Origin of the sequence: Enterobacter mori LMG 25706 (assembly GCF_000211415.1) — a bacterium.
GTDB lineage: Bacteria > Pseudomonadota > Gammaproteobacteria > Enterobacterales > Enterobacteriaceae > Enterobacter > Enterobacter mori.
In genome coordinates this window covers 1-56,806 of the sequence record NZ_GL890780.1, presented here as the reverse complement: position 1 = coordinate 56,806, position 56,806 = coordinate 1, and the positions used below count along the sequence as shown (strand labels likewise).

The window sequence follows — 56,806 nt, the reverse complement described above, 5'->3', positions numbered from 1 at the left end:
CATCGAGCGTGAAATTCTCCGTGCTCCTGAGCAATACCTGTGGATGCATCGCAGGTTCAAAACGCGTCCTGAAGGCGAAGTCTCTTTATACAAATGAACAACTCTTCTTGTCATGAGCCAGAATCTATCTTTCTTGCCACTGCGTATTTGTAAAAAATGGGACAGGGGATTATTCGATCGGCTTCATGTTAACGATGGCGTAACTGACAACCAAGGTTAATCAATTGAACCTGCTCGGATTTGAAGGTCCGCTTCTCGCTTATAGCTGCCATTCAAAGCGATAATAATTTTTGTATATTTTCTCTTCCACATGATGTCAGTTATCGGGAATGGTTTGACTATCCAGCAGGCATAGCATCCTTTACAGCTCGACAAACCGAACGCTCCGATAGGGTATGCAGGCACACGGATGGCGTGTAAAGCAGAGTGAAAAAGATGATCGATTAAACCGATCGATTTTATAAAATTGATCTGCAAAATGAATTATCCGGCACGCTAGTGCCTGTGCTAAATTCCCAACAATTCATTTAACGTATTGTTTATTAATTTATTTCCTGTCTTCTGGTGGGCGCCCTTCTTTTGTCCTGCGGGCACGGCATGGGAATGCGACAGCAGGTGATGGAATGAAAAGATGTGCCAGATGTAACAAGAAAAGAAGCATTCTGGACCGGATATTCGGGCTTGATAAAGAATTTTGCGATGGCTGTCTGATGGTGGTTAACCAGGAAATCAGAGAAAAACGAGTGGTGTCCACACCAGCACGAAAATCACCGGGACGCTCTTCCTGACAATGTTTCTTACCCGGAAGGTTATTGCCTCTGATGGGGTAACAACTCTGAAGCTTCCCTCTGTTTACATTCCCTTTGATCAATGAAAACCAACATCGATATCAGCGTCATCATTCCTGCCTTCAATGCAGTTGACAGCATCGGGGCTCTGGTCCATACACTGCTTGGCGAAACAACGCTCAGTACTGAAATCATTGTTGTGGATGACGGTTCAACCGACGAAACATGGACGCTACTCAGCGCCATTACAGATGAACGGCTTATTCTCATTCGTCAGGAAAATCAGGGCGTGTATGCTGCCCGTAATGCTGCACTGGCGATTCACCGTGGTGAATGGGGGGTGTTCCTGGATGCGGATGACCGGGTTGCGGCAGATTTTCTGCAGGAGCGGCTGCACACAGCCCGCGAAGCACAGGCCGATGTCGTCCTTTTCAATGCCCGGCATACAGACAGCGCCGGACATCTGCGGCATACCGTTCACCGCAGACAGCCTTACGGTCAGACGCTGACGGGTCAGCAGTGGATACGCCATTGCGTCAGTCAGAGGGAATGGCCGCATTATCTGTGGCTGCAGATAATCCGTTCAGCGTATATTCGCGAGCATGACCTGCGATTCCAGGAAGGGAAAAGCCACAAGGACATTCTCTGGACGATACAGCTTGCCGCCGCAGATGGCCGATTTTATTTCTCTGACAGACAGGATTACCTGTGGGTTAATAACCCGGCGTCAATTACCCACCGCCCGGATTATTACGATATCCGCGCGTTCAGCTATTGCGACGTGATTGCAGATATTCTGGCACTCAGTACACAGACGCAGTACCGATCTGTCAGACGAGCGCTGGTCAGGCATGCGCTGGTGGAAAGCCGTCATTTTCTGGGCCTGTACCGGCGCAGGGTGAATGACCGGCAGGCGGTCCGGGCGCGTTTTCGTGTGCGGATAGCCTTTCGCCATCTGGTACCAGGCGTGAGCAACCTGAGCGATGTCTTTTTCCTCCTGAAGCTGGTTCGCAATATTTATCTGCCTGGTGTCCGCAATACTCCCGCAGCCGTTTCGCAGTTGCGGCGTTAATCCATGGATATCTCAACGCTTCTGGCACGGTCGTGGCAAACTGCGACAAAGGGTGATGGCTCAGTTCGCTCTGCCAGGGATATCGTCGAACGCTGGTATGACAAAGGCGGTGACCTCACCCGACGGACCCGGCGATTTATGCTGCGGGAATGCCTGTGGATAGCCGTACATTACCGGGATACCGAAGCGGTACTCACGCGACAGTTCCGGCTGCTGACCGTGTTACTGTATCTGGGCGGTTGTTTTCCGAAAGGGAATGCCGGTGGTATGCTCCCAGAGAAATGTTTCATTTTACTGAACGCCCCGGAATTAAGCTCTCTCCTGGCAGACGATACGGCCCCTGATGTTCTGGTGGCGTCCTGCCGCACCCTCTTCTACTGCAGACAGATATCTCCGATAAGGTGTTACCGCCATACCAGCTGTCTGAGCGAACATCTGTTTGAACTAATGGAGATCTGATAAAAGCGCCAGTCTTTGTACTGGCACCTGAGGGGCTGATCGCTGACGGTGTCGTCGTCAACGATGAGGGCTAACGTCATTATTTCCCTCCGCTGAATCTGCCACCTGTGATGTCAGTAACGGTTTTATATCCCTTGCGGGTCATCAGCCCGGTAGCCTTCCGGGCTCGGAGAATATCAAGGCTGCCGATAAAAGGAGACTGCTCTTTCACGCTGAAGCCGTGACGGTCAGTACGCACCAGGTCGTACTTTTCCACGATAAAATTCACAGCGTCATACAGTGAGATTCCCGCATCAATGTGTTTCTGGATCACACTGTCGTTGCCAAACGGTGTGTCGTTGAGGGTAAGGCCGTAGTGTTGCTCCAGCAGATACTCCAGTAATTTTTGCCAGATTTCGACTGACGACAGACGTGACGACGCCGCCCTTTGAAGGAACAGGGAATGTATTTGCATGGTTTGCGCTCTTTGTTGGCTAGTTTGACTAAGGAAAAGCGTCCGGGGTTTATTCGGTTGTTACAGACGCCGGATAAATTACGATGTACAAATAACCGCAGGAGCCGAGTGTATCGGCCTCACATATCAGCCCTTTTACGTGGAGCGTGATGCAGCGCTGAATGCGGGGCGTGAGTTCGCTGCTGGCCAGCATAAGCTCCATCTGCTTCATCAGTACCGGAAATACCTGGTCCAGATGGCGTAAATCTGCGTCATTAAATGTCCCGGCAATGCTGGCGCGGTCAGCAAGGTAATGCAGGTGGTTACCCTCCTGTACCAGCCGTGCACCAAAACACGGCGTGATGTTGCGTCTGAGGCCCCACCAGGGTTCCGTGGGGTTATGGTTGATTACACGGGTTGCTTTCTTCATGTAAGTACTCCTTAACGGTAAGTCAGTTCAGGACGACGCTGCGCAGGATCACATACGGACCATTGCGGTCCTGTCGGCGTTCAGCAAACACGGCCAGCACACCCCAGATATCCTGCACTTCCCTGCCGTGGTAATGGCAGATACTGCCGGACCACTTATATTTCCCGGTACAGAAACGAAACAGCCGGGACTCAGAATGCTGGCGGTATATCGCCATTGCCTGACGTTTGCTGATGATTTTCATCGTAATTCTCTCCCTAAAGCCAGCCACGCTCGGCAAACGAGACGATGTTCATGCCTCCCACGACCAGGTGGTCCAGCAGGCAGATATCCACGAGTTTAAGTGCCTGTTTCAGATGGTCAGTGAGCAGTCGGTCGGCATGGCCGGGTTCCGCATAACCTGAAGGATGATTGTGTGAAAGTACGATGGCAGCCGCATTGTGTTTCAGTGCTGCCTTTATCACTTCACGGGGATGTACCTGCGTATGGTTGATGGTGCCGGTGAAGAGCGTTTCATGAGCAATAAGACGATGCTGGTTATCAAGGAAGAGCGCCATGAAGACTTCACGCTCCAGCGTGATGAGTTGCAGACGGAGCCAGTCACGGACCGCCTGGCAGGAGGTGAATGCCTCGCCGGGTTCGCGTAACTGGCGTTCCAGCAGGGTCAGTGCGCGTCTGATGGTGCGCTGTGCGGTGGGAGATATTTCCCCGCTGTCGGGGAGACACGTGGTGGTATTCATTTGCTTTTCCTGTCGGTTGACGCGTCGGGCGCAGATGTGTTGTACAGTTTCACGGCAACGACGAACCCGTCGTGCAGGGATTCAAACCATGACCAGATATGGAAGAGAGGGGTACCTGTCGGGAAATGCAGGAAGGGTTCGTCGGTCACAAGGTCACCGTCCTCATCCCCGACCGTTGTTTTCCCCAGCGCATCCCACAGGTCATTAAGGTGAGACAGTTCATAGGGCATGGCGGAACGCTCAGTCGATAATGCGCATGATGGCGCTGCATTCCGGGTGATGCAGCGCATAGTCACGCAGGCGCCAGTAATGCTCCGTCATGGCATCGCATTCTGTGCGGCATGCATGATGACTGTAAGCGATAAGACAGACCGCAATCCCTGCAGCTTCGGCGCTCATGTCTGCGGCGTTGCCATTCATGGTGTTGAACAGCGACCAGAAGGCATCGTTGTCCGTTTCCGGAGCCATGAAGGCCCCGCCGTTGCTGAGAGTATAAAAATTCCAGATACCGCCGCTGTAGTCAGCGCAGAACCGGTCTATCCACGCAAAGACCTGCGGTTCAAGGGTTATCCACTGCGGGATGTTGCCAAAGTGCTGCGGCCAGAATTCCACACGCTGTTCGTCCGGTACGGACGTGGCTGCCAGAGCAGGTGCAGAAACGTTATCGCCAGCCTGCAGAGGTCGCTGATGGTTATCGTTAATATTAATAATGTCGGTCATGTTAATTTTCCTTATGCATGGAGATGTTGAATGGAAGTGTCGGGCCGGGGATTGATTTCGGTGGCGGGGCGCGGGTGATTACCTGTCCAACAGGTTCAGCATGTTCTCCGCCATCACCCAGAGCGCACGGTTTAACTTAACGTCTCCATCAATCCCGTTTACTGCGCGGGTGTGGGTACGTTTACCCTGCGCGGTACGGCCACTTAGCCCGCCTTTCAGCAGGTTTTCCTGAATGCGCTGGTAAGTGGTCCACAGGTCATCGCTCTCGTCCTGCCAGCGGCGGGGTGCAAGAATTTGCGCTTCGGTTACTGGCTGGTACTCTTCCCCAAAACGGTATGTCAGCGCCGCTGTAGCCAGTGCATGTTGTGCGGGTGACGGGAGTTGCAGGGACTGCATGGCGTCACGTTTCTCTTCCACCCGGTCAAAGACGCTGAGAACCTCATAGGCCCCCTCAATCACCTTCCCGACAACGTCGCCCCTGTGTGGCACGCGGATCTCGCCAAACGACTGTCCGCAAACGAGCGAATTGGTGCAGACGCTTCGGAATATTCCCGGCAGTAACTGAAAACTTGATGCGCCATCGTGCGAATTCAGAATGATGATTTCCGGTACCTGCTGACCGTTTATCTGACCGGCACGACGCAGGCGCAGCATATGCTTTGTATGTTCCCGTCGGCTCTGGTCGCGCACTCGTGACTGACAGGCAAAGAATGGCTGGAACCCTTCACGTTTAAGGTTATCCAGCAGGCTAATGGTGGGTATGTAGGTGTACTTTTCGCTTCTGGAGTCGTGCTTGTCTTCCCCGAAGACGCTGGGGACATGCTGCATCAGTTCTTCGTGGGTTAAGGGACGGTCACGGCGAATCTGGTTCACCCGACCAAAACGGCTGGCTAATCGCATAGTTGATTCCTCATCTGATTAATCTGAAGGCATAAAAGCAAAAGCCCCTGCTCCGTGAGGAGGCAGGGGCAGATATGTTGTTCACTGTGGGAGGGATATGGCGGGCAGGACTACAGCGTATCCAGAATCTTCAGTATCTGCGCCATCAGGGCGGTGATAAGTGCAGTGACCAGCAACGTGACCGCTTCCCGGGCTGTATCAATACTGCTGTCATCGTAGCCTGCCTGACGCAGGCGAATTTCAATAAACTGCCGGGCCTGATGCCCGCCGCACCAGGTCAGTGCCTGGCTCAGGGCCGTCACCAGCATTTTCAGAAAGGTCATAGGGTTTGCTCCGGACTGCCTGGCGGCAGCCCTCTGGTGGAGTGAAGATTTATTTGAGGAAGCTGATACAGGAAAGTGGCTCAGTGGTAGGTGTAACGCCATCCCCCCTTGTCAGTGGTGACGACGACTTCTGAAGCAACGCAGTTATTATAAAAATTTACTTTGACGGACTCCCCGTAGCGCAAGGAGGCGGGCAGAATAGTTTCCTTATTGCTGGAATATAGGTACTTCTGGTTATCAATACGACAGTTACCCCGGTTCACATCTATCTTTTCAACTTTGATACTATCATCCAGCGAGGTGACCACGACCGTGACATAGCGTGTTCCGGCAGGATGAACCTGATTACTGGTCTCCACTTTGATGGTCGGCGCTGGCTCTGCCAGCGTATGAGCTGAGAGTGCAAGCAGTGCGGGTACCAGCATATGTTTAAATTTCATAATCTGTTCCTTTTTAAAATAACGTAATCAACAGGCGTCAAACTCAGATGCAGGCTAGAGTGCATCTTTACCCACGCAGCCGTGGGTCCCGAATACCGGCAATACCTTTGCTGCCCCAGCCAGCGTGAATGTGGCATCCTTAACACCGTCTCCGGTTACTGAGACCTGTTTGCCATTACGTAGCTGAGCCCAGGCCAGCGCCAGGTTATTACCGCCCACTCGACTGCCAGATTCGCTGATGTCGATGGGGGCTCCACCGTCGATACTGACCTGAAGGCTTTTATCTTCATCCATACTGACCTGATGCCCGCTGGCGTCAGTGAATATGATCGTGGCCGGTTGCGAGCCGTAATCCTCACAGGTCAGAGACAGTTGCGATTGACTTTCCCCATTGATAACAAACTCTGATATTCCCTGGCCCCAGCCCCGGGTCCAGGTGGTTTGATTACCGAAGGCCATTGCCACTGCCGGTACCAGCGCACAGGTCAGTAGTAAAGGGTGAATCATTTTTCTGTTCATTTTTGTGCACCTCTGGTTTTCGTAAAACGCTACCCGGAATGGGTATCTGCATGATTTTTAGTAGAAGACAGACAGTCATAAGCATCCCGTTGGGATTTTATAGCTGCAAAAAAGAAGGGGATAACGATGAAATTCGATCGAACCGATCGACAAAATTGATCGTGGTTCAGTAAATATATTTACCGTAAACCTCGCCCGAGTTTATCGATGGTCCGGTTTCACTTCAGAAGGGTGATATATATCTGAGATTTTATTGAACACAGGCTGAGGAAATGCATCACTGAGGCGGTATGGCGCAGACACCGTCCTCTGTGACAGGAGGAACACTAAAAAAGCGGTTATAGAAGAGATTACAGGCTCTGTGGTCGCTGGTGTCAATGTGAAAATATTTTGCCATGTACTGGCTGAGTATATGCTGAAATTCGTCGTAGATTTGTTGAGACCCCCGCTTGTGCTTCACCCTGATTTCATCGACTAAACGATAACATTGCTCCAGCAGGTGGTCGCCGTCGCCGTTCAGCAACGCATGAAACGCGGCAACGGCAAATAATTCATTCGCAGGCCCGGCATTAAGCCAGACGCTGACTTCGGTACAAACCAGCGTTTCCCATAGTGACATCAAATTCAGGCGTAAGGCTTCCTCTTTTAACAGACGGGTTAGTGGAGGGAATGCGTAAATATCAGTGTCAAATAGCCTGCGTGACAGACTTAAATCAGCAAAGGCAAGATGCTTAACTCCGTACAATGCTTCCTGTACAGCATCTGAACCGTATTTATCCGTTAACGCTTTCAGTAAGGTCGATTTAACCGGTTGAGGTGTTTCCATTGCTTTTATGCCACTCAGCACTCCTGACTGACAGCAGGGGATAAAATCCTTCATCATCCGGTTTATAGCAGCAGGTGCGATGATAATGTTTCTGGCGATATTTGCACCGCCCTTAGAGTTAGGGTAAATGTGGCATAGCTCAAGATCCAGCCAGGGGATTAACCTTTTTGTCGTATCAGCAACTCTGTGCCCGTTCAGCGTATTATACGTTTTCTGGTGGCCAGCTTTGTGCTGATATAACCGAATGAGGTCTGCAATATCCGTCGGACCGGTGATACTCCCCAGTCCAAGGGAATTATTTTTTAGCATGGCTTCCACATTGAGCCAGTAAGAGTGCTTAACCAGTCTTATAATAGCATCGTCATCGATTAACCTCCGGGCTTTATCCCGATGTTCCTTACAACAATAAAACTGATTGCGGGTTTTAGATATACTGATACCACAGGCGGGATACTGGCATATTAATGCTGCTCTTTCCGTTCGTCTGGCTGAATTTAACTGTCTGCCCTGATAATGTGTCGGGCATAGCCGTAATATCCGTTCAGCGGGTGAATGGCCGATCTGTGCCATGCAGTTATTTCTTTTACATACGGCCATAATGAAACTCTTATTTAATATAATAATATCTATGTTTTTATTGACAATAGCGGTGATGATATTTTACGTATCATTAAATATATTTATTGGTTAACATCAATTAAATATTAATGTATTTGTCTCAAATGAGTAAGAAATACACCAGCAGAACTGTTTTATTAAATTACAGGTTTTAATGGCTGTTAATGATTCATATCCACAGAGCTTTACACCTGTCGTCATTATCTTTTTTTACTACTGTATTCTGAGAAAACCCCGCGCAGATCGCGACCAGTAGCGACTGGCGCGGGGTTTTTGCCTCTGTGGTTGTTTTCGAAGACGTTTAACCAGTGTACGCTCTGGCCATCCGGGCCTCTGTAGTGAGATGTCCCGATTAATATTCCAGCCTGTTAAAGTCGAAGTATTCAAAACCATGCCTGCCAGTGACATTCTCTGGCGATGCAATAATCGGATTATGTCCGTTCTCCAGGAATGCCGGTGGAATACACCATGAGTGGCGACATTCCAGGGAAGGCATGGCAATATACACCGCAGAATGACGGCCGGGACGAATAAAACAAATCAGACCCAGTGCGATTAACTGCTCAAGAACAGATTGTGATTTACTGGCGTCACGCAGCCGGTTCGGGCCGTTCCGGTTTACCTCATTTTTCCTGAGTGGATATCCCTCATTATCGAGAAATTTCTCCTTAAGCCACCTGAACATCTCGTAAACGTCCTCCATAAATGCATTCCGTTCAGAAGAAGGGAAAAACAGCCTTTCCGCTTCTTCAAGATGCCATTCCACAATTTTGAAGGCGGCCTGGATGACCCCCCGCGAAATACATAAACTCTCAGGTGAATACATATATGTCAGAATGGCCGCAACCCTGAGGGCATTCGCCCCCGCTTTGGCTGCAATTTCACTGATATGCTCCATCTGCTGTCCGGGGGCTGTTTTACGGCTGAGCTCTGACTGTTTATCTGCCCAGTAAGTGGTCGCATCATCAGATAACCTGAGCGTTTGTTTTTGCGTATCGTGACTATAAAAACGCGCCTTTTGCTTATCAAGTAACTGGTTAATTTTACTGTGGAACACATTTAATGCTTCATCAGAATGAGCGTGGTCCGTATTTGTGCGGCGACGTCCCAGCGTGCTGATGGTATTGATATAAAGAAACCGCGACAGAAAACCACTTCCCTTGCTGAGTTCACCGTGGTTACGGCGGTAATTTTCAAAGACCGGGGGGTGAACCATTAATGCTAGGGTCAGGCAGGCGTTGATATCGTACTCCTCACCGCCCGGGCGGTGGTATTCATAGGTCTCTCCGTCCCAGGCTTTATTCAGTAAACCGAGGTTGTTTTTCAGATACCCTTTAAAAAAGGTAATTGCCTCATCTGAGAGCACCCCGGCTTCAGAATACCGGCTCAAACCTTCCAGGAGCGCCTTTGCGGTGGTGTCGTCATGAAGCATCGCCAGGCGGGTCGGAGGCTGCTGCCGGGTTTCTGCATGTTCATCTAACAGCCGTTCTTCCTCCGTCCCCTCAGAACCGCTTTTGATGGCAGTGTACAGATTACTGGTCAATGCTTTCTGGTGTATTTTCCAGATATTGTCAGCACGCAGGTGTGCCTTCATCAGACCGTCGTGCTGCTGCTTCATTTGCTCAGCGAATCGGTAAAAAGGCTTCATCACTTTTTTGCTGATACTGGTCTTACCTTCACCGGAGACCGCCAACGTCAGTAAATACAGTGCACAGTGCATCGGATCCGATGAGTGTGGTGGTACCACCTCAATATGAGCCTGACAGGCGAGGGAAGCGGCTGCCAGTACGGCCCCCGCTATCAGTTCCGCCGGGATACCCGTCTCGTTATAAAGAGCATCAATGACATCCCGCATCACCGGCGGGAACGCGCAGACAGGATAACCCTCCGGGGTTCTGTTTTGTACGGGAATATAAGGCTCCGGCATTTTCGGAATGACAGTGTGTGGCAGTATATTCTGCATGTAATATTCTCCTTGGTTACTGTTTTCAGTAACGGGTTAGTTGTGAATATAATAAAATAGCCAAGCGTCAAAATTTATTTAAAGTAATAATTTTACTCAATAAATAATCGCATTCAGTTTCCTTGCAGCTGGCAAAAATATGTCGCAGCGAGTACATATTTAAATCAGAGACGTTGTTATATAACCTGCGTATCCTCCTTTAATTTTTACCAATACTATCTCATCGCTTATGATGCCTGCTGGCGTTCCAGCAGCCATGCATCCAGCTCTGACTCAAGCCAGCCGACGGACTGCATACCCAGCCTGCGCTGTTTCGGAAAGGTCGGGTCGTGGCGCGGCGACTTCGGGTTGATCCAGTCATAGATGGTTGAGCGGGCAATGCCCGTTTTGTTAACAACGGCGCGTATCCGCAGTATCCTGATACCTTGTACAGACATATCTGTTAATTCCCCCTGTTCTTTCGATATGGATGCAATTGTATGGTGCCGGAACAGGTAATGGCACCCGCCTGGTGGCTGTAGCAAAAAAGACATTTTATAACAACGAGATAGGGGTTTTTTTTAGGGTTTTTTCCCGTTTTTTGTTGGTGACAGAATGTTTTTTTTCGAAAATGGTGTCGGAAGCGTCTGGCTAAGGGCAAGAATGAGTCGTTCCAGGTGTCAGGCAAGGAAATTTACTGGAGTATAGAAATTGTCATTCGAAAAGAGGGACTTCATGGCTGATTTAGACAGGGATTTTACCCCTGATGAGTTACTCATCGTATTTCGTAAAAAGAGGAAAGCGTTACGTTTTCATCTCGGGATCAGACAGAAACATATCGCCAGGCAATGGCTGAATAAAGATACTGAAATTGTTATCGTGCTACAAACAGGGAGACAAACGAAGGATGAAGATTTAGCGCGGCGACTTGCTGATGAGCACGGAGAGAAAAAATGGCGGCGTTATCTGAAAATTTTCAGTCTTTCAGAATGGATGATAAAGGGGATCAGGAACGATATGTCTGAGGCTGAACAATACTGGAGGCAGGGAACATCGGCTCTCGAATCGGATCCAGATCATGCGGTGCAATTAATGCTGAAGGCTATCGCGTTGTTGGATCGCGGTCTGAAACGCAGTGAATCCGCAGCAGGTAAAAGAATCAAGGAACGGCATAAACTCAATTCTGCTTATGGCGGAAAGGTCAAAGCGACACGTTTTGATGGCGTTAAAGACGAAGTGATAAAACACCTGGAAGCGCAACCTGAGGGCTGGGAAACTAAAACCGATGCCATCAACGCAATTATTAAAGCGTTAAGGCCCTATATTGAGGAGCATGGATGGCCTTCCGCACAGGATAAAAACGACTCACGGGACGCGGCAATGGTGGAGGCAAGCCAGATCAAGTTGTTGGCTGAATGGTCAGTCAAAGACAAAAGAGTGAAGGCGGCGTTTGCGAAGGCAGTACAAAAACGTATCGGGGTGTCGCAAAATCGATAGTCCGGTACCTTGAGAGCGCGTACGTGATTCAATGTGACTGCCTTTTCTCAGATGTGGCTGTGCAGAAGAGCATAGAGCTGATAATAAGACGATACGAGCTCCCCTGAACATCATCGTCTTTTTAGCGATACTGACAGGGTTGATAGCGATACAACTTTTTAATGAGTAATCTGTCGGGAGTACCTTGCACTTTTTAATAGTATGCCGGATCACACTGTCCAATCTGGCAATGGTATTCGTCGTGTAAAACCGCCTCTGCCGCAGGTACCCCAGGTCATGGGTTAATGCTTTGTAGTCCTTCTAAGATACGAGCCGCAGGCTATTACGCACCATGTGAATGATACAGAACTTAATCCGCTCTCCGGATAAACTGCATTAATGGCGTCAGAGATGCTCTTCAGCTCATCAACGTAGGCGATGAGGATATCTTAACTTCGGCACAACTCAGCTCATAGCTTAATTAGTTGATAAAAATCAGCGTGGGGCCCCTCGCTATATCTGCTCATAGATCAGGTTTGACCTGACGCAGCTATTACACAAAACTAAACCAGCTACTCTTAAAATCCGAGAATGTACAGTCTCTAACGGCTTTCCAATAGTTACCGACATTCTCAACGAATAGGTAAATGTCATCATACAGCGGTCAGTTCTGCATCCCCAGTATATTTGCTCGTATGTTAACCTAGCATTAGTACAACATCATTCTTAGGCGAATGGCCCAGCAGGCTTTTTACTCCTTAAAAATTCACTTCTGGTGAAGTAAATTATTCAATGATTTTTGTCATTTAAATCAATTGGTTAATTTTAATTGCGATTTGCTTTTAACCATAGCGATTTAGACGTATTATTTTGAGATTAATCCACTTGCCATGCATTCCCTACCACATTTCAAATGTGAATGAAGAATTATTTTAAGGTTATATATCATGGAGTTATTGAAGTTTCTGGCGGCGATTTTAGTAATTTACTTGTTGTTTTTTAGAAAGAAAAAACGTAAATCTTCAAAGTCTTATGCTTCAAGCCCCGTGAAAGCACCGCCAAAAGAATGGCTCGCTGACATCAAGAAAAAAGAGGCGGTTGTGCGAAACGATGATAGTGAAGACGATAACCTTGCAACTTTTACATTGAGCGGTGGCCGGGGTGTTGAACTTCGGGTGACAACCAATCATTACCGGAACACCTCAAAGTCAGCAGGTGCACTAGCTCGATGGGTACTTCCGGGTGAGATGATAACTGTAGCTGGTGTAGCAATTAGCGGTGGCCACATTTACTTGGGGCAACGTATGAAGCCCTCCGGTCAGGAATCAGGCGGCTATTATGACGATGGAAATGAGGCATCATTAATTGATGACACATGTAAGATAAAACCTACTTCTTATCTTTACGAGGACAGTTCATTAGGATACTGGCCCAGTTTTTCTTCTCTTTCCCCAGAAGCACGCGGTGCGTATGTCAGTTGGCTCGCCAGCGATAGGTCTGATCCATCGTGTCCTATCGGCTATGTTTTTATCTACCTCTACGGCCTGGAAAGAAAAGCGCTCATAGATTCCACTGACCCAAAATTCCCTGATGCTGAGTTCCGTAATCTGTTCAATGAAGTAGCTCGGTTAAGATCCGTATTCATTGAGAACCGCTCATTCCGTGGATATTCGGCCCAGTTACTCGAAGCCATGTCTATTCTGCGCCCGAACATGGGCTTAGCCACTGAGCTCGATAGCAATTCAGGTTTCAGCAACAGCATGCAATTTAAGCTGGCTCTGGCAAAAACTGTACATGAAGGAGTCCCTGTATCAGCTGAACTGGCGTTGAGCTGGGTAATAAACCACACCGAGTATTCGCTGCGTACCCCGGCTCGCCGCTGTGCTAAAGAGTTTGCTGCGCTTTTCAAACGGCGTTACACCCTCAAATATGGTGAAGGGATGGTCGTTAAGGCGAATAAAACGCGCCTAAGGTTAGATTACACACCAGCAAGTCCTAGTTTGCGAGGTGTTCGACTCCCTGTTCCCGACCTGCCTGATCCAAGTGCGTTGAAGAGCCCTGTCCAGAAAATTATGGCTCTTGCCGACATATGTACGGATGAACTTGATGCTTATAGTCGCTACCTTGGTAGGAAAGGTACGTCAGTCAATGATACGGCTGCAATAATGTTGCTCCCTTCAGAGATCGTTAATGAAAGCGCAGAAAAAATATTAAGCTCATTCAAACGCTGGGCTGATGAGGCGATCCTCGTCAAGGAGGGGTTAGTCTCAGTTGCTGACTTTTGGGCACATATGAATGCCATTTGCCCCAATAAAATCAATAAAAAAGAGGCCGATTTGATGCAGGCCTTTGCTCTGAAGATGGGTTACGGTCTGGCACCTGACCCGTATTATCACCATGTGAAGGCGGATGTTGATGGGACACTTGTTCTATTCCCTGCCGCCGAAGGTGGACGCTTCTCACCTTCTTCTGAATTTATCTCAGCAGTAATGACGCTCAGATTAGGGGCGATGGTCGCCTTGATTGACGATTCTCTTGATCAAGCTGAACAGAAAGTGCTTGAGAATGCCATCAACAACAATACTGGCTTCACCGATGATGAAAAACGCTCTCTACATGCGTATTTAACGTGGCAACTTCATACCCCAGCCAATATGACAGGAATGAAAAGCAGGATTGAGTTGATGGGGGCTGCGGAAAAAGCTGCTGTGGGTAAAGTTATCGTTAGTGTTGCCTGTTCGGATGGGACAATAGCGCCTGCCGAAATCAAACAGCTTGAGAAGATTTACTCAAGTTTGGGGCTGGATCCCTCATCTGTCTCGAGCAATATCCATCAGCATTCCGCAACTGAACATGATCTCGTCTCGTCTGTACCAACTGATCAGCCAGCAGTAGGGTTCACACTGGATGCTAATGTACTGGCCCGCCACGAATCTGCCACGGATGATGTTCGTAAATTGCTGAACACAATTTTCACCGAAGAAGAACCGGAAGAGCCAGAAAGCGCTCCAGCCTCATTAACGGAGGCGGGGGGGCTAGACTCCGCACATAGCCAGCTTTATCGCAGTTTGCTGGAGAAAGAACAGTGGTCCCGGAAAGAGGCGACAGAATTGTGTGGAAATTTGAATTTGATGCTCGGCGGTGCGCTTGAGGTGATTAATGACTGGTCCTATGCGGTGGTTGATGCTCCGGTACTGGACGATGCCGATGATGATATCTGGGTTGACCTGGAAATTGCCAAAGAATTAGAGGGATAGTGAATGTCTGTAACACGTATAAGAGTGAAAGAACGCGACGCTATTATTCAGTCACTTAAGTCAGGTGTAACGCCAAGGATAGGCATTCAGCATATCCAGGTTGGCCGCGTGAATGAGATCACCGCTCTCCACCAGGATATTGAGAGGATTGCTGACGGTGGTGCAAGCTTCAGACTTATCATCGGTGAATATGGTTCTGGTAAAACGTTCTTTCTGAGTGTTGTGCGCTCTATTGCGCTAGAGAAGAAGCTGGTGTCAATCAGTGCAGACCTTTCTCCTGACAGACGCATTCACTCATCGGGAGGTCAGGCTCGTAATCTCTATTCTGAGCTTATGAAAAACATGTCCACCAGAAACAAGCTGGATGGTAATGCGTTACTTAGCGTTGTTGAAAGATTCGTTACGGAGGCAAGGAAGGAAGCTGACAAGGACGGCTCCGAGGTTTCATCAGTTATTCATAAACGCCTGGCAGCACTATCAGATATGGTCGGCGGATATGACTTTGCGAAGGTCATTGATTCATTCTGGCGCGGGCATGAGCAGGATAACGAAACACTAAAATCCAATGCTATTCGCTGGTTGCGGGGAGAGTACACCACTAAAACTGATGCCCGTAACGATCTCGACGTTCGGACTATTATCTCAGACGCTTCATTCTATGACTCTTTGAAGCTGATGAGCCTTTTTGTCCGCCAGGCAGGCTATGCCGGTCTTTTGGTCAGCCTCGACGAAATGGTGAACCTCTTTAAACTGAATAATACGCAAGCAAGAACAGCGAACTACGAACAGATTTTGCGGATCCTGAATGACTGCCTGCAAGGCTCAGCCGAGAATATTGGTTTTATCCTCGGGGGGACGCCAGAGTTCCTTTTCGATCCGCGCAAAGGTCTTTACAGCTATGAGGCGCTCCAATCACGTCTGGCGGAAAATCGGTTCGCGCAAAAAGCAGGAGTGATTGACTACTCGTCTCCCACTTTGCATCTTGCCAGCCTCACCCCTGAGGAACTGTATATTTTACTGAGAAATCTTCGTCATGTTTATGCAGGCGGAGATCCAGAGAATTATCTGGTTCCAGATGAGGCACTGACTGGATTTCTGCATCACTGTAGTAAAACCATTGGAGACGCTTACTTCCGTACCCCCCGTAATACCATAAAAGGTTTCTTGGACATGCTGGCCGTGCTGGAACAAAACAGAACGATGAACTGGCAAACACTAATCGAGGGTGTGGCGATTGAAGAGGACAGGCCCAGCGAAATGGATGACGTCATTATAGAGGAAAGCGATGACGACGACGGACTGGCGAACTTCAAATTATGAGCAGTGCCTATGATAGTCTCGATCCCCGCGTCCGTAAGTGGGTTTACAAGCAGGGGTGGTCTACATTAAGGCCCTTGCAGGAGAGTTCTATCCCGGCAATTTTAGCCCGTGATCGAGACGTGCTAATCAGTGCAGGCACAGCAGCCGGTAAAACAGAGGCTTTCTTTCTTCCTGCCTGTTCGGCAGTTGCAGATCTCACTAATGGATTTGGCATCGTCTATATCAGTCCGTTGAAGGCATTGATTAACGATCAGTACCGTCGTCTTGAGAGCCTTGGAGATGCATTGGAAATGCCAGTGACTCCTTGGCACGGGGATGTACCACAAAGCAAAAAGAAGAAGGCTCGGACAAACCCTGCTGGCATTTTACTGATTACACCTGAGTCACTTGAGTCTTTGCTCATAAATTCAATGGGCTGGCTCAAACAGGCGTTTTCGTCAGTCGCATACATCGTTATTGATGAGTTTCATGCTTTCATTGGCTCAGAGCGTGGTGTACAGCTGCTTTCTCTGCTCAATAGAATTGACCATGTGCTAGGACGCCAGGTAAATCCAATTCCCCGCGTTGCGTTGAGTGCCACGCTTGGGGAACTGGAGAAAGTACCCGAACTTTTGCGCCCGGACAAACGACTACCCTGCGTAACTGTTACAGATAGTAAGAGCGAGGCCACTCTTCAGGTACAGGTCAAAGGTTATCTGGAGCGAGTGCTCCAAAAAGAAGAAGAACTTCAGAGTTCAGCTGAACATGACGTTTGCGCTGACATTTTTAGACTTTGCCGTGGCGATTCTCATTTGGTCTTTGCAAACAGTCGAAAGCGGACTGAAAGCATTGCTGCCACGCTGAGCGACATGTGTGAGGAACATATTGTTCCCAATGAATTCTTTCCCCACCATGGTTCCCTTGCCAAGGAATTGCGGGAAGCGCTTGAAACTCGTCTTCAGAAAGGAAATTTGCCCACAACAGCTGTTTGTACAATGACGCTTGAGTTGGGAATTGATATCGGTAAGGTTAAGTCGGTTATCCAAGTTACGCCTCCGCATACTGTTTCCAGTCTGCGTCAGCGTATGGGACGTTCTGGGCGACGCGACTCCCCATCAGTTCTAAGAATGCTAATTACAGAAAATGAGCTCACTGTGACTAGCAGTATCGTTGACCACCTACGGCTGCATTTGGTCCAGTCGATGGCAATGATCAGATTGATGATCTCTAAACAATGGTTTGAGCCTGCCGATTCCCAGCAGATGCATTACTCCACGCTGCTACACCAGATTCTTGCAATTACCGCGCAATGGGGCGGAGTTCGTGCCGATCAACTCTGGTCGCAGCTATGTCAAACAGGCCCGTTCCGTAATGTGGATATAGGCGATTTCAAAAGCCTGCTTAAACATATGGGGGCATGTGGCCTGCTCACTCAACTCGCTAGTGGAGAAATGGTTGTTGGGGCAGAGGGGGAGAAACTGACTAACCATTACACGTTTTATGCCGTGTTCAACACACCAGAAGAGTTCCGCATTGTCACCGGAAACAGAACCCTTGGAACAGTGCCTGTGGACTCCCCACTGCTACCAGATCAACACATCATCTTCGGTGGGCGGCGCTGGAGAGTGACAGAGATCGAGACAGAGAAAAAAGTTATCTATGTAGAGGCGACCAAAGGCGGTCAGCCACCACAATTTAGTGGGGGGGGAATGTCTGTTCATGATGCCGTTCGTCAGGAAATGCTCGCTATCTATAGGGAAGGTGATTACCGCATAGCAATAGGTAGCAAGAGAGTAGATTATGCCGATTCTGCCGCCAGAAGCCTATTTGCGGAAGGCAGCCGTAACTTCCAGAGTTATAACCTGCAAAATGAGTATTTTCTTACGAGCGGCCAATACTGTTACATCCTCCCATGGATGGGAGATAAGGTTGTCAATACGATTACAGCCTTGCTCATACGTTGTGGCTTTAAAGCTAATTCATTGGCTGGAGTTATAGAAATTGACGGCTCAAGTATCACTTCTGTTCAACAGGCCCTTAAAGACCTGCTGCAGTCAGGCTTGCCCTCAGCGTTTGATCTTGCTGTAAATGTTCCAGAAAAGTACTTAGATAAATATGATGAATATTTACCAGAGTTTCTGCTTGCGAAAGGATTTGGGGAAAAAGCGTATGACATTGAAGGCGCGTGTACCTGGCTGAAAGAACATCTTCAGTAAACTGGTTACATAAAAAGGGGGAGATGTTCCCCTTAAGCTTGAGGCCGATTGATGATATTAATTTTTGCTCTTGGCTCGGATCTGCCAGAAATCGAGGTCATAAGGTCTGCTTTGAGCGAGGAACGGACTCTCACACGTTTAGTAAACAAACAGCCATGTGCAGGATATTTGTGAATAAGATCAATTAATTATATTTTCCACATGAGATAATTAAATAGAGGGTATCTCAATTTTGACAACAACTAGGCTCGATGGCTAATTTAGTCGATAGCAGGAGCTGAAGGTAGGGGTAGAATGAAGCTGGAAACAATTCGGTTATCAGGTTTTCAGTCTTTTGGTCTTGAACCAACTGAACTGGGCTTAGAAGATATTACTTATTTAATTGGTCCTAATGGTTCAGGTAAAACCGCTGCACTACAGGCTTTATGCCGACTCTTTGCGTTTGACCCTACATTGCGACGCCTCCAACGTTCAGATTTCCATGTCCCTTTTGATGAGGTAGAGGTTCCTTCGGAGCGCCAGTTGTGGATAGAAGCCGATTTTTTATTTCCCGAACTTGCAGGTGATGAGGATAATAGCACCATAGCACCTCATTTTGGCCATATGCGATTGGACGAGCCAGAAGGTATCCCACGAGTGCGTTTTCGCCTCACGGCTACGATAGGACTTGATGGAGATATTGATGAAACCTTAATGTATGTTCTTGATATCAATGCTGATGGCTCGCCTCTTAATACCGCACAGGTTCCCCGGTCTGAGCGTAATCATATTCAAGTCCACTATCTGCCTGCCAGACGTGATCCTGCTGACCATATTACTTACGGCACGAATGCTTTACTCGGCCGTTTGCTTCGTGCGGTACGTTGGGATGCTGAGCGCGATACAATTAAACAATTGACCGATCAAATAAGCAACAGCCTTGCTGCAAACCCTTCAGTAAATGCATTTAGTGAAACATTAAAAACAACCTGGACCACCCTTCACAAGGGAAAATTTTTCGCTGATCCTAAAATCACATTTGTTGCTTCTGAGATTGAAGCACTGCTGCGGCATTTATCCGTTTCCTTTACACCAGGGCACGATGATTCACTTGTTGATTTCTCGCGGTTGAGTGATGGCCAAAAGTCAATGCTTTACCTTTCTTTAGTATTATCGTCTCAAGCTATTGGCAGAGCTGTGCTAGCGGAGGAAGATATATCCTTTGATCCCGATAAGCTACGCCCACCGGTGTTTACGTTGGTCGCCTTGGAGGAGCCAGAAAATAGTCTTTCTCCACATTACTTAGGACGCATCGTCAATGCCCTGAATATCATGACGAAAAGTGCGGATGCACAAGCTCTCATTGCTACACATGCTCCCACAATGTTGCGTCGTGTTGCTCCTGAGCTAATACGATATCTTCGGTTAACTCAGACTCGAAATACACGGGTAACCTGTATCAAATTGCCAGAGAAAACTGATGATGCACACAAATTTGTCCGGGAAGCCGTCCAGGCATTTCCAGAGATCTATTTTTCACGCTTGGTAGTGCTCGGCGAAGGCGATAGTGAAGAGATTGTATTGCCACGTTTGTTTCAGGCGAAAGGCGCGCCAGTTGATGAGTCTGCAGTCACGATAGCACCTCTAGGGGGGCGGCATGTCAATCATTTTTGGGCGTTTACTTTCAGCGTTGGAAATTCCGTATTTGACGCTTCTTGATCTGGATGTAGCCCGCTATGCAGCAGGCTGGGGACGGATTAAATATGTCAATGCTCAGTTTGCTGTGTTTGAGCCAAGCAAAGAACTTCCTGCTGACTGGCCAATTCCAAAATGGAATGACAATACGTCGCCTGTGCGAACCCACCATTTTTTTAATGGTGGTGCTGATGACATTTTTGTTGAACTCGAGAATAGATCGATATTTTTTTCCTCTCCAATGGATTTGGATTTTTCTATGCTTTTGGCGTATCCCGAAGCGTATGGTGTTGCTGAAGAAGAGCCAGATGAGTCAATTATTAAAGCGGTGCTTGGTAAAAGCTATTTCGATTCGACCCAATATAACGAAGAAGAAAAAAAGTTATTTGTCACTTATCATCAAAGTTTCAAACTTGGCAGTAAACCAGCTGCACATATAGATGCGTTGGCCAAGTTAAATGATGACGAGTTACTTGCAAAAATGCCTGAGTCACTAATCAGACTTGCTGATGCAGTTATTGCCAAATTGGCAGAGTTACCAGAATGATTGCCGTTGAAGAATGGCAACCCGCTGATGGGCTGACACTTGAACCAAATGCATTACGTGCAGCAAAGGAGAGTGATCGTTGCCTTGCGCTCACTGCAGGGCCAGGGGCTGGTAAAACCGAAATGCTTGCACAACGAGCGGATTTCCTTTTGCGTACTGGAACATGTCGGTACCCAAAACGAATTCTGGCGATTTCCTTCAAGGTTGATGCTAGCAGAAATTTGAAAGAGCGCGTCGAACGGCGGTGTGGTTCTGCTCTAGCTTCGCGTTTTGATAGCTATACCTTCCATGCATTTGCCAAGCGTATCATTGATCGTTTCAGACCGATACTTACAGGTAGGGATGCTCTAGATGCAGGCTATGCCATAGTTGACAAGAAAAATGGCCCTTCTCGGACTCAAATAGAATTCGGTGACCTAGTTCCGTTGGCAATCAAAATATTACAAAGTTCAAAAATTGCCCGTAATGCAATTCGGCAAACTTACAGCGATATTTTTCTGGATGAGTTCCAAGATTGCACTAATTTGCAATATGATTTGGTTAAGCTTGCTTTCCTGGGGACTAGTCTTCGCCTCACCGCTGTAGGTGACACCAAGCAAAAAATTATGGCTTGGGCTGGTGCATTGGATGGTGTTTTCCAGTCCTTTGCTAATGATTTTAATGCTGTATCACTAAACATGTATCGCAATTTCCGCTCTAAACCACTTTTACTGCAGGTTCAGAACAAAATAATTAGCAAACTAGATCCTTCTTCTGTCATGGCAGATGAACAATTGGATGGCAAGGGAGGTGAGGTTTATGCATGGCGTTTTGAGGATGGTCAGAAAGAAGCCATTTATTTGGCTGATTTGATAAATGGATGGATAAATACAAAACAGTTACCTCCTGCAGAAATTGCAGTCTTAGTTTCTAAACAGTTGGATCTATATGCAGGTCACCTTATGGCAGAGTTAGCAGCGCGTAAAATTCCATACCGTAATGAGCAGCATATGCAAGATATAACGGTCGAACCAGCCGCTCGTTTGATCGTAGATTATTTGTCTTGTCTGTACGGACAGCGAGAGCCTAAGTCTTGGATTCGATTGATGAATCAGCTCATACCTTTTGCAGATGAAGAGGTCCAGTCAAGCGTACGAAAAGACCTTGATCAGTTGATAAAAAAGCAACGCAAAGAAGTGTCCGATGCCAGAAAAACTGACTCACCTCATTCTGGAAGGTGGCGATTCGTCAGAGATTTTTTAAAACATGTAGGTTCTGAAACACTTGTCGCGCTATCACCCGATTATGAATCACGCGAACGCTTACTGGAGGTCGTTCGTGATACTAAAGCACGAATTGAAGATTTGATTAAAATTGAATCAGATTTACCTTGCGCATTAGGGAGATTTGCTGATGATCAAGCCGTAAGGATTCTCACTATTCATAAAAGCAAAGGACTGGAGTTCGACTCTGTCATAATCATGGCGGTTGAAAATGAAATATTTTTTGGCAACGAAGATGAAAATCGCTGCGCCTTCTTCGTGGGGGTCTCGCGTGCAAAAAACTGTTTGATTTTAACTCATGCAGATCAACGGGAACGTCCTGCTGATGCGAAACGCTGGGATATTAGACGAACTGCTCAATCTGAGTATTTTAGTTATGTTACGCCATTTATAGTGAAGCAATGAATATACTTTCAATATTTCATATGGTGTAATGGGGAAAATTTCAATCATTAATAAAGATCAATTTCTAATAATTATTTAAAATGCGTTTAAGCGGGTTTTCATGACCACATATCGATGATGACAGAGCCTTTATTTAATAATGGTGTTTTACAATCAGCATCCGCTAAATATATTTACCCCATAGCATATCACCTGGTGAATATAAAATGGGGTTGAGTATAATAAAGTAATGTAATTAAGTTACTATCAATCTGGCTTACCTGTTTTTTCCGTTTAAGGAGGTTTTGTATCTTTCAATAATTGATGGTAGCATTTTATCAATTAAGTGATTGTGAAATGCATGCATTGAGTGTGGTCGAGGAATTATAAACTGAGAAAGTTCCTCTAACGTAACAACAGAACTAGGAAACGACGTGTGTAAGTTAGAGATTTTAATAATTTCGCGCCCTAAATTTATCGCAGAATCAACGCAATCAGCACACATTGCTATATCATTGTAATTGCCACCAGTTTTCGATTGAAATAATGGGACTTTCTTTATTTCCAGTATCCATGGGTTCTTTTTAGATGCTCTGACACAGAAATATTTACTTCGTTTACAACATGGGCAAGACCATTGCTCATCATATCTATTCCAGTACTTACCTCTAGTAGATGAAAGGTGGGAAATTTCATTTTGTAAAGGAGACCTTTTAGCAACAGGATTTTTTTTGTTTCTCCAGGAATTGACTTTTCCTTTAAATGGTTCACTGGTATATAGCAATTTTTCCGGTTCAACCTTATCAAAGTCAAACAAGCCATTCATACCAAAAAAATGAGTGGCAATACGCTCAGTTTGTTTCGCTGTTCTGCTTGAAGGTTGATACCAGTCTTGTTTATCAGCCGCTATTGTCGCAAATTGCTCAGCCAGATTCATGCGTATCTTGAATACTGACTCTAATCTCGCCCAAACTTTCCGAGCTATTTCAATATCAATTCGATGTTCACTATTTGGGGTGAGGCAAATAAATTCGGAGATTTCTTTTGGAGAAAAAGAAAAGAATTTATGGCACTGAACCAACCGCTTAGCATCCGCATCAGCTTTATTGCAATCAAAGCATATAACTGTATTGTCATAAGCTGATAATGCAAAAGCTATTTTTATTGCGAATTTTTCAGAGTGCTCATCTGCAACGATATTATTTTTCCTTATTGAAATGTCTTCGAAAAGCGATTTTACGACTTCCTTCATATGGTCATGATGCTCATGCAGTTGGCATGTTAAAAAATTATTTTTATTCAACCTCACGATTTCTGATTTTTTTCTTTTGCAGCATGGACACATCCACTCAACTGGCGTCATAACCCACCATTTATTGAGATGAGCGCCATCAGCGTTAAACATAGACACTAATTTCTTGGTCGATAATGTGAACTCGGAGTCCAAGCCATTCAGATCCCTATTTGATAGAGAACGCTTAAATTCTTCCCATTCCACATTTGACTCCTGCCAAATTTGTTAACCTATACAGTATGTTATCATTAAGGCGGTCGGTTACAAAATCTGAAGTGCAATTTAACAATACAGTGGTATTTAGCTGCCTTTTAGGATGAGACATTAGTTATGTCAGCAATGTCCGCTCCTGGCACTAAACGGGTTAAAGCAGACTGATTTGATGAGATAAGGGTATAGATGAATTCTCCATACCCTTGAACGATTACTTCCCAGTTGATTTGCTTGGTTTCAGTCCTGGGGTATTGCCGGGTGTATCCTTATTATCACGTCTGCGTTGATCGGGTTTTCCTGTTGATTTTGCAATTGGTTTTGGACCAGGTTTAAGCCCCATAATCATACTCCTTAGCCATGTCAGAGGTTATTCCTCAGTGTGGATATAAGGGGAGCGGTAAGAATTATCAAGCTTGGATGGGCGGTGTAAAGTGACTGCTTGACTATTATGTGAGCAATGTCAGCTTTTAACACATAGCGGCCAGCCCATTACTGAAGTTAGCCAAAAATGAGTCGCGATGAGCCCTCAATAATGAGGGCCACCTCGGAGATTGTTAGGCTGATTTCGCTAATTGCCGATGCAGGACCTGAAGGCTAGTTCCCGCCCCTGCCCATGCAGCAGCCGAGCCGACCACATACAGGTTTTGCTTGGCGCGTGAGACAGCTACATTGATTATGTTTGGTGGGCTTGCCGCCCACTGACGCGCCCTTTGCTGACTCGCTTTCGGCGCACCCAGCAACAGGATTGCCGTGTCCGCCTCTCGGCCCTGGAACGTGTGGATTGTGCCTACACGATCACGGCACCATTCATCCAGCTTTACGCCGAACGTTCGCAGCAGATCAGTTTCACTGCCGAGACGCCGACGCATGTTCTGCTCTACGATCTTGAATGGTGTGATGATAAATACGTCCGGATTTGTAATGCCCGATGCTGCCAGCTCTTTGAGCATTCGCACAACCGCTTCGCCCTCGTCGGGACACCACTTCGTCTCAGCATCGCCATTGATATCCACCCAGTGAGATCTCCCCAAAGCCGAGCCGATAGATCCGGGTTTTTTAGGCCCGACAGCATGGACCATCTGCCCGGCATAGGCGATGGAGTTAGAAACATCAAACATTGGGTTCTGGCAACGCCTGTGAACGAGCAATGGCAGCCCGACTTCTCGATCACCTACGTCCATGACGAAGGTGGATTTGAAGCGCGATGCCTGATCAGCAAGGGTCTGCGTAGATGCTGCGGGGGCAGACCATTCGACTTGGTCAATGTCAAAGAACTTGCAGATTTCGGCGTTCAGCTTTTCAGGAAGTGAAACTACAGGTGGGATTTGCAACGGGTCACCTACCACAATGGAGCGCTTTGCCCGCATGATAGCTCCAACTGCTGCCTGAGGAACGGCTTGGCCCGCTTCATCTACCAGAAGCCAACCAATGCTCTCTGGTGGCAGATCCCCGAACATTGTCCGAACAGAGGCGAATGTCGTGGACACGGTCGGCACAACCACGAAAAGGCTTGACCAAAGGTCGGGGAGAAGTTCACGGTGAGCGGAAGACTGGAAGGCACCAGCTACCATGCCTGACATCAATAACCCAAGATTGTGTTGCAAGCGGCTGGCCGAAGCATCGATGAACGTTTTATGCACAGTCAGGGCAGCGGCGAAAAGATCCTCTCGCAGGCGATGAACCTCATCGGGAAGCCATGGCGCAGTGAGGTGGATAGCCTCGTGCTCGCGCTCGAAGAACCTCTCATCAACGACCCTGTCTCCCATACGGTTTCGTGCCTGTGCCTCGGTTGCCTTCAATTTCGAGACAGCCTGACTTTTGCTGGAAATTTCCTGGTCGAGTTGCTGTAACTGGGACTCAGTATTGCTCCACTCAGCCCTTGCAAGCTCTAGGGCACCGTCCGTCCCCTGCGCCCGTATGACTGATTGCTGCAAGGTCGCCGAGAGCTTCTGCAGTGTCGATCTCCACGACTTCCAGGCCGCAGTCGCAAACAAACGGGAGAAGAAACCTGGACGGCAAGCGAGATGGCTTTCGAGCATGATCTTGCCCTGCTCGATCTGCGATTTTGCCTTCTCATGCTCTCGTTGGCAGGATTCAGCAGTCTTGTGTGCCTCTTCGACGGCTTCATTCAGACTCGGTCGACGCTGTTCAGCCCTTTGAAGTTCGGTGATCGCTCCCTTGAGCGCCTGGATATCCCGTCGCATCTCTTCGATGCTGGCGATTTCGGCGTCTACCGTCTCCTTAAGTTTAAGAAAGGCGGTTCGCGCTTTCAGCCAGGCCGCAGCAGCATCCGCTTCGTTGGTGCTGGGCCGCTCATTGACAACCACGCTGGGCATCACGCGATCGATGGTTTCGCCAGTTCGCTCGTCCTTGATCTCACGCATGACATCTATGCCGCGAGCTGCTTTCAGGTAGGTAAGGAAACCACCGTCTTCATTCCACCAGAAACCTTGCTGAAACGCGCCTCGGTTGCTGCTCTTGCCGAGAGCTGCGGCGATCAGCCCCCAGGTTTCGACAGTGTCGGAGGGGATGTCCCCCTCGGCCTCGGCTTCGAAATAGCCGGCGCGTTTGGGATTCGCAATCAGGTCGCTGATGGACCGGAAGTAGGCGATCTGTTCATGGCGACCATTGGCTTCCTTGAGAGGAAGCTCTTTACTGACGTTTTCGACCGCTTTGTTATTGGAGGAGGCTACGACGATCTCATGGCCTCTCAAGGATGCATGTAACTTGTAGAAGTGCAGGAATGCATTGGAACCGAATGCCAGCTTCTCGCCTGTTGTGGAAAAGGCATCCTGCGGTTTGTTGAAGCCGGACATCGCCGTGGCCCGATCGAGAATGCATCCAACGACGATATCCCGGAGAAGAGTGGTCTTTCCGGTTCCCGGAGGCCCATTGACGCCGATGATACCTGGAGCATCGTTCAGCTCAGCACGCGCCGCATTCACGGCAGCCTGTTGAAGCAACACCAGTGGATGGCCGCCTTTCGAAGGCCAACGAGCCTGCGGCATGAGCGACGGTGCGACGAACGGCTCAACTGCGGAAATGGGCGATAGCACGTCGATTTTCTGGTCAGGTCTGCCAATTCCCATGTAGCGGCGCAAACCGGTTCCGGCTTTGCCCGTCTCGAGCAATTTGGTTGCTTCACCGAGATCTTCAAGATAGAAGGAATTCAGTAACGAAGGTTCAGGCGGCGCCTTAGCCTTGAAATGATGAAACACCTTAATCGCGAATGTGGGTGGCTCAACCAAATGCTCGGGTACACTGAACTGCGATACAAGCCATTTATAAGCTTTATGAACAACATTCAGATCGATCGGTATGGGTTCTCCATCTTTGTTGTGGTGGCGAACCATTCGATCCAGATGCTCGATAATGCGCGTCTCAACATTCGGCCAATTCCCTAAACTCCCAAGCTTCAGATCGAGAGCCGGCTTGAGTGCCCAGGCAAAACTGGACACGGCAACGCCTTTGTCCTCAAGCACATAGCCTTCTTTGTCGATCAGGATCGAGCCGATGGCCGCTTTCTTACCGTCCGGGCGTGAACGCTCCTCATCCTCGCCAAAAACCTTGACCAGCTCGTCCGTCGCCTTGTCGAGAGCGATGGAGCCGAGGACGACCTCGAAATAAAGCTTATAACTGGGCTTGCTGCGGGCATTTGGTCCCCATGGAACACCTCGCTCCAATAGAGCAACCCTAGAGCGGTCGCCGGTTACCATATCCTCTGGGCGTTTATAACCTTGAGGCGACAGTGCTTCGAGGGCTGTCCATGCTGCCAGTATTGCTCGCGCATCATTCGCCTTACCTGATGGAGAAAAAGACGGGATCGGACCAAGGTCGATTTGGTCTTTGTCGAATTGCTCTCGTATGGCAGAGTCTGGGATGGCCTTCAGTTGCAGTTGCTCTTCCGCAGCAGGCGAATTGTGGGGCACAACTCGAGAAGATTGAATGGACACCGAATCGGGATGGCGTGTTGATGGGCTGGGAGCCGACATGGCGACCACGCTGTGGCCGCTAAGTGCAAATAGAGATTGCTCGATTTTAGCCGTCAGCATCCGCGCCCTGGCAGTGTTGCGAAAGGTTAGCTCGCTCAACAACTGTTCAAGTTCGCTAACATTGTTGCTGGACTGCTCGAAGATTGCTTCCAGATCGAAGATTGATTTTTGCGCATACTGCCGTGTCTTCATTTATTTCTGCGGCTCCATATCCCTTCAATTAAGAGATATTATGCTAATTAGCTTGATTTCTAAAACTATTAGCTTTCGCTTGAAATATAAATTCTCATCTGGCCCACTACTAAAGTCGCAACTGTCATTAATTATCCGTCATCCCGCTAAACGCTCTTCCCTCATACCTCCCTCAATCATACTTCCGCGAGCAGCAGCCATAACAAAATCAGCCCACCATTGCATCATCGGTCGCCGTTGCTCAAGGTAATCACTGCGGTTATAAGCGCGACGTACCTCATTTTTGTCTACATGAGCCAGTGCTGCTTCAATGACATCAGGCAGAAATCCTTCCTCATTGAGTGCCGTACTAGCGATAGAACGTAAACCGTGTGATACGAGTACGCCTCCTAAGCCAGCACGCTTGAGTGCAGCATTCACTGTCTGGCTGTTCATCGGCTGGGTAGGCTTAATGCGACTGGGAAAGATAAATTCTCGATTTCCACTTAACGGCTTCATCATCTCCAGTATCGCAATTGCTCCATCTGACAATGGAACAGTATGGTCGCGGTTCATTTTCATGCGTGCTGCAGGAATCTTCCATTCTCGTGCTTCTATGTCAACCTCTTCCCAGAGAGCTTCAGCCGCTTCGGCAGGGCGGGTAATAGTAAGAAGTTGCCACATGAACAGGCAGCGTGTGGAAAGGCTAATGCTGGCTGTTCGCATTGTCTGCATCAGTTGTGGTAGCTGATCCGGTCGAATGCTGGGCATATTTTTCTTCTGCGGTTTCTCGAATGCTTTACCGATATTAACGCTGGGAACAGCATCAATTAGCCCTGTGTTTTGGGCATAGATCATGACCTCATTAATGCGTTGGCACAGGCGACGAACGGTTTCCAATGCTCCTCTGGCCTGAACCGGTTGGACGGCCTGAACTAGTGTATGAGCTTTAATATCTGTAACGCTGACGTCGCCAATTGCAGGAAAAACATCTCTTTCAAGAGAGCGCCAGATATCTTCTGCGTAGTCCTCGGTCACACTGGCCTTCTTCACATTCCACCAACGTTCAGCCACGAGCTGGAAAGTATTGGTTTTGGCTTCCAGCGAACTGCGAAGTTGTTCTTGCCGATGCTCCTGTGGATCGATTTGTTTCGCGAGGAGTGAGCGAGACTCTGCCCGGTAGTTTCTGGCATCGGAAAGGGTAATTGATGGGTAGGGGCCGATGCTCTTCTTCGCGCGCTTCTTGGTGACAGGGCGAATATAGCGAAACTGCCAGATTTTACTCCCGCTGGATTTGATGAGTAGCTCAAGGCCATCACCATCATAGAGAACGTAGTCCGCTTCTTTGGGTTTGGCTGATTCGATTTCTTTAACGGATAGAGGTTTGGTTTGTCTTGCCATTGCCGGGTTTCCATAGTTTTAGGCACCTCAAAAACAATAAAGCTTTATGAGGTGCCTAACAAGGTGCCTAAAAGGTTCGGATTTAATTAGTTGGCATCAGACTTAGCGGGACAAATTGAGGGCACAAAAAAGCCCGCAGGGCTTGCGCCGTGCGGGCTTTCAGGACTTCATCGGATGACTCTGGTAATCACCGATGGAGAATTTTGGTGGAGCTGGCGGGAGTTGAACCCGCGTCCGAAATTTCTACATCCTCGGTACTACATGCTTAGTTTGTCTTTACATTCGCACGCCAGCTGCGGACAGACACGCCACTAACGAACTAGCCTGATTAGTTTTAACGCTTCAACCCCAGGCAGGGCTTCCACGCGATCTCTTTTGGGTTTGACCTCTCTTTGATCCCCGTCTTAAGAGCGGAAGCTAGGGAGAGAGGGCTCTTAGCAGGTTATTAAGCTGCTAAAGCGTAGTTTTCGTCGTTTGCGACTATTTTTTTGCGGCTTTTTACGAGGCAAACCGCCCCTCGGCATGCACCTTGGGTTTCGCAAATCCCGTCGAATCCAGAATCAGCCCCAATAGTGTTGAACTGAGTATACCAGATTTCACTTCCTGGATACCAGCCCGAAACGCTAACTTATTGAATAGTACAATAAGTGTGCAGAATCAACGTCCTGCGTTTTTCATGATACGCGCTTTATCCAACTGCCATTCGCGCTCTTTCAGGTCAGTACGTTTGTCGTGCTGTTTTTTACCTTTCGCGACGCCGATTTTCACTTTGCACCAGGCATTTTTCCAGTACATAGAGAGCGCAACAACGGTAAAGCCTTCACGGTTGATGCGCCCGTAAAGAGATTCAAGCTCACGCTTGTTCAGCAGAAGTTTACGCGTGCGTGTTGGGTCGCATACGTAGTGTGAAGAGGCGACGGTCAGCGGTGTAAAGTTCGCACCGAACAGGAAAGCTTCGCCGTCTTTCAGGATCACGTAGCTGTCGCCAATGTTCGCTTTACCCGCGCGCAGCGATTTTACTTCCCAGCCCTGCAGCGCAAGGCCTGCTTCGAATTCTTCTTCAATGAAATACTCGTGGCGAGCACGCTTGTTTTGCGCAATGGTCGCCGATCCTGGTTTATGTGCTTTTTTCTTCGTCATAAGTGTCGTAAAGCCGTCGGTAATCTGATTTCAAAAAGTCACCTCATTGCGTCCCGTGAGGTCTAACGCGCTATATTAGCACGAGATGAGGCTTAGCGTTTTTTTAACAGGTGATAAATGTTATTATTTGTCCGTTGTGTGACCATGGAAAATGCTATGCCTCAGATTAGCCGTACTGCGCTCGTGCCTTACAGCGCGGAACAAATGTATCAGTTAGTGAACGACGTTCAGTCTTATCCTGAATTCATCCCTGGGTGTACCGGGAGTCGTGTTCTGGAGTCCGGCCCAACGCAGATGACGGCGGCGGTGGATGTCTCCAAAGCGGGGATCAGCAAGACGTTCACCACCCGCAATACGCTGACCGATAATCAGAGTATTTTGATGCATCTGGTGGATGGTCCGTTTAAGACCCTGATGGGCGGCTGGAAGTTTACGCCGCTGAGCGCAGATGCCTGTCGTATCGAATTCCAGCTGGATTTCGAGTTTACCAACAAGCTTATTGAGCTGGCGTTTGGCCGCATCTTCAAAGAGCTGGCATCTAACATGGTTCAGGCGTTCACGACCCGCGCCAAAGAGGTTTACAGTGTCGCATAAGATTGCGGTGGAAGTGGTGTATGCGCTGCCGGAAAAGCAGTATCTGCAGCGCGTGACGCTGGAAGAGGGGGCCACCGTCGAGGCGGCTATTCGCGCTTCCGGCATCCTTGAGCTTCGCAGCGATATCGACCTGGCGAAGAATAAGGTCGGGATTTACAGCCGTCCGGTGAAACTTGGCGACGTATTGAAAGAGGGCGACCGGGTTGAGATTTATCGCCCGCTGATTGCTGACCCGAAAGAACTGCGTCGTCAGCGTGCGGAGAAGGCCAGTAAGTAGCGCTTTCTTCCCCGGTGGCGCTGCGCTTACCGGGGCTACGATACTTCGTAAGAACTCAGATACAAAAAAGGTGCTCATTGAGCACCTTTTTGCATTTCTGACACCTGATTACTTGGTCAGGGCAGGCTTGTTGTCGATGTTGGTTAAGATACCGGCGCTGCTGAAGGTCAACGTCAGGGTCTGCTGGGTCACGTCTTCGTGGCCTGGCTGCTGACGGAATACATAGAACCATGTATTTGTACCGAACGGATCGGACATCATCGGGGTTCCCAGTGCATAAGCGACCTGCTGTTGTGTCATTCCCACACGGATTTTGGACACATCGTTAGGGGTAAGGTAGTTCCCCTGGTTGATGTCAGGACGGTAAACCACTTTCTCCAGAGTGGAACAGCCTGCGGTCAACATCAGAAGAACCGCTGCGGCAGCGGTCAGCATTTTACAACGCATAGTGATTTGATTCCTTTTCGGGCCCGAGCAGAACGCGGCTCATATGTAATATGCCGGTGATAATAGACCTTGCCCCACTTTGAAACCGGTCTGGCGGCGTTTTTGTTGTTCTCTATGACTCTGAGATCCCGAAAAAGTTTATGCCGCCAGCAGTTCTTTCGCATTCGCGAGCGTATTGCGGGTGACTTCGCTACCACCGAGCAGGCGCGCCAGCTCCTGCAGACGCGCGCGTTTATCCAGCGGTTTCATGTGCGTTTCGGTCATTTCACCATCCGTCTCTTTGCTAACGATAAAGTGATGATGACCACAGCCAGCCACCTGCGGAAGATGGGTGACACACATCACCTGAGTCGATTCGCCCAACTGGCGCAACAGTTTGCCTACAACGGCCGCTGTCGGACCACTGATCCCTACATCCACTTCATCGAAAATCAGCGCCGGGGTTTCCATTTTACGCGCGGTAATCACCTGAATCGCCAGTGCAATACGCGACAGTTCGCCACCGGAGGCGACCTTAGAGATGGCCTGCAAAGGCTGACCTGGGTTCGTGGTGACGCGGAATTCGATGCGATCCGCGCCTTCCGCAGTCAGGTGGCTCTCTTCGAAGCGAACATCAATACTGAACACGCCGTGCGGCATCGCCAGGGTGTGCATGCTGTCGGTGATGTGCTGGCTTAACTCCTGCGCATAGTGCTGACGGATATCGTGCAGCTGTTTAGCCGTTGCCAGCGCCTGCTGATGGTGCAGGTTTACCGCCAGAGACAGCGTTTCCAGCGAATCAGCCTGATCGTCGAGCTGGTGTTGTTCATCAAGGAGAGACTGATAAAAGGCTGGCAACTCCTCCGGCGTGACGTGGTGCTTACGCGCCAGTGAGATCTGACGGGATATACGCTGCTCAAGCTCAAACAAACGGTTCGGGTCAAGATCCAGACGTTCACAGTAGTGGCGCAGTTCGTCACCCGCTTCGGAGATCTGAATGGCCGCTTCTTCCAGCATATCCAGGACGCCAGAGAGTTTACTGTCCATCCCGACCAGTTCGGTAACCAGTTGACGGACGTTATACAACTGGCTCTGTAGATTTACGTCTTCGCCATCTGCCAGCATGTTGAGCGCATTTTGGCTGGTTGAAAGTAAATGACCGCTGTTAGCCAGACGTTTGTACTCTTCGTCGATTTGCTCAAACTCTCCCGCCTGCGGGTTGAATTCGTTCAGCTCTTTAAGCTGATACGCCAGCAGTTCCGCACGGGCTGCTCGCTCCTGACTTTGCTGCTGATGTTGAGCGAGTTCACGGCAGCTCTGATGCCACTGGCGATAGTGTTCCGCCATAAGCTGAGTAAGCGCGTACTCACCTGCGTAGCCATCAAGAAGGGCCTTCTGCTGCTCGGGTTTAATCAACTGTTGATGCGCGTGCTGACCGTGGATCTGGATAAGCAACTGGCCAAGCTCGCGAAGCTGGGAAAGGGGGACCGCTGTACCGTTGATAAAACCGCGGGAACGGCCGTCGCTGCTGATGACGCGGCGGAGTAAACACTCACGTCCGTCTTCGAGCTGGTTCGCTTCCAGCCAGCGCAGGGCTGCAGGGGTGTCTTTCAGGGAAAAACGGGCGCACAGGTCGGCACGGGTTGCGCCCCGGCGCACCATATCGCCCTCTGCGCGGCCGCCAAGGCACAAGCCGAGGGCATCAATGGCAATAGATTTACCCGCACCGGTTTCACCGGTGATTGCCGTCATGCCGCTGTGGAAGTCGATCTCAAGCTCACGAACAATGGCAAAGTTGCTGATGGTCAGTTGTGCCAGCATAATTGTTTTCCTGTATGAAAAACCATGACTGTGTTTTCATACAGTATAAACTGGTTTTTTATACAGTAAAGTGCTGGGTGCAAAATCAGAACAATTTTTTTGACCAGCCGAGTTTTGAGCTCAATGTATTGAAATAACTGTAATCTTTCGGATGAATCAGATTCAGATGGTAATCACATCGACGAATGAGGACATCTTCACCTTCCTGGATCGGCAGCGCTATCTGGCTGTCGCAGCTGATCTCCAGGTCATTACGGCGGTGTGAGAAGCGCAGACGAATCGTGCTGTCGCCGTGGATAACCAGCGGGCGGGCGGAGAGCGTGTGCGGGAACATCGGCACCAGGGTGATGGCGTCCAGTGATGGCGTCAGGATTGGGCCACCAGCGGAAAGCGAGTAGGCGGTAGAGCCCGTCGGCGTTGAGATAATCAGCCCGTCAGAGCGCTGCGAAAAGGCAAATATTTCGTCGATATACACTTCGAACTCAATCATGTGCGCCACTTTACCGGGGTGGAGAACCACCTCGTTGATCGCGGTGCTGATGCGCTTCTGGCAGTCCTGCTGGCACACCTGCGCTTCCAGTAAAAATCGTTTTTCGCTGATGTAGTGCCCTTCCAGCACGTCAGCCAGCTGTTGCTGGGCGTTATCCGGGTCGAGATCGGTTAAAAAACCGAGATTGCCACGGTTGATGCCGATGACCTTAATATCATAACGCGCCAGCGTGCGGGCTGCGCCAAGCATGTTGCCGTCGCCGCCCACCACCACGGCGAGATCCGCCTGCTGACCAATTTCTGCCAGCGTGCCGGTTTTAACGCCCTTCAGCTGCAGCTCCTGAGCAATCTGCTGTTCGACCATCACTTCATAGCCTTTGCCACACAGCCAGCGATACAACATTTCATGTGTCGTCAATGCGGTAGGGTGACGCGGATGCCCGACGATCCCAATACACCTGAAATGATTATTCATTTTCTGGAGGTCCTTGTGCCTGATGAATGATGACAATCTGTCTTGTTCCCTTGAATCCCGGAAACTGATCCCCATAATAAGCGAAGTTAGCGAGATGAATGCAGAAAAACGCGGAGAAATTCATGAGTAGTAAAGAACAGAAAACGCCTGAGGGGCAAGCCCCTGAAGAAATTATCACGGAACAGCACGATGAAGTTGAGGCTGTAGAGCCAGAAGCGTCTGCTGAGCAGGTGGACCCGCGCGATGAAAAAATGGCCAACCTGGAAGCCCAGCTGGTAGAAGCGCAAAATCGCGAACGCGATGGCGTGCTGCGTATCAAAGCGGAAATGGAAAACCTGCGTCGTCGTACCGAGCTGGACGTTGAGAAAGCGCACAAATTTGCGCTGGAAAAATTCGTCAATGAACTGCTGCCGGTCATCGATAGCCTGGATCGTGCGCTGGAAGTGGCAGACAAAGCGAATCCGGATAACGCGGCAATGATCGAAGGTATCGAGCTGACGTTGAAGTCGATGCTGGACGTGGTACGTAAGTTTGGCGTGGAGGTGATTGCCGATACCAATGTACCGCTGGATCCGAACGTACACCAGGCGATCGCCATGGTGGAATCTGAAGAGATTGAAGCTGGTAAGGTGTTGGGTGTGATGCAGAAAGGTTATACCCTGAACGGCCGTACCATTCGCGCGGCAATGGTGACCGTGGCGAAAGCGAAAGCGTAACGTGCTGCCTGTAGTGCCGGGTGGCGGCATTCGCCTTACCCGGCCTACATTTTATTCGGCAATACTTTCGCGTAGAGGCTTAACGGGCAGGACTTTCACCTGCTTAATCATATTGTCCTGCACGTCCAGGATATCAATATCATACTGTTCAATACGCACACGCGTTCCTGCTGCCGGGATCTCTTCCAGCGCTTCCAGAATCATTCCATTTACGGTGCGCGCTTCATCTTCCGGTAAATGCCAGTTGAAAGCTTTATTGAGTTCACGGATGCTTGCACTGCCGTCGATTAGCACCGAGCCGTCATTTTGCGGGGTGACTTCTTCGGCAAGGGAAGGTGACATGGATGTGGTAAAGTCGCCGACAATCTCTTCCAGAATATCTTCGACCGTCACTAATCCCTGAATATCGCCGTACTCATCAACCACCAGACCGACTTTCTTCTTGTTACGCTGGAACTTCACCAGCTGTATGCTGAGCGGTGTCCCTTCTGGCACGTAGTAAATTTCATCTGCGGCGCGCAGCATCACCTCTTTAGTGAACTCTTTTTTCTCGGTCATCAGACGATACGCCTCACGCACGCGCAGCATGCTGATGGCATCATCCAGAGAATCGCGATACAGCACGATGCGCCCGTGTGGGGAGTGCGTCAGCTGTCGGACGATGGCTTTCCAGTCGTCGTTGATATCAATCCCAACGATCTCGTTACGCGGCACCATGATGTCGTCCACGCTGACTTTTTCCAGATCCAGTACCGACAACAGCATGTCCTGATTGCGCCGGGAGATCTGCGAGCGGGATTCATTCACGATGGTGCGCAACTCGTCTTTGCTGAGCGCGCTGCTGATGGTGACGTCTGCTTTGATGCCGACCATGCGCATCAGCAGGCGAGTCACCATATTCAGCGGCCAGACCAGCGGCATCATCAGGATCAACAGCGGTGCCAGCAGGAAGCTGCTCGGGTAGGCAACCTTCTCCGGGTAAAGCGCGGCAATGGTTTTGGGCAGTACTTCAGCAAACACCAGCACGACAAACGTCAGTACCCCGGTGGCAATCGCGACGCCAGCGTTGCCATACAGGCGCATCCCGACGATGGTGCCCAGTGCCGAGGCGAGAATGTTGACGAGGTTGTTACCGATAAGCACAAGGCTAATCAGGCGATCCGGTTTACGCAGCAGCTTTTCGACACGACGGGCGGCACGGTTACCCTGTTTGGCGCGATGGCGTAACCGGTAGCGGTTGAGCGTCATCATGCCGGTTTCCGAGCCGGAGAAATAGGCGGAGATGACCACCATGATGATCAGGGTGACGATCAGCGTGGTGGTGGAGATGTGTTCCAGGGGGAACTCCTTTGTTACTTAGCCAGCAAATTGCTGTATGAAGCGACTTCCAAAATAGGCAAGGGTAAGAATGCCCGCGCCCGCGACGTTGAACCAGACTACGCGACGACCGCGCCAGCCTTCATGATAATGGCCCCATAACAGGACAATATAGACAAACCACGCGATGATGGAGAGCACCGCTTTATCGATATTCTCCACGCTGAACAGGTTCTTCATGTAAAACAGACCGGTGCAGAGCGTGAGCGTCAGCAGCACCACGCCGACCTGGGTGATGTGGAACATCTTACGCTCAATGACCATCAGCGGCGGCATTTCGTGATTGAAGGCCAGCTTTTTGTTCTTCAACTGGTAATCAATCCAGGCGAGCTGCATGGCGTAAAGCGCCGCAATAATCAGCGTCGCGTAGGCAAACAGCGACAGGCCGATATGCACCAGCATCCCCGGCGTCGCTTCCAGATGGGTAATGAACTCATTGGGCATAAACGTGGCTAACGCCAGATTGATCAGCGCGAAGGCATAAACAATCGGCAGCAGAAGCCAGCCACGGTTTTTGGACGCAACAATGGTCATCACCGTACAAATCATCAGGCTGACCAGTGAGCCGACATTCAATACGCTCAGGTTTTGCACGCTGCCGTCGCCAGGAATAATGCGAGATTCCAGTGCAAAAGCATGGCTTATCAGTGCTATTACCGCCGAAAGAACAGCCATGCGCCGCCAGCCGCTGTTTTTTTGCAGCAGGCCGGGAATGATCAGCGCGAGGCTGACAGAGTAGGCAACAAGGGCGATCAGTGCGAAAACAGGCATATAGGCGTCGACAGTTGTCTTAATAAGAAAGATAAGCAGTATAACGTTACGTGACGCGTGCTCCAACCGTTGCATAACAACAAAGCTGCCTTCATGTTATACTCCGGCAAAATTCTGTGTATGTGTCGCTTACGCGACCCAACGTTTCTACCCCAGGCGAGAGACAATGTTTGATAATTTAACCGATCGTTTGTCGCGCACGCTGCGCAACATCAGCGGCCGCGGACGCCTCACCGAAGAGAATATCAAGGAAACGCTGCGCGAAGTGCGCATGGCGCTGCTCGAAGCAGACGTTGCGTTACCGGTCGTGCGTGATTTTATCAACCGCGTAAAAGAAAAAGCGGTTGGACATGAAGTTAACAAGAGCCTGACTCCGGGTCAGGAGTTCGTCAAAATCGTACGTAACGAGCTGGTTTCGGCGATGGGCGAAGAGAACCAGGTGCTTAACCTGGCCGCTCAGCCTCCGGCCGTGGTGCTGATGGCGGGCCTTCAGGGGGCGGGTAAAACGACCAGCGTTGGTAAGCTGGGTAAATTCCTGCGCGAAAAGCACAAGAAAAAAGTGCTGGTGGTGTCTGCGGACGTCTATCGCCCGGCGGCGATCAAACAGCTGGAAACGCTGGCAGAGCAGGTTGGCGTGGATTTCTTCCCGTCGGACGTGGCGCAGAAGCCTGTCGACATCGTTAACGCGGCGCTGAAAGAAGCGAAGCTGAAATTCTACGACGTGCTGCTGGTGGATACCGCCGGTCGTCTGCATGTCGACGAAGCGATGATGGACGAGATCAAGCAGGTGCATGCCTCTATCAACCCGGTAGAGACCCTGTTTGTTGTTGACGCCATGACCGGTCAGGATGCGGCGAATACCGCGAAAGCGTTTAACGAAGCGCTGCCATTAACCGGCGTGGTGCTGACCAAAGTGGACGGCGACGCCCGCGGCGGTGCGGCGCTCTCCATTCGTCATATCACCGGTAAACCAATCAAGTTCCTCGGCGTCGGTGAGAAAACGGAAGCGCTGGAGCCGTTCCATCCGGACCGCATTGCTTCCCGAATTCTCGGCATGGGCGACGTGCTGTCGCTGATCGAAGATATCGAGAGCAAGGTTGACCGCGCGCAGGCCGAGAAGCTGGCCAGCAAGCTGAAAAAAGGTGACGGTTTCGATCTCACCGACTTCCTTGAGCAACTGCGTCAGATGAAAAACATGGGCGGCATGGCCAGCCTGATGGGCAAGCTGCCGGGCATGGGCCAGATCCCTGACAACGTAAAATCCCAGATGGATGACAAAGTGCTGGTGCGTATGGAGGCGATCATCAACTCGATGACGCTGAAAGAGCGTGCGAAGCCAGAAATCATCAAAGGTTCCCGTAAACGCCGTATCGCGGCCGGTTGCGGCATGCAGGTGCAGGACGTAAACCGCCTTCTGAAACAGTTCGACGACATGCAGCGCATGATGAAGAAAATGAAGAAAGGCGGCATGGCGAAGATGATGCGCGGCATGAAAGGCATGATGCCACCCGGTTTTCCAGGGCGTTAATCGCTTTTGAGATTGCTTTTTGCCCGAAAATGAGTAAAATTTTCGGGCTTTTAATATGACACCCGGGCTCCGTTCCTCGATGGGGCCCGGTTGTTTTATTCACACAAGAGGATGTTATGGTTACTATTCGTTTAGCTCGTCACGGCGCTAAAAAGCGTCCGTTCTACCAGGTTGTTGTGACTGACAGCCGTAATGCACGCAACGGCCGCTTCATCGAGCGCGTTGGTTTCTTCAACCCACTGGCCGCTGGCGCAGAAGAAGAAACTCGTCTGGATCTGGATCGTATCGCTCACTGGGTTGGCCAGGGCGCTACTGTTTCCGATCGCGTTGCTACGCTGATCAAAGCAGCAAACAAAGCAGCTTAATCTGTCACGGTGGTCATGATGAGCAATAAAGCACCTGTTGAACCGATCGTATTGGGAAAAATGGGTTCTTGCTACGGTATCCGTGGTTGGCTCAGAGTGTTTTCCTCCACTGAAGACGCTGATAGCATTTTTAATTACCAGCCCTGGTTTATCCAGAAAGGCGGTAAGTGGGAAGAGGTCGAGCTGGAAAGCTGGCGTCACCACAATCAGGACATCATCATCAAGCTGAAAGGCGTTGACGATCGTGATGCCGCGAATGCCCTGACTAATTGTGAAATTGTCGTGGATTCGTCGCAGTTGCCACAGCTGGAAGAGGGTGACTACTACTGGAAAGACCTTATGGGTTGCCAGGTAGTCACTACCGAAGGCTACAGCCTGGGGAAAGTCATCGATATGATGGAAACCGGGTCAAATGACGTTCTCGTCATTAAGGCAAACCTGAAAGATGCATTTGGCATCAAGGAGCGGTTGGTTCCGTTCCTCGATGGACAGGTTATCAAGAAAGTCGATCTCACTACTCAAACCATTGAAGTAGATTGGGATCCTGGTTTTTAAATTCTCCGGATAAACGGTAAAAGACGGCGCTATGTGGATTGGCATAATTAGCCTGTTTCCTGAAATGTTCCGCGCGATTACCGATTACGGGGTAACTGGCCGGGCAGTAAAGAATGGCCTGCTGAGCATCCAGAGCTGGAGTCCTCGTGACTTCACTCATGACCGGCACCGTACCGTGGACGATCGTCCTTACGGCGGCGGACCGGGGATGTTAATGATGGTGCAACCCTTACGGGACGCCATTCACACAGCAAAAGCCGCGGCAGGTGAAGGCGCAAAGGTGATTTATCTGTCACCTCAGGGACGCAAGCTTGATCAAGCGGGCGTGAGCGAACTGGCGACGAATCAAAAGCTGATTCTGGTCTGTGGTCGCTACGAAGGGATAGATGAGCGCGTAATTCAAACCGAGATTGACGAAGAATGGTCTATCGGCGATTACGTTCTCAGCGGTGGTGAGTTACCCGCAATGACGCTGATTGACTCCGTCGCCCGGTTTATTCCGGGGGTACTGGGCCATGAAGCTTCGGCAACGGAAGATTCCTTTGCCGATGGATTGCTGGACTGTCCACACTATACTCGTCCTGAAGTGTTAGAAGGGATGGACGTCCCGGCAGTGTTACTGTCTGGAAACCATGCCGAGATACGTCGCTGGCGTTTGAAGCAGTCGCTGGGCCGAACCTGGCTTAGAAGACCTGAACTTCTGGAAAACCTGGCTCTGACTGAAGAGCAAGCAAAGTTGCTGGCCGAGTTCAAAACTGAACACGCGCACCAGCAGCATGAACATGATGGGAATGCGTAATACGCTCCCGAATATCAGTTTACCCAGGATAAGAGATTAAATTATGAGCAACATTATTAAGCAACTTGAACAAGAGCAGATGAAGCAGGACGTACCTTCCTTCCGTCCAGGTGACACCGTGGAAGTGAAAGTATGGGTTGTTGAAGGTTCCAAAAAACGTCTGCAGGCATTCGAGGGCGTGGTTATCGCTATTCGTAACCGCGGTCTGCACTCTGCATTCACTGTTCGTAAAATTTCCAACGGCGAAGGCGTTGAGCGTGTCTTCCAGACTCACTCTCCGGTAGTTGACAGCATTGCTGTTAAACGTCGTGGTGCTGTACGTAAAGCTAAACTGTACTACCTGCGTGAGCGTACTGGTAAGTCTGCTCGTATTAAAGAGCGTCTGAACTAAGATTCGCTTAAGCGACATCCTGTTAGAAAGGGCTGGCCGAAAGGCTGGCCCTTTTTTTTGTAATCGCATCTCACGCATTAACTCTTTCGACATAAATCATTTACAATGCTTGCCTCTTCACCGGAGGGTAAGTGGATAACGTACTGCATCAGCATAATGGGAAACGCGCAGCGGCATTGACCGCGCTGTTTGCGATCCTGCTGATCGTGGTCGCGCCGCTTATCTCTGTCTCGCTGCAAAAAGATCCCATGAGCTCCATGCCGGGCATGCATCATGATATGAGCATGATGTCGATGGATGACCATCACGGCGATATGCAGCATTCCATGCCTGTTGACCATGCGGAGGCCTGCGGCTACTGCGTGCTGTTAGCGCATGTCCCTGGCGTGATGCTGGCGCTGATCGTCCTGCTAAGCGCGGTGCTGCAAAGGCTGCGCGTTAAGCCGCCGCGCCAGGCGGTCAGCCACTGGCACTTTTTTCCCTGGCTTTACCCTGATACCCGCGCGCCGCCGCGGCAGTCTGCTTTTTCCCTTTAAAAATAAATCGATAACTTACTGCCTTAAAAAGGAAAAGTATGACTACCTGCACGCCGCGCGCGGCATGGGGAAACCTGCTGCGTCGCCTTCATTTCTACGTCGGGCTGTTTGTCGGCCCGTTTATCTTCTTCGCTGCGTTGACCGGTACGCTGTATGTGGCAACCCCGCAGCTGGAGAATGCGCTCTACCGGCATGCGCTCCACACAAATTCTGTGGGTGAGTTGCAGCCGCTGGCGGAACAAATTGCCGTGGCGGAAAAAAACCTTGGAACAGATCTGCGTTTGCACGCCGTTCGTCCGGGGCTGGCTGAGGGTGAAACCACCCGCGTGATGTTTGCTGACCCGTCGCTTGGTCCATCGGAACATCGGGCTATCTTTGTCGATCCGATAAGCCTGGCGGTGCTGGGGGACATGACGGTATACGGAACCAGCGGGATTTTACCGCTGCGTCAGACTATTGATTATCTGCATACGTCGCTGATGCTGGGCGATGTTGGGCGGCTCTACAGCGAGCTGGCGGCCTCGTGGATGTGGGTCGCTGCGCTCGGCGGCATTGCGCTGTGGTTTTATACCCGACCCAAACGGCGCATTAACAACCCCTTTCAGAACCGACGTCGAGTGCATGTGGCGTTAGGCTGGACGCTGCTGGGTGGAATGTTGTTATTCTCAGCAACCGGCCTGACCTGGTCCCAGTGGGCGGGGGGGAACGTTGATAAGCTGCGTGCTGAGATGAACTGGCTGACGCCGCAGGTCAATACAATGCTCTCCGGTATGCCCATGGTCATGGACGAACACGCCGAACATCGCGGCCATCATGGGGTAATGATCGTGCCGGAGATGGCGATGGATCTGACGCAGTTTGATGGCGTGCTGAGTGCTGCGCGAAAGGCAGGAATTGATGCTAACAAGCTTGAGATCCGCCCCGCCAGTACGTCCGATCGAGCCTGGACGGTAACGGAAATCGATCGCAGCTGGCCAACGCAGGTTGATGCCGTTGCGGTTGATCCCAATACGATGCAGGTCATCGACAGAACCCGCTTTGAGGATTTCCCGTTAATAGCAAAACTGACCCGCTGGGGCGTGGATTTCCATATGGGGATCTTATTCGGACTGGTGAATCAGCTACTGCTCGTTGCGTTCGGACTTGCCCTTTGCGTGCTGATTATCTGGGGATACCGAATGTGGTGGATGCGTCGTCCGGCGAGGTCAGCTGCGAACCCGGTGCAGACGCTTTGTCAGAGCTGGCTGGCGCTGTCATTCTGGGGGAGGGCGGTCACGATAGTGGTTAGTGCTCTGCTGGGACTGGCGTTGCCGGTGATGGGCGTTAGTCTGGTCTTGTTTATATTTATCGACTGGCTACGCTGGCGAGCGGCGTCAGGCGTGTCGCTCGCCGAATCCTCCGTTAAATAACCTTATGGTGTGCTGATGACTACCGCGACCCGGCGGTTTTCAGCGCGCCCTTGCGAGGTGCTGTTGCTGGCAACAGGATATTTTTTGCCTAATCCCCGCGTAGTGGGGTTAGTGCGTGGGATATTCGCACCCTTTGCCCAGGTGTCTGCAACGGCATTGGCGCGTTTTAACGAGAGCGCTTCGTTATAGCTATCCTCACCATAATTATCCGTGTGACCGTCCATCCGGGCGTGGTTCAGGCCGGTTGCCGCCAGACGCGAGGCCATGGTCTGAATCTGTGTTTCGCTCTCCGGACGCAGTCTTGCATCATTTTTATCAAATAAGATTTTATCCGACAGCCCCAGGGACCAGTCGCCATTCAGTTCGTTAAAGCCGTAAGACTTCATCGCCGCAACTTGTTCTGGTGTAAATTTACCTGGCGGTGTCTGGCAGCCTGCCAGGGCCAGCGATCCGAGTAACAAGGGTGCGATATATCGCTTTAACATAGTACATTCCTTTCTAAGTTATTGTTTTTGTACGCTGATTCTTGACCAGGTACATATTGCGGTCGGCTTGCTCCAGTAATGCTTCCACGGAGGCATTTTCCCACGCCAGAGCGAAGCCAATGCTGAGTGACAATGATGCAGTTAGCCCGTTATGCAGATCAAACGGACGGATAAACTGCTGCGAAAGCGCAGCACAAATATGTTGAACTTCACGCTCAGAATGGACGCCGTACAGCACCATAGCGAACTCGTCGCCGCCGAGGCGGTATGACTGATGACGTTTATCACCAAACTCAACCATCCTGCTGGCGACTTCTATCAGCACGCCGTCACCTGCCGCATGTCCCCAGGTATCGTTGATAAACTTGAAGTTATCCCCATCGAGGAAAAGCAGGGCCGAGTTTGCCTTTGCCGATGAATCGTTCATCAGTGCCGCAATGCTATTACGAAACGCAGCGCGGTTAGCCAGCCCGGTTAAGGGGTCGTGCATGGCAGTACGTAGTAACTGGGCATTCCTGGCCTGAAGCTTTAGCTGCCACTCTTCCATCTCATCCAGCAGGCTGTTGAAGTCTTCGCCAAACTGGTGGAATTCTTCAATACGGCCTTCCGTCACCCGACGGGAGAAATTACGGTTGGCGCGCACGTCATGGACGACGTCGGTAATATTCTGCATCTCCGTAACCATGCCGTGATGCAGGGAACGTGTAATGGTGAGCGCAACGGCAGAAGCAAACAGAATGCAGCCGGTCAGGACAGCAAACGACAGCCAGATAAAGTGACTGATGAGGCTGTCTCGTGCGGTAAGGCGAATTTCGCCGATCGCCATGCCGTTATGCACGATCGGTTGTGCAACAGGGACAGGAAACAGCCAGCGGCTGACCAGCGCACCCAGAGTGTCGGTGTTATCTTCCGGATCCCATGACCAGTAAGCGAAACGTTTTTGGTGGGCATTGAGAACTTCCGCCACGGCAAATTGCCCCTGTTTTCCAAGGGCAGCAAGTGTTTCATTGGCCGCGAGTGAATCATTGAAAACCAATGAGGCTTCAAGGCTGTGACTCATGGTTGAGCCGGTGAGTTCGAGATTCTTTTGCGCGTATTGCTTTAATGTCACCACGGAAGCGAAGCACAGCAATAACCATATAAATGTCATTGTAATGATGACGCTTATCATGCTGATCCGGCGCAACGTTCTTTTAAACGTCGGACGCGGAGTAGAGGCGAAATCCTTATTCATGCTTTTTATTCCGTGCAAGCATTAATACATCTGGATTGACGCGCACGCCACTGCGCGTCAATGCATCCAGATTGACGGAAAATCTGACCTGGTTCTGTTCTGTTATCAGGCAAAATGCACTGCCAATAACACATTCAGGATTTTGCTCTGAGATTAATAGCAACGCTCGGCCCTGATATTGACTAATTAATTCAAGTTGTTTTGCAGGCGATTCAGCCCCGAAATAAATAGCATCGCACGTCGCGGAGAGTGCTTCCTGATCGTTACGTACAATGACAGGAGTATAAGGTAACTGGCTTTGCGCATCTTCACTGCTGAGTACTTGCGTATAGTGAGATGAAGCATAAATACAGAGCTTAGGCTGCCCTGAGAGTGAAGGCCATCGGGTATAGCTCACAATACCGGAAACAATCGAACGTACCGATTTATCGGTATCTGTGAACGGAGCTGCCGTCGCTGAACCTGCCGTAAAGAACAGCATTATCACCAGAGTGAATCGGAACAAAGAGATCAACAATAAATTTCTCACCAGATTCCGCCACACTGCTCTGGAAATAGTTGTCCTTAAGAGTTGTTGGCAGAATACCATTGTTTATCAACGCCGTCATTATGTCAGAAAAATCGCAGGGCCAGACTTAAGCTAAATCCTACAATTGCTTAGATTTGGACATTAAAAGCCAGACTCAATTAAGTCTGCTGGTACTCGTACTTTCATCCATCCCTTTTTGCCATGACTCATGCAGCTTTGCTGCATTTTCGGCAGTATCACAACTGGCAGGAAAAGATTTACCTGCTAATCCCCATGCGTGAATAAAACCCTCTTCACACACTTTCTTCTGACCGTCAGTATAACCCCGGAGATATTCACTCCGATCGACATGGGGGTCGTTAAAACTATCGGCCAGGGTTTGATTATCTTTAACCGGCAGGCCATTCATGGCGTCTTCTTTACCTGCATCAAACCAACTCGGGCTGGTCCAGTCAGGCTGAAAGGTGTAAGGATTGATCTGGCAACCTGATAAGAACAGAGACAACAGCGTGAGAGCAATTGAACGCATAGCCATTCTCCTTTTTCTTCAGCATAGCCTGGCTAATGAAAATCCGTCTGTAATTTAAAGTTTACGTTTTTATCGGCTTATTTTTGCAATAAATTGGCTGGTGTAAACTAATGTTTACGTATTTTGGATTGAAATGTTTACTTTTTATGGTATGGTGGTTTCACCTCTTCGAGGAAAACCAACTATCGCAAACGAGCTTGACAGGATCGCCATCATGCAAAAAGACGCGCTGAATAACGTACATATCACTGACGAACAGGTATTAATCACCCCGGATCAGCTTAAAGCGGAATTTCCGCTGAGCATTGCGCAGGAAGCTCAAATCGAGCACTCGCGCCAGACCATTTCTGACATCATCGCTGGCCGCGATCCGCGCCTGCTGGTGGTTTGCGGTCCTTGTTCCATTCACGATCCTGAAACCGCCATTGAGTACGCTCGTCGATTTAAAGCATTAGCGGAGGAGGTCAGCGATAGCCTCTATCTCGTGATGCGCGTCTATTTTGAGAAGCCACGTACTACCGTGGGCTGGAAAGGGTTGATTAATGATCCGCACATGGATGGCTCGTTTGATGTGGAAGCAGGACTGAAAATTGCGCGTCGCCTGCTGGTGGAACTGGTGAGCATGGGGCTGCCGCTGGCTACCGAAGCGCTGGATCCGAACAGCCCGCAGTACCTGGGCGATCTGTTCAGCTGGTCTGCGATTGGTGCGCGTACCACGGAATCACAAACCCACCGCGAGATGGCGTCTGGCCTGTCGATGCCGGTCGGTTTTAAAAATGGTACCGATGGCAGTCTGGCGACGGCGATTAACGCGATGCGCGCTGCCGCAATGCCGCACCGTTTTGTCGGTATCAACCAGGCGGGCCAGGTGTGCCTGCTGCAAACGCAGGGCAACCCCGATGGCCATGTGATCCTGCGCGGCGGTAAAGCACCAAACTACAGCCCGGCTGATGTCGCGCAGTGTGAAAAAGAGATGGAACAGGCAGGACTGCGCCCGGCGCTGATGGTAGATTGCAGTCATGGTAATTCGAATAAAGATTATCGTCGCCAGCCTGCGGTTGCGGAATCGGTGATCGCACAGATTAAAGATGGCAACCGTTCCATTATCGGCCTGATGATTGAGAGCAACATTCATGAAGGCAATCAGTCATCGGAACAACCGCGTAGCGCAATGAAGCATGGCGTCTCCGTTACGGATGCCTGCATCAGCTGGGAAACCACCGATGCGCTGCTGCGTGAGATCCACAAAGATTTGAACGGCCAGCTGGCGACGCGTCTGGCTTAAGAGGGTAGTTATGGTTGCTGAATTGACCGCATTACGCGATCAAATTGATGAAGTGGATAAGGCGCTGCTGGACCTGCTGGCGCGCCGCATGGCGCTGGTTGCTGAAGTCGGTGAGGTCAAAAGCAAATACGGCCTGCCGATTTACGTCCCGGAACGCGAAGCCTCTATGCTCGCCTCCCGCCGTAAAGAGGCTCAGGCGCTGGGCGTTTCTCCGGATTTAATTGAAGATGTCCTGCGCCGCGTGATGCGCGAATCTTACTCCAGTGAAAATGACAAAGGCTTCAAAACCCTTTGTCCTTCGCTGCGCCCGGTAGTGATTGTCGGCGGCGGCGGTCAGATGGGCCGTCTGTTTGAAAAAATGCTGACGCTTTCTGGCTACCAGGTACGCATTCTGGAAAAAGAAGACTGGGAGCATGCCCCGGAACTCATGAAAGATGCCGGAATGGTTATTGTCAGCGTCCCGATCCACGTGACGGAGCAGATCATCGGGAAGCTTCCTTCTTTACCGGATGATTGCATTCTGGTGGATCTGGCTTCCGTCAAAAATGGTCCGCTGCAGGCGATGCTGGCTGCGCATACGGGCCCGGTACTGGGTCTGCACCCGATGTTTGGTCCGGACAGTGGCAGTCTGGCGAAGCAGGTAGTCGTCTACTGTGATGGGCGTCAGCCGGAAGCATACCAGTGGTTCCTGGAACAAATTCAGGTGTGGGGGGCGCGACTGCACCGCAGTAGCGCAGTTGAGCACGACCAGAACATGGCCTTCATTCAGGCGCTGCGCCACTTTGCAACCTTTGCCTATGGTCTGCATCTGGCGGAAGAGAACGTGCAGCTTGAACAACTGCTGGCGCTCTCTTCACCTATCTATCGTCTGGAACTGGCGATGGTCGGGCGCCTGTTTGCTCAGGATCCACAGCTTTACGCGGACATTATTATGTCCTCCGAAAACAACCTGGCGCTGATCAAGCGCTACTATCAGCGCTTTGGCGAAGCTATTACGCTGCTGGAGCACGGAGACAAGCAGGCGTTTATCGACAGCTTCCGTAAGGTAGAGCACTGGTTCGGCGATTACGCCACGCGTTTCCAGAGTGAAAGCCGCACGCTGTTGCGTCAGGCAAATGACAGTCGCCAGTAAGGCGATGATGTATATACTGAAAGCCAGCGTTGCTGGCTTTTTTCATTTTGGGGACTTGTCATGGCTGAACCGCAGCTGCTGTTGAATTACACCGGACATTTGCCAGAGTGCCCGACGTGGAGTGCGGAAGAGAATGCACTCTACTGGGCGGATATTCTGGAAGGGGAGATCCATCGTTATCATCTGCCCACGGCAGAACACACCGTGCTCTCTTTTCACGAAGAGGTGGGCTGTTTCGCGCTGCGCGAGCGTGGTGGGTTTATTGTGGCGATGCGTACGGGGATCTGGCTGACCGATAAACACGGTCTGCTCCGGCGCAAGGTGTGCGATAACCCGTCCAACCCGCAGCTTGCTCGTTTTAACGACGGGGGTACCGACCATCTGGGACGGTTCTATGCAGGCACCTTCTGGGGGCCGGGAGATTATAACGGTGCCATGCTGATGCGTATCGATAACGACCTGACGCCGAAAGTGATCCAGTGTGATATTCACGGGCATAACGGCTTAGCGTTTAGTCCGGACAAGCAGTGGATGTTTACCTCAGACACGCCAAACGGCGTGATCTACCGTACGCCGCTTGATGAGCAGGGCGAACCCGGCAAGCGCGAGGCGTTTCGCCGGTTTAACGAGGGGGAAGGCATACCCGACGGTGCGGCTATGGATGAGGAAGGCTGCTACTGGAGCGCGCTGTTTGACGGCTGGCGTATTGCCCGTTTTTCACCGCAAGGGGAGCAACTTGAAGAATACCGCATGCCGGTACGTTGCCCGACGATGGTCTGTTTTGGCGGTGATGACATGAAAACGCTGTTTATTACCACCACGCGGGAAAATATGGATGCGGAAGAGGTGGCGAAATACCCCCTCTCCGGTGCCATCTTCACCTTGCCCGTCAGCGTGGCAGGGATGAAGAAAAGTCGATTTATTGAACATTAAGCCGGGTCAACCGGGACCACGTTCTCGCTCGGATAGCAGCCCAGCACTTTCATGGAGCGCGTGATTTCGCCAAGTTCGCGCAGGGCTTTCTGCATGGATGCAGATTCCAGGTTGGCCTGGATATCGAGGTAGAACATCTCTTCCCACGGATTACCGTGGATCGGACGTGATTCCAGCTTTGTCATGATCAGATTGTGATTACGCAGTACCAACAGTGCTTCAACCAGTGCGCCTGCCTGCTGGCCGGTAGCCATAAGCAGGGTCGTTTTTGCCGGAACCTGATCCGAGACATCAATCGCTTTACGCGCCAGCACCACGAAACGGGTGATGTTTTGCGTCTGGTTTGCCAGATTGCGTTCAAGCACCTGCAGGCCATACAGCGCGCCACCCGCTTCGCTGCCGAGCGCGGCGACGGTTGGAGAGTTAGCCTGCGCCACTTTTTCCATCGCCGCCGAGGTGCTTTCGGTGTACTCAATTTTCCAGTTCGGATAGCGGTTCAGGAACTGGCTGCACTGTTGGAACGGTTGAGGATGGCTGTAAACCGTTTCGATCTTGCTCAGGTCGGTTGAGCCGGAGACCAGCACGCAGTGGTCGATTGGGATTGTCAGCTCGCCAACCAGCGACAGGCTGGTGTGCTGGAGCAGATCGTAGACATCATTGATGGCGCCGGAACTGGTGTTCTCAATAGGCACCACGGCGTAATCTGCCTGGCCGGTTTCTACCTGATTGAAAATATCAGCAAACTTCGCACATCCGCTCTCAATGAACTCTTCGAAATGGCGGGCTGCGTACTGGCGCGCAGCCAGGTGGGAGTAGGAGCCTTTTGGACCGAGGAACGCGACGCGTGCAGAGTGCGGGTTGGTTTTGTTCAGATGCTGCTGGAGCAATGCTTGCTGGGTCAGAACGGAATCTTCGATGATGAGCTGGAACAGACGGGTGATGTAGTGGGCATCAAGATGATGCGCTTTGCCGAGCTGAATCAACCGTTCCAGTAAATCGCGCTCGCGGTCGATATCGCGCACGGGGCGGTGAGAGTCCAGCTTGGCTTTACCCACCTCGACGGCGAGGGCACGGCGTTCGGCTAACAGCGCCAGTAATTTCTCGTCCAGCGCGCTGATTTTTACGCGCAGATCCAGTAACGGGTTTTCCGGTGTCATAGTGTTGCCTGTCTCGTTTTATCGTTATCAATAAAAAAGGCCTCCCGCTGTGGGAGGCCTTGTTGTTCGTCTTCGCATTCTTTATCACACGACGAAACGCCTCCCAGTCAGGGGAAGGTAAAAAAGAATGCGAAGAAGAACGGCGTAAGTTTCATAAAGTCATCCTGAAATTGATACCGTTAAAGTACCCGTACTGTTTTCACCCTGTCAATAAAAAACGCGCCCGAAGGCGCGTTGGCGGTACACTCAATTTAAAGGATTACTCTTCTTCAACTTCTTCCGCGAAGCTGGCGTCTTTCACCGATGTTGTGGCGCGACGGGCTTCACCTTTGTGTTGCACTTTATTGAGCTGCCGTTCCAGCTTGTTGATCAAATCGTTAATAGCGGTGTACATATCCTCGTGTTTTGCGCTGGCGACCAGATGGCCGTTTGGAGTATTGATAGTTGCGTCAGCGATGAAACCCTGCGGTTCCTTGGACAGAATGATATGTGGGTTAATCAAATGTGTTTGCCATTTATCCAGTTTGGCGAGACGGTCTGCGACGTGCTGGCGAATTGCCGGAGTAATTTCCATTTGTTTACTGGTAATGTTCATTGTCATAAATTTTACCTCTTGTCTTTCCGTCTTGGTGATTCCAGCATACCCGACCTAATGTCAAAATGTGTGATTTAGATCACGTTATTTTGTCGCTTTTTGTCAGGGAATCTTTTTTGTGAGTCAGGGCAGGAAGAGGTGAGATTTACCTTGTCGAAGACAAAAATTGGGGCCATAGTTGATGGGATGTGTTGAGGCTAAAGCGCTTCAGCGGGTGACAGAAATGAATAAAAAATCGGCAGCCCTGAGGCTGCCGATTTGCATTAACGCTTCTGTCAGGTGTTGCTGCTGTTCGCGGCGATGATTTTCGCGACTTTTTCAGCCTGCGAAGTCATCTGCATCTGACGATAGGCATTTTCCATCAGCTTCAGGCCATCGCGCGTTGCCTGAGTGTCCGGGTAGTCACGCAGCATACCTTCAACACGGTTAACCACGGCAACCCAAGCGCCACGGCGGGTGTAGTACTCAGCCACGGAGTATTCATATTTCGCCAGACGATCTTTCAGGAACACCAGACGCTTGGTGGCATCGGTAATGTACTGACTGTTCGGGTAGCCGCGCACCAGCTTGGAGAAGTCATTGAAGGCATCACGTGCGTGCTGCGGGTCACGGTCAGAACGATCCACGCCGAAGAAGCCCTGCAGCGCACTATCATCCAACGCCATGTTGGTCAGTCCGCGCATATACATGACATAATCGATGTTAGGATGAGTTGGGTTCAGACGCATGAAGCGATCGATGGTGGCCTGAGCCAGCGGAAGATCGGCATTTTTATAGTACGCGTAGATAAGATCTAACTGTACCTGCTGTGAATAGGGACCAAATGGATAGCGATTATCCAACGCTTCCAGTTGCGTTATCGCCTGTTTCCAGTTACCGTCCTGCAACTTTTGTTGTGCAGTCGCATAGATTTCATTCGGCGGATTGTCAGGGACCTGTTCATTTGAACCGGAGCAGCCCACCAAAGCCAGGCTCAACGTGGCCGCTGCCACCAGATATTTCATGCGCGTCATGACGTTTTGACTTTCCTCAAATGTTTGTCCGGGAGAAACTCTGTTCCTGCTCCCGATTAAGACCAGCTACAATAGCACACTATATTAAACGGCAAAGCCGTAAAACCCAACGTTAAACGAAGAAGCAGTTTATGGCACAACGAGTAGAACTCACCGCAACAGTCTCCGAAAATCAGCTCGGTCAACGCTTAGATCAGGCTTTGGCCGAATTGTTCCCTGATTATTCGCGTTCACGCATAAAAGAATGGATCCTTGACCAGCGCGTGATGGTAAACGGCAAGATCTGGGACAAACCAAAAGAGAAAGTGTTAGGTGGGGAAGCTGTCGCCATCAATGCTGAAATCGAAGAGGAAATCCGCTTCGAGCCGCAGGATATCCCACTGGACATCGTCTATGAAGATGATGACATTCTGGTGATCAACAAGCCGCGCGACCTGGTTGTTCATCCGGGCGCGGGGAATCCTGACGGTACGGTACTTAACGCACTTCTCCATTATTATCCGCCAATCGTAGATGTACCGCGCGCCGGTATTGTGCACCGTCTGGATAAAGACACCACGGGTCTGATGGTAGTGGCAAAGACTGTTCCTGCTCAGACTCGTCTGGTGGAATCCCTGCAGCTGCGCGAAATCACCCGTGAGTATGAAGCAGTAGCCATTGGTCATATGACCTCTGGCGGCACGGTTGAAGAGCCTATCAGTCGCCACCCGACCAAACGTACCCATATGTCGGTGCACCCGATGGGTAAACCAGCGGTGACGCACTACCGCATCATGGAACATTTCCGCATACATACGCGCCTGCGTCTGCGTTTGGAAACCGGCCGTACTCACCAGATCCGCGTGCATATGGCGCACATTACCCATCCGCTGGTGGGGGATCAGGTCTACGGTGGTCGTCCACGTCCGCCAAAAGGCGCGTCTGATGAGTTCATTTCTGTACTGCGTAAGTTTGACCGTCAGGCACTGCACGCAACCATGCTGCGTCTTTACCACCCGATTACGGGGATTCAGATGGAATGGCATGCGCCGATCCCACAGGATATGGTGGAACTTATCGACGCCATGCGCGCTGACTTTGAAGAACATAAGGATCACGTGGACTGGTTATGACCAAACTGATTGTTCCGGAGTGGCCGCTGCCGGAAGGCGTGGCTGCCTGCAGTTCGACCCGAATCGGCGGTGTGAGCCAGGGGGCGTGGGAGTCGTTGAACCTCGGCGCGCACTGTGGTGACAACCTGGAACACGTTGAAGAAAACCGTAAACGTCTGTTTGCTGCGGGCAAGTTACCGTCTAAACCTGTCTGGCTTGAGCAGGTTCACGGCAAGGATGTGTTGATGCTGTCGGGGGAACCCTATGCGTCTAAACGTGCCGATGCCTCCTACAGCAACACGCCAGGAACGGTGTGCGCCGTGATGACCGCTGACTGCCTGCCGGTTCTGTTCTGTAACCGTGCGGGCACTGAAGTCGCGGCAGCTCATGCGGGCTGGCGTGGTCTGTGTGACGGTGTGCTGGAAGAAACAGTCGCCTGCTTTAACGATGAGCCAGACAATATCATCGCCTGGCTCGGCCCGGCCATTGGTCCTCGCGCATTTGAAGTGGGCCCAGAGGTCCGCGAAGCCTTTATGGCAAAAGATCCGCAAGCAGTGGAAGCCTTCCTGCCTTCAGGGGGTAAATATCTGGCCGATATCTACACGCTCGCTCGTCAGCGCCTGAATAACGTGGGCGTAACGCAGATCTTCGGCGGCGATCGCTGTACCTTCACCGAAAAGGGTGATTTTTTCTCTTATCGCCGCGACAAGACGACGGGTCGTATGGCAAGTTTCATTTGGCTGATATAACCTAAAGAATCAAGACGATCCGGTACGTGCCGTTTTCTTTTCACATAATTCAGGTCATTAACCTTGAATAATTGAGGGATGACCTCATTTAATCTCCAGTAGCAAATTTGACCTGTAATGGGAGGAGTTATGCGTCTGGATCGTCTTACTAATAAATTCCAGCTTGCTCTCGCCGATGCCCAGTCTCTCGCACTGGGGCACGACAACCAATTTATCGAACCTCTTCATTTAATGAGCGCCTTGCTGAATCAGGAAGGGGGATCGGTACGTCCTTTATTAACGTCCGCTGGCATTAATGCTGGCCAGTTACGCACCGCTATCGATCAGGCGCTGAGCCGTTTACCGCAGGTAGAAGGTACCGGTGGTGACGTTCAACCGTCTCAGGATCTGGTGCGCGTGCTGAACCTTTGCGACAAGCTGGCGCAAAAACGTGGTGACAACTTTATATCGTCAGAGCTTTTTGTTCTGGCGGCGCTTGAATCACGCGGTACCTTAACCGACCTGCTGAAATCTGCTGGTGCAACCACCGCCAATGTGACTCAGGCGATTGAGAAAATGCGCGGAGGTGAAAGCGTGAACGATCAGGGAGCCGAAGACCAACGTCAGGCTTTGAAGAAATTTACGGTCGATCTGACCGAGCGTGCTGAACAGGGCAAACTTGACCCGGTGATCGGCCGTGACGAAGAAATTCGCCGTACTATCCAGGTACTGCAACGTCGTACCAAGAACAACCCGGTGCTGATTGGTGAACCTGGTGTTGGTAAAACCGCCATTGTTGAAGGGCTGGCGCAGCGTATTGTCAACGGCGAAGTGCCGGAGGGCCTGAAAGGCCGCCGCGTGCTGGCGCTGGATATGGGCGCGCTGGTGGCCGGTGCGAAATACCGTGGCGAGTTTGAAGAGCGTCTTAAAGGCGTGCTTAACGACCTGGCGAAACAGGAAGGCAACGTCATTCTGTTTATCGACGAGTTGCACACCATGGTCGGTGCAGGTAAAGCAGAAGGCGCAATGGATGCCGGGAACATGCTGAAACCTGCGCTGGCGCGTGGTGAACTTCACTGCGTTGGTGCAACTACTCTGGATGAGTACCGTCAGTACATTGAGAAAGATGCTGCTCTTGAACGTCGTTTCCAGAAAGTGTTTGTTGCTGAGCCAAGCGTTGAAGATACCATCGCGATCCTGCGTGGCCTGAAAGAGCGCTATGAGCTGCGCCACCATGTGCAGATTACGGACCCGGCAATCGTGGCCGCAGCGACGCTTTCACATCGTTATATTGCTGACCGTCAGTTGCCGGACAAAGCGATTGACCTGATCGACGAAGCGGCATCAAGCATTCGTATGCAGATTGACTCGAAACCGGAAGAGCTGGACCGTCTCGACCGCCGTATTATTCAGCTCAAGCTGGAACAGCAGGCGTTGAAGAAAGAGTCTGATGAAGCCAGTAAGAAACGCCTGGATATGCTGAACGAAGAGCTGGACGATAAAGAACGTCAGTACTCTGAGTTAGAAGAAGAGTGGAAAGCGGAGAAAGCGTCCCTTTCTGGCACCCAGACGATCAAAGCAGAGCTGGAACAGGCAAAAATTGCCATTGAGCAGGCGCGTCGCGTCGGTGACCTGGCGCGTATGTCTGAACTACAGTACGGCAAAATCCCTGAGCTGGAGAAACAGCTTGAGATTGCGACGCAGTCCGAAGGCAAAACGATGCGCTTGTTACGTAATAAAGTGACGGATGCAGAAATTGCTGAAGTGCTGGCGCGCTGGACCGGTATTCCAGTGGCACGCATGCTGGAAGGCGAGCGTGAGAAACTGCTGCGCATGGAGCAGGATCTCCACAATCGCGTGATTGGGCAAAACGAGGCGGTTGAGGCTGTTTCCAACGCTATTCGTCGTAGCCGTGCAGGGCTTTCCGATCCTAATCGTCCAATCGGTTCGTTCCTGTTCCTGGGGCCAACCGGTGTCGGTAAAACCGAGCTGTGTAAAGCGCTGGCTAATTTTATGTTCGACAGCGACGACGCGATGGTGCGTATCGACATGTCCGAGTTTATGGAGAAACACTCCGTCTCGCGTCTGGTCGGTGCGCCTCCGGGATATGTCGGCTATGAAGAAGGGGGCTATCTGACAGAAGCGGTCCGTCGCCGCCCTTACTCCGTCATCCTGCTGGATGAAGTGGAAAAAGCACACCCGGATGTGTTCAACATTCTGCTGCAGGTGCTGGATGATGGTCGACTGACCGACGGGCAGGGGAGAACGGTCGACTTCCGTAATACGGTTGTCATTATGACGTCGAACCTGGGTTCCGATTTGATTCAGGAACGCTTCGGTGAGCTGGATTACGGCCATATGAAGGATCTGGTACTCGGTGTGGTCAGCCATAGCTTCCGTCCGGAGTTCATCAACCGTATTGATGAAGTCGTGGTCTTCCATCCTCTGGGTGAGAAACACATCGCGTCGATTGCGCAGATCCAGCTGCAGCGTCTGTATAAACGTCTGGAAGAGCGTGGATATGAAATCCACATCTCGGACGAGGCGCTGAAGCTGCTGAGCGAGAATGGTTACGACCCGGTGTACGGGGCTCGTCCATTGAAACGAGCTATCCAGCAGCAGATCGAAAACCCGCTGGCGCAGCAGATCCTTTCCGGGGAGCTGATTCCTGGCAAAGTTATCCGTCTCGAAGCCAACGACGATCGCATTGTGGCAGTGCAGTAAATCACAAAACGCAAAAACGAGCCGCTTGCGGCTCGTTTTTGTTTAAAAACCAGGCGAAAATTGAGGTTCGGGAGGTGCTTTGCCTGGAAAGTGAGCAGTCAGTAAATAATTTTCACTTTATCCTTGCAGCTTCGGAATTACTCCCTATAATGCGCCTCCACTGACACGGAACAACGGCTTGCAAGCCGCCGGGTTAGCGGGGTTCAGAGATGAACGCCAACAGAGAAAAGTAAAAATAATTGCTTGACTCTGAATGAGGAAAACGTAATATACGGGACCTCGCAACGGTGAGCGAAAGCCGCGTTG

General features: G+C 50.5%; 56 protein-coding genes, 1 other RNA gene and 1 other annotated feature (1 of these 58 cut by a window edge). Of the genes, 26 read left to right on the top strand and 31 right to left on the bottom strand.

The genetic code is table 11. The features are described from left to right. The 3 genes from lpxP to ENTMO_RS0118445 form a co-directional block, all read left to right on the top strand. On the top strand, window positions 1–97 hold the 3' end of the coding sequence (gene lpxP, locus ENTMO_RS0118455; RefSeq protein WP_010434205.1) for a kdo(2)-lipid IV(A) palmitoleoyltransferase. Its footprint begins 812 nt before the window's first position; the window shows 97 of its 909 coding nt (coding positions 813–909); its start codon lies beyond the left edge, outside the window; the stop codon is at window positions 95–97. 773 nt (window positions 98–870) lie between these two features. Beyond that, window positions 871–1,860, top strand: coding sequence for a glycosyltransferase (locus tag ENTMO_RS0118450; RefSeq protein WP_010434201.1), 990 nt, complete (start codon window positions 871–873; stop codon window positions 1,858–1,860). Between the two features lie 3 nt (window positions 1,861–1,863). Continuing rightward, complete coding sequence (locus ENTMO_RS0118445) at window positions 1,864–2,319, top strand: hypothetical protein (RefSeq protein ID WP_226859238.1); 456 nt, start codon at window positions 1,864–1,866, stop codon at window positions 2,317–2,319. Window positions 2,320–2,398: 79 nt separating this feature from the next. On the opposite strand, the gene ENTMO_RS0118440 is transcribed toward ENTMO_RS0118445, so the two are convergent. The 13 genes from ENTMO_RS0118440 to ENTMO_RS0118380 all read right to left on the bottom strand — a co-directional run bounded on the left by ENTMO_RS0118440 (window position 2,399) and on the right by ENTMO_RS0118380 (window position 10,668). Continuing rightward, on the bottom strand, window positions 2,399–2,773 hold the full coding sequence (locus ENTMO_RS0118440) for a TA system toxin CbtA family protein (RefSeq protein WP_010434197.1): 375 nt from the start codon (window positions 2,771–2,773) through the stop codon (window positions 2,399–2,401). 49 nt (window positions 2,774–2,822) lie between these two features. Next, window positions 2,823–3,182: a type IV toxin-antitoxin system YeeU family antitoxin gene (locus tag ENTMO_RS0118435; RefSeq protein WP_010434195.1), complete on the bottom strand. Its 360-nt coding sequence runs from the start codon at window positions 3,180–3,182 to the stop codon at window positions 2,823–2,825. Window positions 3,183–3,204: 22 nt separating this feature from the next. Then, window positions 3,205–3,426 carry a DUF987 domain-containing protein gene (locus ENTMO_RS0118430; RefSeq protein ID WP_010434193.1) on the bottom strand — a complete coding sequence of 74 codons (222 nt, stop codon included), beginning with the start codon at window positions 3,424–3,426 and terminating at the stop codon, window positions 3,205–3,207. A gap of 13 nt (window positions 3,427–3,439) precedes the next feature. Further along, window positions 3,440–3,922 carry a RadC family protein gene (gene radC, locus ENTMO_RS0118425; RefSeq protein WP_010434190.1) on the bottom strand — a complete coding sequence of 161 codons (483 nt, stop codon included), beginning with the start codon at window positions 3,920–3,922 and terminating at the stop codon, window positions 3,440–3,442. Further along, the gene (locus ENTMO_RS0118420) at window positions 3,919–4,152 is read right to left on the bottom strand and encodes a hypothetical protein (protein ID WP_010434188.1); all 234 of its coding nucleotides are present in this window, start codon (window positions 4,150–4,152) and stop codon (window positions 3,919–3,921) included. The genes radC and ENTMO_RS0118420 overlap by 4 nt, the downstream gene beginning before the upstream one ends. A gap of 10 nt (window positions 4,153–4,162) precedes the next feature. Continuing rightward, window positions 4,163–4,642, bottom strand: coding sequence for an antirestriction protein (locus ENTMO_RS0118415; RefSeq protein ID WP_010434186.1), 480 nt, complete (start codon window positions 4,640–4,642; stop codon window positions 4,163–4,165). Between the two features lie 78 nt (window positions 4,643–4,720). Then, window positions 4,721–5,542: a DUF932 domain-containing protein gene (locus ENTMO_RS0118410; protein WP_010434183.1), complete on the bottom strand. Its 822-nt coding sequence runs from the start codon at window positions 5,540–5,542 to the stop codon at window positions 4,721–4,723. A 110-nt stretch (window positions 5,543–5,652) separates the two neighbouring features. After that, window positions 5,653–5,865 (bottom strand): hypothetical protein, encoded by a 213-nt coding sequence (locus tag ENTMO_RS0118405; protein WP_010434180.1) that lies wholly within the window; start codon window positions 5,863–5,865, stop codon window positions 5,653–5,655. 80 nt (window positions 5,866–5,945) lie between these two features. After that, complete coding sequence (locus tag ENTMO_RS0118400) at window positions 5,946–6,305, bottom strand: hypothetical protein (protein ID WP_010434179.1); 360 nt, start codon at window positions 6,303–6,305, stop codon at window positions 5,946–5,948. A gap of 54 nt (window positions 6,306–6,359) precedes the next feature. Then, window positions 6,360–6,824: a hypothetical protein gene (locus ENTMO_RS0118395; protein WP_010434178.1), complete on the bottom strand. Its 465-nt coding sequence runs from the start codon at window positions 6,822–6,824 to the stop codon at window positions 6,360–6,362. A gap of 277 nt (window positions 6,825–7,101) precedes the next feature. Beyond that, the gene (locus ENTMO_RS0118390) at window positions 7,102–8,220 is read right to left on the bottom strand and encodes a hypothetical protein (RefSeq protein WP_237702343.1); all 1,119 of its coding nucleotides are present in this window, start codon (window positions 8,218–8,220) and stop codon (window positions 7,102–7,104) included. Window positions 8,221–8,620: 400 nt separating this feature from the next. Beyond that, the gene (locus ENTMO_RS0118385; protein WP_010434176.1) at window positions 8,621–10,231 is read right to left on the bottom strand and encodes a YfjI family protein; all 1,611 of its coding nucleotides are present in this window, start codon (window positions 10,229–10,231) and stop codon (window positions 8,621–8,623) included. A gap of 227 nt (window positions 10,232–10,458) precedes the next feature. Then, entirely contained in the window at window positions 10,459–10,668 is a 210-nt protein-coding gene (locus ENTMO_RS0118380; RefSeq protein WP_004114618.1) for a helix-turn-helix transcriptional regulator, read from the bottom strand. Window positions 10,669–10,945: 277 nt separating this feature from the next. Between ENTMO_RS0118380 and ENTMO_RS0118375 the strand changes: the two genes are divergently transcribed. From ENTMO_RS0118375 to ENTMO_RS0118350, 7 genes are all read left to right on the top strand, one after another. Continuing rightward, window positions 10,946–11,707, top strand: coding sequence for a hypothetical protein (locus tag ENTMO_RS0118375; RefSeq protein ID WP_010434175.1), 762 nt, complete (start codon window positions 10,946–10,948; stop codon window positions 11,705–11,707). Window positions 11,708–12,633: 926 nt separating this feature from the next. Further along, the gene (locus ENTMO_RS0118370; protein WP_010434174.1) at window positions 12,634–14,943 is read left to right on the top strand and encodes a tellurite resistance TerB family protein; all 2,310 of its coding nucleotides are present in this window, start codon (window positions 12,634–12,636) and stop codon (window positions 14,941–14,943) included. Between the two features lie 3 nt (window positions 14,944–14,946). After that, the gene (locus tag ENTMO_RS0118365; protein ID WP_010434173.1) at window positions 14,947–16,263 is read left to right on the top strand and encodes an ATP-binding protein; all 1,317 of its coding nucleotides are present in this window, start codon (window positions 14,947–14,949) and stop codon (window positions 16,261–16,263) included. Continuing rightward, window positions 16,260–18,458: a DEAD/DEAH box helicase gene (locus ENTMO_RS0118360; protein WP_010434172.1), complete on the top strand. Its 2,199-nt coding sequence runs from the start codon at window positions 16,260–16,262 to the stop codon at window positions 18,456–18,458. The genes ENTMO_RS0118365 and ENTMO_RS0118360 overlap by 4 nt, the downstream gene beginning before the upstream one ends. A 294-nt stretch (window positions 18,459–18,752) precedes the next feature. Then, window positions 18,753–20,156, top strand: coding sequence for an ATP-dependent nuclease (locus ENTMO_RS24315; protein WP_237702342.1), 1,404 nt, complete (start codon window positions 18,753–18,755; stop codon window positions 20,154–20,156). After that, the gene (locus ENTMO_RS26720; RefSeq protein ID WP_237702341.1) at window positions 20,095–20,679 is read left to right on the top strand and encodes a toprim domain-containing protein; all 585 of its coding nucleotides are present in this window, start codon (window positions 20,095–20,097) and stop codon (window positions 20,677–20,679) included. Before ENTMO_RS24315 ends, ENTMO_RS26720 begins: the two co-directional genes overlap by 62 nt. Then, window positions 20,676–22,346: a UvrD-helicase domain-containing protein gene (locus ENTMO_RS0118350; protein WP_010434171.1), complete on the top strand. Its 1,671-nt coding sequence runs from the start codon at window positions 20,676–20,678 to the stop codon at window positions 22,344–22,346. The genes ENTMO_RS26720 and ENTMO_RS0118350 overlap by 4 nt, the downstream gene beginning before the upstream one ends. A 256-nt stretch (window positions 22,347–22,602) precedes the next feature. On the opposite strand, the gene ENTMO_RS0118345 is transcribed toward ENTMO_RS0118350, so the two are convergent. The 5 genes from ENTMO_RS0118345 to smpB form a co-directional block, all read right to left on the bottom strand. Continuing rightward, window positions 22,603–23,823: a hypothetical protein gene (locus ENTMO_RS0118345; protein ID WP_010434170.1), complete on the bottom strand. Its 1,221-nt coding sequence runs from the start codon at window positions 23,821–23,823 to the stop codon at window positions 22,603–22,605. A 563-nt stretch (window positions 23,824–24,386) separates the two neighbouring features. Further along, on the bottom strand, window positions 24,387–28,016 hold the full coding sequence (locus ENTMO_RS0118340) for a DEAD/DEAH box helicase (RefSeq protein ID WP_010434169.1): 3,630 nt from the start codon (window positions 28,014–28,016) through the stop codon (window positions 24,387–24,389). Between the two features lie 138 nt (window positions 28,017–28,154). Beyond that, the gene (locus ENTMO_RS0118335) at window positions 28,155–29,396 is read right to left on the bottom strand and encodes an integrase (RefSeq protein ID WP_010434168.1); all 1,242 of its coding nucleotides are present in this window, start codon (window positions 29,394–29,396) and stop codon (window positions 28,155–28,157) included. Between the two features lie 204 nt (window positions 29,397–29,600). Then, window positions 29,601–29,964, bottom strand: a transfer-messenger RNA (tmRNA) gene (gene ssrA / locus ENTMO_RS25470). An 89-nt stretch (window positions 29,965–30,053) separates the two neighbouring features. Then, window positions 30,054–30,536 (bottom strand): SsrA-binding protein SmpB, encoded by a 483-nt coding sequence (smpB, locus tag ENTMO_RS0118330; protein ID WP_006178063.1) that lies wholly within the window; start codon window positions 30,534–30,536, stop codon window positions 30,054–30,056. Window positions 30,537–30,692: 156 nt separating this feature from the next. Between smpB and ENTMO_RS0118325 the strand changes: the two genes are divergently transcribed. Both ENTMO_RS0118325 and ENTMO_RS0118320 read left to right on the top strand, forming a co-directional pair. Next, window positions 30,693–31,130 carry a type II toxin-antitoxin system RatA family toxin gene (locus ENTMO_RS0118325; RefSeq protein ID WP_010434164.1) on the top strand — a complete coding sequence of 146 codons (438 nt, stop codon included), beginning with the start codon at window positions 30,693–30,695 and terminating at the stop codon, window positions 31,128–31,130. Beyond that, complete coding sequence (locus ENTMO_RS0118320; RefSeq protein ID WP_008502503.1) at window positions 31,120–31,407, top strand: RnfH family protein; 288 nt, start codon at window positions 31,120–31,122, stop codon at window positions 31,405–31,407. The genes ENTMO_RS0118325 and ENTMO_RS0118320 overlap by 11 nt, the downstream gene beginning before the upstream one ends. A 108-nt stretch (window positions 31,408–31,515) precedes the next feature. On the opposite strand, the gene bamE is transcribed toward ENTMO_RS0118320, so the two are convergent. From bamE to nadK, 3 genes are all read right to left on the bottom strand, one after another. Beyond that, window positions 31,516–31,854 (bottom strand): outer membrane protein assembly factor BamE, encoded by a 339-nt coding sequence (bamE, locus tag ENTMO_RS0118315; protein ID WP_010434162.1) that lies wholly within the window; start codon window positions 31,852–31,854, stop codon window positions 31,516–31,518. Window positions 31,855–31,992: 138 nt separating this feature from the next. Beyond that, window positions 31,993–33,654, bottom strand: coding sequence for a DNA repair protein RecN (gene recN / locus ENTMO_RS0118310; protein WP_010434161.1), 1,662 nt, complete (start codon window positions 33,652–33,654; stop codon window positions 31,993–31,995). Window positions 33,655–33,739: 85 nt separating this feature from the next. Beyond that, window positions 33,740–34,618 carry an NAD(+) kinase gene (gene nadK, locus ENTMO_RS0118305; protein WP_010434159.1) on the bottom strand — a complete coding sequence of 293 codons (879 nt, stop codon included), beginning with the start codon at window positions 34,616–34,618 and terminating at the stop codon, window positions 33,740–33,742. Between the two features lie 122 nt (window positions 34,619–34,740). Here nadK and grpE point away from each other — a divergent pair, with 122 nt between their 5' ends. Next, window positions 34,741–35,334: a nucleotide exchange factor GrpE gene (grpE, locus tag ENTMO_RS0118300; protein ID WP_010434158.1), complete on the top strand. Its 594-nt coding sequence runs from the start codon at window positions 34,741–34,743 to the stop codon at window positions 35,332–35,334. 51 nt (window positions 35,335–35,385) lie between these two features. Here grpE and ENTMO_RS0118295 read toward each other — a convergent pair whose 3' ends face one another. Next, window positions 35,386–36,672, bottom strand: coding sequence for an HlyC/CorC family transporter (locus ENTMO_RS0118295; RefSeq protein ID WP_029485168.1), 1,287 nt, complete (start codon window positions 36,670–36,672; stop codon window positions 35,386–35,388). Between the two features lie 18 nt (window positions 36,673–36,690). Then, window positions 36,691–37,482 (bottom strand): cytochrome C assembly family protein, encoded by a 792-nt coding sequence (locus ENTMO_RS0118290; protein ID WP_041951454.1) that lies wholly within the window; start codon window positions 37,480–37,482, stop codon window positions 36,691–36,693. A gap of 166 nt (window positions 37,483–37,648) precedes the next feature. On the opposite strand from ENTMO_RS0118290, the gene ffh reads away from it, so the two are divergent. The 7 genes from ffh to ENTMO_RS0118255 all read left to right on the top strand — a co-directional run bounded on the left by ffh (window position 37,649) and on the right by ENTMO_RS0118255 (window position 43,065). Continuing rightward, window positions 37,649–39,010, top strand: coding sequence for a signal recognition particle protein (gene ffh, locus ENTMO_RS0118285; protein WP_003863132.1), 1,362 nt, complete (start codon window positions 37,649–37,651; stop codon window positions 39,008–39,010). 116 nt (window positions 39,011–39,126) lie between these two features. Next, window positions 39,127–39,375, top strand: coding sequence for a 30S ribosomal protein S16 (rpsP, locus tag ENTMO_RS0118280; RefSeq protein WP_003863133.1), 249 nt, complete (start codon window positions 39,127–39,129; stop codon window positions 39,373–39,375). Window positions 39,376–39,390: 15 nt separating this feature from the next. After that, window positions 39,391–39,930, top strand: coding sequence for a ribosome maturation factor RimM (gene rimM, locus ENTMO_RS0118275; RefSeq protein WP_021241995.1), 540 nt, complete (start codon window positions 39,391–39,393; stop codon window positions 39,928–39,930). 31 nt (window positions 39,931–39,961) lie between these two features. Beyond that, entirely contained in the window at window positions 39,962–40,729 is a 768-nt protein-coding gene (gene trmD, locus ENTMO_RS0118270) for a tRNA (guanosine(37)-N1)-methyltransferase TrmD (protein ID WP_010434154.1), read from the top strand. A 43-nt stretch (window positions 40,730–40,772) separates the two neighbouring features. Continuing rightward, complete coding sequence (gene rplS / locus ENTMO_RS0118265; RefSeq protein ID WP_002914145.1) at window positions 40,773–41,120, top strand: 50S ribosomal protein L19; 348 nt, start codon at window positions 40,773–40,775, stop codon at window positions 41,118–41,120. 131 nt (window positions 41,121–41,251) lie between these two features. After that, window positions 41,252–41,656, top strand: coding sequence for a DUF2946 domain-containing protein (locus tag ENTMO_RS0118260; RefSeq protein WP_010434141.1), 405 nt, complete (start codon window positions 41,252–41,254; stop codon window positions 41,654–41,656). A 38-nt stretch (window positions 41,657–41,694) separates the two neighbouring features. Next, a complete protein-coding gene (locus ENTMO_RS0118255) occupies window positions 41,695–43,065 on the top strand; it encodes a PepSY-associated TM helix domain-containing protein (RefSeq protein WP_010434140.1) in 1,371 nt (456 codons plus the stop codon). Between the two features lie 2 nt (window positions 43,066–43,067). On the opposite strand, the gene ENTMO_RS0118250 is transcribed toward ENTMO_RS0118255, so the two are convergent. From ENTMO_RS0118250 to ENTMO_RS0118240, 4 genes are all read right to left on the bottom strand, one after another. After that, on the bottom strand, window positions 43,068–43,550 hold the full coding sequence (locus ENTMO_RS0118250; RefSeq protein WP_010434139.1) for an OmpA family protein: 483 nt from the start codon (window positions 43,548–43,550) through the stop codon (window positions 43,068–43,070). A 13-nt stretch (window positions 43,551–43,563) separates the two neighbouring features. Beyond that, window positions 43,564–44,784, bottom strand: coding sequence for a diguanylate cyclase DgcN (gene dgcN / locus ENTMO_RS0118245; RefSeq protein WP_010434138.1), 1,221 nt, complete (start codon window positions 44,782–44,784; stop codon window positions 43,564–43,566). After that, on the bottom strand, window positions 44,777–45,313 hold the full coding sequence (locus tag ENTMO_RS24760) for a YfiR family protein (RefSeq protein ID WP_185870026.1): 537 nt from the start codon (window positions 45,311–45,313) through the stop codon (window positions 44,777–44,779). Before ENTMO_RS24760 ends, dgcN begins: the two co-directional genes overlap by 8 nt. A gap of 154 nt (window positions 45,314–45,467) precedes the next feature. Next, window positions 45,468–45,842, bottom strand: a complete 375-nt coding sequence (locus ENTMO_RS0118240; protein WP_010434137.1) for a DUF2799 domain-containing protein — start codon at window positions 45,840–45,842, stop codon at window positions 45,468–45,470. 214 nt (window positions 45,843–46,056) lie between these two features. Here ENTMO_RS0118240 and aroF point away from each other — a divergent pair, with 214 nt between their 5' ends. From aroF to ENTMO_RS0118225, 3 genes are read left to right on the top strand one after another with little or no spacing between them, the layout of a single operon-like run. After that, window positions 46,057–47,127 (top strand): 3-deoxy-7-phosphoheptulonate synthase AroF, encoded by a 1,071-nt coding sequence (gene aroF, locus ENTMO_RS0118235; RefSeq protein WP_010434135.1) that lies wholly within the window; start codon window positions 46,057–46,059, stop codon window positions 47,125–47,127. Between the two features lie 10 nt (window positions 47,128–47,137). Then, window positions 47,138–48,259: a bifunctional chorismate mutase/prephenate dehydrogenase gene (gene tyrA / locus ENTMO_RS0118230; protein ID WP_010434133.1), complete on the top strand. Its 1,122-nt coding sequence runs from the start codon at window positions 47,138–47,140 to the stop codon at window positions 48,257–48,259. A 60-nt stretch (window positions 48,260–48,319) separates the two neighbouring features. Next, the gene (locus ENTMO_RS0118225; RefSeq protein ID WP_010434131.1) at window positions 48,320–49,192 is read left to right on the top strand and encodes an SMP-30/gluconolactonase/LRE family protein; all 873 of its coding nucleotides are present in this window, start codon (window positions 48,320–48,322) and stop codon (window positions 49,190–49,192) included. Here ENTMO_RS0118225 and pheA read toward each other — a convergent pair. The 4 genes from pheA to bamD form a co-directional block, all read right to left on the bottom strand. Beyond that, complete coding sequence (gene pheA / locus ENTMO_RS0118220) at window positions 49,189–50,349, bottom strand: bifunctional chorismate mutase/prephenate dehydratase (RefSeq protein ID WP_010434130.1); 1,161 nt, start codon at window positions 50,347–50,349, stop codon at window positions 49,189–49,191. The genes ENTMO_RS0118225 and pheA overlap by 4 nt on opposite strands. A 30-nt stretch (window positions 50,350–50,379) precedes the next feature. Next, window positions 50,380–50,505: a sequence feature (Phe leader region), on the bottom strand. Then, on the bottom strand, window positions 50,457–50,504 hold the full coding sequence (gene pheL, locus ENTMO_RS26200; RefSeq protein ID WP_100249759.1) for a pheA operon leader peptide PheL: 48 nt from the start codon (window positions 50,502–50,504) through the stop codon (window positions 50,457–50,459). Its footprint overlaps the feature before it by 48 nt. A 103-nt stretch (window positions 50,506–50,608) precedes the next feature. Beyond that, window positions 50,609–50,950 (bottom strand): ribosome-associated translation inhibitor RaiA, encoded by a 342-nt coding sequence (raiA, locus tag ENTMO_RS0118215; RefSeq protein WP_008502470.1) that lies wholly within the window; start codon window positions 50,948–50,950, stop codon window positions 50,609–50,611. Window positions 50,951–51,219: 269 nt separating this feature from the next. After that, the gene (gene bamD / locus ENTMO_RS0118210; protein WP_010434129.1) at window positions 51,220–51,957 is read right to left on the bottom strand and encodes an outer membrane protein assembly factor BamD; all 738 of its coding nucleotides are present in this window, start codon (window positions 51,955–51,957) and stop codon (window positions 51,220–51,222) included. A 131-nt stretch (window positions 51,958–52,088) separates the two neighbouring features. Here bamD and rluD point away from each other — a divergent pair, with 131 nt between their 5' ends. The 3 genes from rluD (at window position 52,089) to clpB (ending at window position 56,500) form a co-directional block, all read left to right on the top strand. Beyond that, on the top strand, window positions 52,089–53,069 hold the full coding sequence (rluD, locus tag ENTMO_RS0118205; protein ID WP_010434127.1) for a 23S rRNA pseudouridine(1911/1915/1917) synthase RluD: 981 nt from the start codon (window positions 52,089–52,091) through the stop codon (window positions 53,067–53,069). After that, the gene (gene yfiH, locus ENTMO_RS0118200) at window positions 53,066–53,797 is read left to right on the top strand and encodes a purine nucleoside phosphorylase YfiH (RefSeq protein WP_010434125.1); all 732 of its coding nucleotides are present in this window, start codon (window positions 53,066–53,068) and stop codon (window positions 53,795–53,797) included. The genes rluD and yfiH overlap by 4 nt, the downstream gene beginning before the upstream one ends. A gap of 129 nt (window positions 53,798–53,926) precedes the next feature. Beyond that, entirely contained in the window at window positions 53,927–56,500 is a 2,574-nt protein-coding gene (clpB, locus tag ENTMO_RS0118195) for an ATP-dependent chaperone ClpB (protein WP_010434123.1), read from the top strand. Window positions 56,501–56,806: the final 306 nt, after the last annotated feature.

What these genes read in the sequence shown, in the direction of transcription:
- ffh (WP_003863132.1), top strand. Translation starts at nt 37,649, where the DNA reads ATGTTTGATAATTTAACCGATCGTTTGTCGCGCACGCTGCGCAACATC.
- ENTMO_RS0118250 (WP_010434139.1), bottom strand. Translation starts at nt 43,550, where the DNA reads ATGTTAAAGCGATATATCGCACCCTTGTTACTCGGATCGCTGGCCCTG.
- ENTMO_RS0118385 (WP_010434176.1), bottom strand. Translation starts at nt 10,231, where the DNA reads ATGCAGAATATACTGCCACACACTGTCATTCCGAAAATGCCGGAGCCT.
- ENTMO_RS0118435 (WP_010434195.1), bottom strand. Translation starts at nt 3,182, where the DNA reads ATGAAGAAAGCAACCCGTGTAATCAACCATAACCCCACGGAACCCTGG.
- radC (WP_010434190.1), bottom strand. Translation starts at nt 3,922, where the DNA reads ATGAATACCACCACGTGTCTCCCCGACAGCGGGGAAATATCTCCCACC.
- rimM (WP_021241995.1), top strand. Translation starts at nt 39,391, where the DNA reads ATGATGAGCAATAAAGCACCTGTTGAACCGATCGTATTGGGAAAAATG.
- ENTMO_RS0118440 (WP_010434197.1), bottom strand. Translation starts at nt 2,773, where the DNA reads ATGCAAATACATTCCCTGTTCCTTCAAAGGGCGGCGTCGTCACGTCTG.
- ENTMO_RS0118400 (WP_010434179.1), bottom strand. Translation starts at nt 6,305, where the DNA reads ATGAAATTTAAACATATGCTGGTACCCGCACTGCTTGCACTCTCAGCT.
- pheA (WP_010434130.1), bottom strand. Translation starts at nt 50,349, where the DNA reads ATGACACCGGAAAACCCGTTACTGGATCTGCGCGTAAAAATCAGCGCG.
- bamE (WP_010434162.1), bottom strand. Translation starts at nt 31,854, where the DNA reads ATGCGTTGTAAAATGCTGACCGCTGCCGCAGCGGTTCTTCTGATGTTG.
- raiA (WP_008502470.1), bottom strand. Translation starts at nt 50,950, where the DNA reads ATGACAATGAACATTACCAGTAAACAAATGGAAATTACTCCGGCAATT.
- ENTMO_RS0118375 (WP_010434175.1), top strand. Translation starts at nt 10,946, where the DNA reads ATGGCTGATTTAGACAGGGATTTTACCCCTGATGAGTTACTCATCGTA.
- grpE (WP_010434158.1), top strand. Translation starts at nt 34,741, where the DNA reads ATGAGTAGTAAAGAACAGAAAACGCCTGAGGGGCAAGCCCCTGAAGAA.
- ENTMO_RS0118405 (WP_010434180.1), bottom strand. Translation starts at nt 5,865, where the DNA reads ATGACCTTTCTGAAAATGCTGGTGACGGCCCTGAGCCAGGCACTGACC.
- ENTMO_RS0118365 (WP_010434173.1), top strand. Translation starts at nt 14,947, where the DNA reads ATGTCTGTAACACGTATAAGAGTGAAAGAACGCGACGCTATTATTCAG.
- ENTMO_RS0118430 (WP_010434193.1), bottom strand. Translation starts at nt 3,426, where the DNA reads ATGAAAATCATCAGCAAACGTCAGGCAATGGCGATATACCGCCAGCAT.
- rluD (WP_010434127.1), top strand. Translation starts at nt 52,089, where the DNA reads ATGGCACAACGAGTAGAACTCACCGCAACAGTCTCCGAAAATCAGCTC.
- ENTMO_RS0118445 (WP_226859238.1), top strand. Translation starts at nt 1,864, where the DNA reads ATGGATATCTCAACGCTTCTGGCACGGTCGTGGCAAACTGCGACAAAG.
- ENTMO_RS24315 (WP_237702342.1), top strand. Translation starts at nt 18,753, where the DNA reads ATGAAGCTGGAAACAATTCGGTTATCAGGTTTTCAGTCTTTTGGTCTT.
- nadK (WP_010434159.1), bottom strand. Translation starts at nt 34,618, where the DNA reads ATGAATAATCATTTCAGGTGTATTGGGATCGTCGGGCATCCGCGTCAC.
- ENTMO_RS0118360 (WP_010434172.1), top strand. Translation starts at nt 16,260, where the DNA reads ATGAGCAGTGCCTATGATAGTCTCGATCCCCGCGTCCGTAAGTGGGTT.
- ENTMO_RS0118420 (WP_010434188.1), bottom strand. Translation starts at nt 4,152, where the DNA reads ATGCCCTATGAACTGTCTCACCTTAATGACCTGTGGGATGCGCTGGGG.
- rplS (WP_002914145.1), top strand. Translation starts at nt 40,773, where the DNA reads ATGAGCAACATTATTAAGCAACTTGAACAAGAGCAGATGAAGCAGGAC.
- ENTMO_RS26720 (WP_237702341.1), top strand. Translation starts at nt 20,095, where the DNA reads ATGTCAATCATTTTTGGGCGTTTACTTTCAGCGTTGGAAATTCCGTAT.
- yfiH (WP_010434125.1), top strand. Translation starts at nt 53,066, where the DNA reads ATGACCAAACTGATTGTTCCGGAGTGGCCGCTGCCGGAAGGCGTGGCT.
- recN (WP_010434161.1), bottom strand. Translation starts at nt 33,654, where the DNA reads ATGCTGGCACAACTGACCATCAGCAACTTTGCCATTGTTCGTGAGCTT.
- trmD (WP_010434154.1), top strand. Translation starts at nt 39,962, where the DNA reads ATGTGGATTGGCATAATTAGCCTGTTTCCTGAAATGTTCCGCGCGATT.
- ENTMO_RS0118325 (WP_010434164.1), top strand. Translation starts at nt 30,693, where the DNA reads ATGCCTCAGATTAGCCGTACTGCGCTCGTGCCTTACAGCGCGGAACAA.
- ENTMO_RS0118290 (WP_041951454.1), bottom strand. Translation starts at nt 37,482, where the DNA reads ATGCCTGTTTTCGCACTGATCGCCCTTGTTGCCTACTCTGTCAGCCTC.
- ENTMO_RS0118390 (WP_237702343.1), bottom strand. Translation starts at nt 8,220, where the DNA reads ATGGCACAGATCGGCCATTCACCCGCTGAACGGATATTACGGCTATGC.
- smpB (WP_006178063.1), bottom strand. Translation starts at nt 30,536, where the DNA reads ATGACGAAGAAAAAAGCACATAAACCAGGATCGGCGACCATTGCGCAA.
- tyrA (WP_010434133.1), top strand. Translation starts at nt 47,138, where the DNA reads ATGGTTGCTGAATTGACCGCATTACGCGATCAAATTGATGAAGTGGAT.
- aroF (WP_010434135.1), top strand. Translation starts at nt 46,057, where the DNA reads ATGCAAAAAGACGCGCTGAATAACGTACATATCACTGACGAACAGGTA.
- dgcN (WP_010434138.1), bottom strand. Translation starts at nt 44,784, where the DNA reads ATGAATAAGGATTTCGCCTCTACTCCGCGTCCGACGTTTAAAAGAACG.
- bamD (WP_010434129.1), bottom strand. Translation starts at nt 51,957, where the DNA reads ATGACGCGCATGAAATATCTGGTGGCAGCGGCCACGTTGAGCCTGGCT.
- ENTMO_RS0118255 (WP_010434140.1), top strand. Translation starts at nt 41,695, where the DNA reads ATGACTACCTGCACGCCGCGCGCGGCATGGGGAAACCTGCTGCGTCGC.
- ENTMO_RS0118370 (WP_010434174.1), top strand. Translation starts at nt 12,634, where the DNA reads ATGGAGTTATTGAAGTTTCTGGCGGCGATTTTAGTAATTTACTTGTTG.
- ENTMO_RS0118240 (WP_010434137.1), bottom strand. Translation starts at nt 45,842, where the DNA reads ATGCGTTCAATTGCTCTCACGCTGTTGTCTCTGTTCTTATCAGGTTGC.
- ENTMO_RS0118335 (WP_010434168.1), bottom strand. Translation starts at nt 29,396, where the DNA reads ATGGCAAGACAAACCAAACCTCTATCCGTTAAAGAAATCGAATCAGCC.
- rpsP (WP_003863133.1), top strand. Translation starts at nt 39,127, where the DNA reads ATGGTTACTATTCGTTTAGCTCGTCACGGCGCTAAAAAGCGTCCGTTC.
- ENTMO_RS0118340 (WP_010434169.1), bottom strand. Translation starts at nt 28,016, where the DNA reads ATGAAGACACGGCAGTATGCGCAAAAATCAATCTTCGATCTGGAAGCA.
- ENTMO_RS0118380 (WP_004114618.1), bottom strand. Translation starts at nt 10,668, where the DNA reads ATGTCTGTACAAGGTATCAGGATACTGCGGATACGCGCCGTTGTTAAC.
- ENTMO_RS0118395 (WP_010434178.1), bottom strand. Translation starts at nt 6,824, where the DNA reads ATGAACAGAAAAATGATTCACCCTTTACTACTGACCTGTGCGCTGGTA.
- ENTMO_RS0118225 (WP_010434131.1), top strand. Translation starts at nt 48,320, where the DNA reads ATGGCTGAACCGCAGCTGCTGTTGAATTACACCGGACATTTGCCAGAG.
- clpB (WP_010434123.1), top strand. Translation starts at nt 53,927, where the DNA reads ATGCGTCTGGATCGTCTTACTAATAAATTCCAGCTTGCTCTCGCCGAT.
- ENTMO_RS0118410 (WP_010434183.1), bottom strand. Translation starts at nt 5,542, where the DNA reads ATGCGATTAGCCAGCCGTTTTGGTCGGGTGAACCAGATTCGCCGTGAC.
- ENTMO_RS0118415 (WP_010434186.1), bottom strand. Translation starts at nt 4,642, where the DNA reads ATGACCGACATTATTAATATTAACGATAACCATCAGCGACCTCTGCAG.
- ENTMO_RS0118450 (WP_010434201.1), top strand. Translation starts at nt 871, where the DNA reads ATGAAAACCAACATCGATATCAGCGTCATCATTCCTGCCTTCAATGCA.
- ENTMO_RS0118350 (WP_010434171.1), top strand. Translation starts at nt 20,676, where the DNA reads ATGATTGCCGTTGAAGAATGGCAACCCGCTGATGGGCTGACACTTGAA.